This window comes from Cupriavidus sp. SHE (assembly GCF_000812445.1).
GTDB lineage: Bacteria > Pseudomonadota > Gammaproteobacteria > Burkholderiales > Burkholderiaceae > Cupriavidus > Cupriavidus metallidurans.
In genome coordinates this window covers 1-57671 of the sequence record NZ_JWMB01000027.1, presented here as the reverse complement: position 1 = coordinate 57671, position 57671 = coordinate 1, and the positions used below count along the sequence as shown (strand labels likewise).

Here is a 57671-nt window from a genome sequence, read left to right as displayed (position 1 = left end):
CTGCGGGCAGCGGACGTTGCAGTCATGGAACGCGTCTCCTCGGTCAGCGGCACATGGTGCCGCAGGGCGTTTGTCGCCTGCCGATCCCGCGGGATCGGACGTGCGATCGAATGATGCTAAGTTACGCCCGGGGAGGGGGCGGCCACTACCACCCATGTCAGGTGGCGTGGCCGCTTGTAGTGGTCAACTATCGCGAGGGAGGGAGTGCCCGGGTCAGCTCGGGCGGGAAAGGTCGCGCACACGCGCGACGGCTTCGTCGCGCGAGGTCACGCCAAGCTTGCGGAAGATGTTGCGGAGGTGCCACTTCACGGTCTCGGGCGATAGGCCGAGCGTGCGGGCGATCTTCTTGTTGGGTAGCGCTTGTCCGAGCAATTCCACCACATCGGCTTCGCGTTCGCTCAGTGGCTCCGCCAGCGTGCGCAGCGTGGCCGGTGCTGCAGCGCGGGCTGATGCCACCGGGTTGGTGGCACCGGTCGCGCGCAGGCGGCTGATGTAGAACGCGAGCAGCGGATCGGGCGCTTCGCCGGGCTGTTGCGCCAGTGCGGCAATCTCGTCGAGCGCGCCCGGGTCAACGTCGAGCAGGCTGCGCACCAGGCCGAGCCGGTGGCCCGCGCGCAATGCAGCCAGCACGCGCTCGCGCGCGGACGCATCGTTGCCGAGTCGATGATCGGCCAGCGCTGCCATCCACTGCATTTGCGCGAGATGGCGTTGCCATCCGCGTCGTTGACACTGGTCGATCAGCGGGCCGACGGCGGCGGCCGCCTTCGCGGGATCACCGTCGTCCAGGTATCCCTTGACGCGCGCGCGGCGTGCCACCAGAAGGATCTCGTCCACGGTGCCAGGGCCCGCGTCGCGGTGGCGTTCGGCGATGGCCTCGAGCCGCGCCAGGCAGGCATCCGCCGCGGCAGGGTCGCCGGCTCGCCGATGCAGCCGGACCTGGCCGGCGAGGCTGTGCGCGAGCAAACGATCAAGCCCGCGTCGCGTGGCATGTTCTTCCAGCCGTTCGAGGTAGGCAAAGGCATCCAGATGGTGGCCACGAGCGGCATGGCAGTTCGCCAGCGTCATGAAGACGCGCAATACCGAATCGGGAATCGAGATCCGCTCCAGCACGTCCACACGGGGCTCCAGCATGGCCAGCGCGGCTTCGATCTGGTTCTGCTCGTAGAGCACCTCGCCAAGCATGGCTGCCGCAAAGTACTCGGGCTCAGTCCCGAATGCGCCGGCCTGTTCGCTTTCGCGTATCACGTCACGGCAAATGCGCTCCACCTGTGTGATCTTGCCTTCTATCGCGTAGCTGAAGGCGGCCATGCATCGGCCGTTGAGCATGCCGGCCGCGCTGCCGAGCAGCGGCGCGCCCTCGACGATTAGCGGCGCGTTTTCCGACTGGATGGCGCGGGCGCGCTCATAGTTGCCCTGGTGCATGTAGAGCCACGTCAGCAGGTTGTTGCGCGCGCCCACCATCAGGCCGCCGACGTCGTCCGGCATCGATTCGAGCAACGGCTGTAGCCGCTGCGCGCCCTCGGCGTTGTCGGTCAGCACCATCCACATCATCTGGAGTTGCCTGAGGCGCTGGCGCAGTTCCCCTTCGGCTGGCAGTTCGCCATCGAGCGCGTCGAGCTCGGCCCGCGCTGCATTGACTTCGTGCGCATAGAGTTGCATCTGTACCGTGAGCAGGCGCAACGCTGGCCGGGCACGGACCTCGGGTTTGGGAAGCTGCTGCAGCAGGCCTGCCACCTTGCGCACCTCGCCACGTCCGATCAGGGTCGATGAGTAGCGTTCGACCAGATCCGCCGCGGTACCGGATTCGCCGGCCAGCACCGCGTGCCTGACCGCTTCGACGAGCAGCCGGTGATCACGGAACCACTGCCAGGCCGCCATATGGACCTGATGCCGCACCGCTTCGCTGCGCTGGCGGAACCGCTCCGCCAGTGTTTCGCGCAGGAGCGGATGCAGCCGGTACCACGGTGCCCGGTCGGGCCCCTGTACCGGTTCGATAAACAGGTTCTCGTTGTCAAGCCGCGCCAGAAGCGCCGACACCACGGGTTCCGAATCGGCGCCCCCCCCAGTCAGGGCGACACAAAGCGATGCGCAGAAGCGCTCGCAGGCGGCCGCGTGCACCAGCAACTCGGCTTCGTCCGGGGCCAGGCGCGACAGCACCTCGCGTTCGAAATAGGCCGAGAAGGCGCCCGCATTCAGCACATTGGCGCGCACGAAATCGTTGGCGAACGACAGGCTGTTGGCGTCCTGCTTCTTGCGTTTCCAGTGCGTGGCGAACAGTTGCAGGCCGGCTACCCATCCGTCGGTCAGCTCGTGCAGTACCCGTGCATCGCGCGCGTCGATCCCGGTCAGCTGCGTGGCCAGGAAGCGCCGCGATTCGTCGGCGGTCAGCCGCAGGTCGCGCTGGTCGAGTTCAAGCACGAGGTCCTGGTCACGCAGGCGTCCCAGCGAGAGCGGCACCTGGCTGCGCGAGGCCAGCACCACATGCAGGTTTGGCGGCGCGTAGTCCAACAGCCACTGCATGGCTTCCAGCACGCGGGGGTTGGTCAGGCGATGCAGTTCGTCGATCACCAGCACGATCTCGCGCGGGCACGCCGCGATGCCGCCCACCAGCGCGATCACGGTGCGCTCGATTGCCTCGCTTTCCATGTCGCCCAGGCCGCCGAGGAGGGCGGCCTCGCGCGTGATGGCGGGGCTGACCTGCGCCAGGCTCGCCAGCACGTGGTCGAGCCAGTGGGTCATGTCGTTGTCGTCGTCGGCCAGCGTCACCCAGGCCATGTCGAAGCCCAGAGCGCGCAGGTCGAGCCGCCAGGCCACCAGCACGGCTGTTTTGCCGAAACCGGCGGGCCCCTGGATCACGATGCAGCGGCGCCGGCGAGCCTCGGTGAGCTGGGCCAGCAGCCGTTCGCGTGCCACCACGCGCGCGGTGCCGCGCGGATGCGCGCGCGCCGCCGATAGCGGCGAAACGTCAGGAGATACGTCGGGAGAGATATCTGCGAAGACGCCGGTCGATGCGGAGTCCGCCGGCGCGGAAAAAGGCAAGGGCATGGGTTTGACCAGCGCCGGATGCGGCGGCGCGCAGGAGGGGCAAGGGCCCGATGCCAAGCGATTCTACTCGCCGCCCCGGTGGCGCGGGAGGAACAAAAGCGCACGACCGTGCGCTTTGCGCGGTTCCCACCCGCTTCAGGTGGGCCAGGGAGGCTGTTGGCCGCAACGCGCGCACGCGGGCATATCCTGCTGGCCATACGGTCTGCGAAGGGTCTGAGAGTGCTGGCCGGCATGTATGGAGCCGATGTCCATGGATTGCAGTGTGCCTTCCCACAAGCTCATGCCGCCCAGGCTGGGCGGCGGCATCGCCATGCGCGACGCGCTGCTTGCGCGGCTGCATGAGGCGCGCCATGCGGCGCTGGTGGTGCTGGCCGCCAGCCCGGGGTACGGCAAGACCACGCTGTTGGCGCAGTGGCGCCAGCAACTCGTGGGGGCCGGCGCGCGCGTGGGCTGGCTTTCGCTCGGCCCGGAACTTGACGCGCCGGCGCGGTTTTGCGCGGCCATCGCGGCCAGCGTAGCCAGCGTGGCCAGCGTGGCCAGCGTGGCCAGCGTGGCCAGCGTAGTACAGGGCGACGTGTCGCCATCATCCCGGTACGATCCGACCGAAGCCCTGATCGCGGCGCTGGCCGACGTGCCCGACGAACTCTATCTGATGCTCGATGGCGCGGAGTGCCTGCGCGACACGGGCGCATGGGCCGTGTTGCAGGCCTTGATCGACGCGCGCCTGCCGCGCCTGCATCTGGCGCTGGCCACGCGCTGCCGTCCGGCCCTGCGTCTTGGCCAGCTTGGGGCGGAGGGCGTGGTGGTCGAATTCGACGACGAATCGCTGGCCTTCACCCTGGCCGAAATCCGAGCGTGTCTGCCGCCCGAATCGGGCCAGGCCGCGAGCGTGCGGTTGCTGGAGGCTACCCGCGGCTGGCCGGCGGGCGTGCGAATGCTGGCAGGGGCACGCACGGCCGACGATTCGCGCGCGGCGCTCGACGCGTACTGGACCGAAGTGGTGGCGCCAGGGCTGAGCGCGGGACAGGCGCGGCTATTGCGCTGGCTCGCATGGCTCGACCGCTGGACGCCGGAACTTGCCGCCGAGATCACCGGTGTGCCTCGCGCCGTCGAATGCGCGCGGAGTCTGGTCGGGCAGGGGATCTTCATCGGCCCAGCCCGGGCGCACGCTGGCTGGTACACGCTCCATCCGCTGTTTGCCGACTGGCTGCGATGGTCGATGCCGCTTGGCGGTGCCGACCGGCTGGCGCTGCACCGGCGAGCCGTCGCCGCATGGCTGCGGGTCGGTAGCAGCGGCGAGGCGCTGGACCACGCCATGCGTGCCGACGATGCCGGGCTCGTGGCGCACGTCGTGCGCGAAGCCATGCCGGCGATGCCGGCGCTGAGTCAACTTCGCGCGTTACCGGTCTGGATCGATCAGGCTGGCATCGAACGTGTGGTCGACGAGCCCGCCATGCTGCTGGCCGCGGCCTGGGCTTGTACCGTTGCGGCACGTCTGGAAGATGCGGAGCGCTGGCTGGCCATGCTCGCCGGGCGCGACGATGTTGCCGCGCAGGTCGCGCTGATCCGCGCGAGCATCGCATTCCAGAAGGATGACCCTGCCGCCATGGATGTCTGGCTGGCCCGGCTCGGCGGCCATGCACTGCCGCATCCGTCGCTGGAGTACATTCGCGCCGCGCTGGCGGTGCGGTGCGGTGCCATGCTGCATCGGCCCGAGTTCCCGCCGGTGCCAAGGCTGGAAGCGGCACCTCATGATGAACTGGTGGCGATGGCGCATGGCGCGGCAGCGTTGACCATGCTGATGCGCGGGGATGCGCGCAGGGCTCAGGCCGTCGGGATGCCGGCGGCACGCATGGCGCAGCAGATTCATGGCAGGCGTTCGGTGAGCGCTTGCGTATGCGCGGTGCCGGTCGCGGCCGCCCTGCTCGAACAGGACCGCGCCGAAGAAGCCGCCGAGATGCTGGCCTGCTGGCTCGACCTGGCCCATCACTCCTCGCCGGACGTGATGATCGTGGCCACGCTGTGCCAGGCACGGCTGCAATGGCTGGCCGGCGACCAGCATGGCGCTCGCGCGACGCTGGCCGAGGCGCAGGCCCGCGCGGCGGGGCGGGGGCTGATGCGGGTGCAGTTACGTCTGCTGGCGCAGCGGGTGGTGTTCGCCATTCAAGCCGGGGACTTGCGGCATGCTGGCCTGCTGCAGGACGAACTCGACGCGCTGGCCGCCACGCTGGATGCATCGGACATGCGCGCCCGGGAGGTCGGCACGATCGCGGCGCTGTCGCGCGTGCGCGTGGCGCTGAGTGCCGGCAACCCGGTTGGGGCGCTGGCCGCGCTGGAGCCGGTCCGCTCCGACAATGCCGGCGCGCTGGTCCTGATCGATCTGCTGTTCGCGCGTGTGAATGCCGCCCTGGACCGGCCACAACTGGTGGTGCGCCATCTTGAATCGGCACTGGCCGCGGGGCTGCGGCTTGGCCTGTTGCGCATGTTGCGCGACGAGCCAGGCATTCCGGCGCTGCTCGACTGCGTGCAGCCATCGGGCGACGCGGTGCGCGACAACTGGCTGGGCCGGGTGCGCGCCGCGAAGGATCAGCTCCAGCAGCCCGCCACGTGCCTGCCGATGGTTCGGCGGCGCAGGCGTGACGGTGAGCCGGAGCATCTGACCCCGCGCGAGCGCGATATTGTCGCGCTGCTCGAGCAGTCGATGTCGAACAAGCGCATCGCGCTGGTGTTGAACCTGAGTGTCGATACGGTCAAGTGGAACCTGCGCCAGATCTACGCCAAGCTGGGCGTCTCCACGCGCTACGAAGTCATACTGGCCGTGCGCAACCGGGCGCTGCGCACGGGTACCGCCTGACGATGGACGGCCGGTGACGGCCAGGTCCAGACCGGACCAGACCGGACCAGACCGGGCTGGACTAAGCGGCGACCACCGAGAACACGGCCGTCGTCTGCAGCACCATCCGGTCCCCCACATAGACATCGCAACTGCCATTCATGAGCCGCTTGCCGATCTTGTGCAGCGTGACGCGTGCCTCCACGAACTCGCCCTCGCGCACGGCGCCAAGGTAGCTGACGCTCAGTTGCGCCGTGCGGGGGATCAGGTCGGGGTTGGTGCGCCGCAGGATCACGCCGTACGCGGAATCCGCGAGCGTGGCCAGAAAGCCGCCGTGGACGATGTCCTGCGCGTTCAGGTGGGCAGTCGTGATGCGCGTGGCCAGGATTGGCTCGCTCTCGTGGACATAGAAGTCGCCGCAGGTCGTCATGAAACCCGGGCTGGACCGCACGCGCCTGAAGCCGTGCGGCGTGTCCGAGGTGGCCGGCAGCAGGACCAGCATCGGCGCGCTCATGGCTGCGCCTCGACAAAGCCAAGCCCCTGCGCGCGCAGCTTGGCAATCGCGGCGTCGTCGAATCCCCATTCGCGCAGCGCGGCGCCGCCATGCTGGCCACGTGCCGGGGCTGCGTGGCGGATTTCGGACGGGGTGCCGAGAAAACGCGGCGCTGGGCCCGGCTGCACCACGCCGTCCAATTCGATGAAGCTGCCGCGCGCGCGGTGCTGCGGATGGTCCGGCGCTTCGGAAAAGGCCAGCACCGGCGCCACGCAGGCATCGCTGCCGTCGAAGATCGCGCACCACTCATCGCGCGTGCGGGTCAGGAATACTTCGGTGAAGCGGCGGCGCAGGATGGGCCAGCCGGCGCGGTCGTGCTGGCCGGGCAGGGTCTCGCCGGCCAGGCCAAGCTTTTCGATCAGTTCAGCGTAGAAACGCGACTCCACGGCGCCCACCGACATGTACTGGCCATCCCGGGTGCAATAGCTGTCGTACCAGGGGGTGCCGCCGTCCAGCAAGTTGCTGCCACGCGACTCGCGCCAGTTGCCCGAGGCAATCAGGCCCCAGATCACCGCGCCAAGCTGCGCGGCGCCTTCGATCATCGCCGCATCCACCACCTGGCCCTTGCCGCCGCGATGCACGTTGAGCAAGGCGGATACCACGCCAAGCGCCAGCAACATGCCGCCGCCACCGTAATCGCCCACCAGGTTCAGCGGCGGAACCGGGGCCTCGCCGGCACGGCCGATCCCCGACAGCACGCCCGACAACGCAATGTAGTTGAGGTCGTGCCCCGCGCGGTCGGCCATCGGGCCGGTCTGGCCCCAGCCGGTCATGCGGCCGTAAATCAGGCGCGGATTGCGCGCCAGCGCGATAGCGGGGCCCAGCCCAAGGCGCTCCATGGTGCCGGGGCGGAATCCCTCGATCACCACATCGGCCTTGGCGATCAGTTCCAGCGCGGCCTGCTGGCCTTCCGGCTGCTTGAGGTCGATGGTGACCGAGCGGCGGCCGCGCCCCGTGATGTCGATGCGCTTGCCGGGGCCGCGCTTCGGGCCCAGGTCCGTGGGGGCCACGGGCCGGTCGATGCGGAGCACGTCGGCGCCCATGTCGGCCAGAAGCATGGCGCCGAACGGCCCGGGGCCGATGGCTTCGAATTCGATGACGCGGATACCGCTGAGGACGCCCATGGTGGTCTCCCGAAGATGGTTTTGTCTGACTGCCAGTAGACCAAAATCCGACATGGGGCGAAGCCACCCGTATCAGGTTGGACGTGCCGGGTTTGCGCGGTGGCGGCGAATCGCGTTCCTATAATCGGCTGACTATATCGAGGAGACATCATGCCCGGCGCGCAGCGTATTGCCCAAACCACCCCCGACGCCGGCGATCTTCGCCGCGAGGTACGCGCCCTGACGCACCGCGCGCATCGCATGGCCCTGGCGCAGGCATGTGCCACGGAAGCCTACGAAGACCGGCTGGCTGCACTGTTCGACACATGGATGGCAACCGGCGATGGGCGGCAGCGCGTGGTCTGCTTCGCCACGGCGGCGCAGTTCGGTCTGGATGTGAGGCGGTACGCCGAGTCATGTCGTCAGGCCGCTACCTGCGATGGTGGCGAGGCGGTGCGGATGCTCTACCTGGCGGCCGCGCGCCGACTGCGTAGCCGCTGGGGCGAGGCCGCGCGCCGGCTCGAAATCGGCGACGCCACGGTGGCCGCCGCCGCGCGCGTCCGTGCCATGCCGGCCACAGGCGAATCGCCGCTGTGCGCGCACTGCGAGCGTCTACGCCACGACAGCCGTCGCGCGGGCGGCCACGGGGCGTTGCGTCCCGCGGGCGATCTGCAGTGGCGCAGTCTGGGCGGCAGCGCCATGTGCGAAACGCGCGCGCATCAGTGCATGTTGTGCCGGACGGACTGGATGCGGCATCGCACCGGCGCGGACCCGTTCGTGGGATGGACGATCAGCCGGCGCCCTCGATGACCCAGAAGCGGAAAGGGAGCGGTGGCGCCGCTCCCTTTCCGTTTTCTTCCTTATCGATTTCTTCCTTGTCGGGTACGGTCAGACCGTCACGGCCTTGACTTCGAGATACTCGGCCAGCCCGTGCGCCCCGTTCTCACGGCCATTGCCGGATGCGCGGTACCCACCGAACGGCATCGACAGGTCGACCTGGCCGCCGTTGATGCGGACCGAACCGGCACGCAGACGCGCCGCTACGCGCCGCGCGCGGGCAGGATCGCCCGATGCCACATACGCGGCGAGCCCGTATGGCGTGTCATTGGCGATGTCGATCCCCTGTGCTTCGTCGTCGTACGGAATCATGACCAGCACCGGTCCGAAGATCTCCTCGCGCGCGATCGTCATGCTGTTGTCGACGTCGGCGAAGATGGTCGGCCGCGCATAGAAACCACGGGTCAACCCGTCCGGCCGGCCCGGTCCACCCGCCACGACGCGGGCGCCTTCCTCGATGCCGGTGCCGATCATGCGCTGGACCTTCTCGTACTGCGCCTTGTTGGAGATGGGGCCGATGCGCGTGCCCGGCTCGGTGGGGTCGCCCACCTGCAACGCATTGGCGGTGGCGGCCGCGACGCGCACGGCTTCGTCATAGCGATCGCGCGGCACCAGCATCCGGGTGGGCGCGATGCAGGTCTGCCCGGAGTTCAGCATGACGTGCCCCACGCCCTGGGCAACGGCGGCCTGCAGGTCGGCGTCGTCCAGAATCAGCAGCGGCGACTTGCCGCCAAGCTCCTGGTGCACGCGCTTGACCGTGGCGGCTGCGGCCTGCGCCACGGCAATGCCCGCGCGGGTGGAGCCGGTGATCGAGATCACATCCACGTCGGGGTGGGCGGCAAGCCGCGCGCCCACTTCCTGACCATCGCCGAACACCATGTTGAATACGCCGGCAGGGGTGCCTGCCTCGTGCATCACCTCGGCGAACAGGGCCGCGTCGAGCGGCGCGATTTCCGATGGCTTGAGGACGATGGTGCAGCCGGCAGCCAGCGCGGCGGCCACCTTGGCGCAGATCAGGCTCAGCGGCCAGTTCCAGGCCGTGATCAGCGCGGCCACACCGATCGGTTCATGGCGCACGTAGTTGTTGCCGTGGGCGGTTTCGAACTGGAAGGCGCGCAGCGTTTCGGTGGCGGCGCCCAGATGGGCGAGTCCGATCGGGGCCTGCAGCGTATTGCAGAGGCTGACCGGCGCGCCGATTTCGGTACGCACTGCCTCTGCGAAATCGCCCAGGCGTGCCTTGTACAACGCGGTGATCCGTTCCAGCAGCGCCAGACGTTCTTCACGGCTGGTCTCGGACCATGCCGGGAACGCAGCACGTGCCGCGGCCACAGCGCGGTTGACGTCTTCCGCGCTGCCCAGCGTGACGTGACCGGCAACCTCTTCCGTGGCCGGGTTGACGATGGGCATGCTGCGGGCTGCGGCGGCTGGCGTGACCCATTGGCCGTCGATGTAGAACCTGTCGAGTGTCTTCACGCGTGTCTCCTTGTCGTTGTCGGGTGTTGGATCACTGGCGTTGCGCCGTGGTCACGGCATCCCCGGTCACGCGCTTCATCCGGGAGGTGTCCAGCCGCACCAGCCCGAACGCGCCGCTATAGAAGATGTGGCCCTCGGCATCGACCTTGATGGGCGAGTACAACCCGTTGAAGGTCGGATCGGTGCCGGTACGGATCGTCATCACGGTCTTGCCGGTGTCCAGATCCATGCCGATGTGATAGCGGTCGTTCCAGCGGTTCGTGAAGTAGCCGTCGACGATTGCCATGCGGCCGCCGCCGCTGATCATCGGCACCACCGAGATCGACGACACATCCGTGCGTACCCATTGCATCTTCCAGTTGTGGGTGCGCTGCTGCCACTTGAGCATGGCCACGCCGCTCGGGCCCGGGCGCGTGGCGCCGTTGATCAGGCTCGTGAAGCCGCCGCCGCGCTCGATCTGGGGCGAATCGTTGGTCGGGATGTTGTTGACCACGAACGCGTAGTCGCCAAAAGCCGACACCGATTGCTCGGACTGGACCGATTCGAGCTTCGGCCCCATGTCCACCGCCAACTGGTCCGCGATGCGCGGCGACTGCGTCCCCGGTTTGGCCTTCCAGCCGGCGGGGATGTTGTCGCGCCAGAAGGCCACCATGCGCATCTTGCGGGCGCCGTCGGTGATGACCACGAGCTTGTCCTCGTCCGGGCCAAAGCCCATCAGCGTTGGCGTGGAGCCGGTGCCGTCGGCGATCTTGGGTGCGGGCATTACCACGCCACGGTCGTAATTGGCGCGCCACGCACCACTGGCCTCGTCGTCGTGGATCTTGCCGTGGATGTCAACCACCAGACGGTACATCGTGGTGTTGGACGCCACGTAGACCGCACCGCCACCGGCCTCGGGGCCCGTGGCGAAGCTGTTCATGAACATCTCGTCGGCGCCGGATACGGTGTAGCTGTCGATGACCTGCAGTGAATTGCGGTCGAGCGTGACGACCTTGCCGCCGAGCGTATTGACGACCAGGTAGCCGTTGTAGGTCATGCCCATGCCGAAGAGGATATCGGCGGGCAGGCGGGTCTTGCCGCGCTTGATCTTCTCGTTGTCGAACAGGCTGGCCGGGAGCGTGGCGGCGCGCAACGGCGTCATGCCCGACGTCGGCGATTTCGGGTCGATCTGGTCGATGCGGAAGATCTGGCGGCCGCTGCAGCCGTAGAACGTATCGTCGCGGCCCAGCACCGCGTAGACCGCGCCGTTGGCGACCTGGTCCTCGGCGAACGACACCATCCGGTTCGGCTGCGACTTCATGTAGGCGAGCAGGCCAGCCTCGTCGCGGGCCGCCAGGAACGCCTTGACCTTCTCGGCCTGTGCCTGGCGCTCCGTCGGCGTCACCGGGGTGTAGTTCGGCAGGCGCACGGGGATATCGGTACGCGCGATCTCGGTCAGCTTGCCGTTCTCGACTGCCACCTTGCGCAGCGAGAAGCCGGCCCACCACCAGTAGATATCCTGGCCGCCCACGTGGTCCATGACCAGCGGGAGACTGACGGACTCGTTCGGAATGACCTGCACCGATTCCGGCGTCATTTCGAAGTTGCCACGCGGCACGGTGAATCCGACGCTGTCCGTGGCGGCGTCGTTCCAGTGGGTCTGGTTGTTGTACGACTGGGCCAGGAACGGATTCGGCGCCGGCGCGGAGGCGGCGACATGGCCGGCAACGGGGCCATTAGCGCAGGCGGTCGTGGCAATCAGGCTGGCCGCGATGGCGGTCAGTGCGAAGCGGGAGGAACAGCGCATCAAATGCTCCAGGTGGGAAGAGGTAGTGGTCATCAGGCGCCCGAGCGGATCAGGTCGGCGGCCTTCTCGCCGATCATCATGGCGGGTGCGTTGGTGTTGCCGCCGATCAGCGTCGGCATGATCGAGGCATCGACTACGCGCAGGCCTTCGACGCCGTGCACGCGCAGGGACGGGTCGACCACGGCCATCGCATCCACGCCCATCTTGCAGGTGCCGATCGGGTGGAAGACCGAATCCGCATGACGGCGCACATACGCGCGGATGGCGGCTTCGTCACCGTCGCCGGGGCCGATCCCCTCGGTCAGTAGTTCACGGCCTTGCGCGGAAGCCAGCGCCGGCTGCGCGAAGATGCGGCGCATCAGGCGGAAGCAGGCGACCATGCCCGCCATGTCCGATTCGGCGGAAAGGAAGCGCGGATCGATCAGCGGCGCGTCGCGGGTATCGGCACTGTTCAGCCGCACGTGGCCGCGGCTTTCGGGGCGCAGCAGGCAGGCCAGACCGGTGAAGCCATGCTTGAGGTCGCGGCGTCGCATGCCGGTGTGCGTCGGGGAAAGCCCCGGCACGAAGTGGAACTGCAGGTCGGGCTCGGCCAGTTCCCGGCTGCTGCGCAGGAAGGCGCCTGCTTCGGCAAGATTGGAGCTGAACATGCCGGTGCGGTCGCGTCGATACTGGCGCCACTGGCCCAGCATCTTGGCCGCGCCGCGCAGCGAGTATCCGAAAAGCTGCGGCGACAACACCTGATGGCACACGGCAATGTCGAGGTGGTCCTGCAGGTTTTCGCCCACGCCAGGCAAGTCGTGCACGACGTCGATGCCGAGATCGCGCAGATGGGCAGCCGGGCCGATACCGGACGCGAGAAGAAGCTGCGGCGAGTTGAAGGCGCCGCCGCTGACGATCACTTCGCGGCGCGCGCGCAGCACCTGTGTGACGCCGGCGCGTGTGATGCTGACGCCGACCGCGCGGCGACCCTCGAACACGATGCGCTGCACCTGCGTGTCCGTCCAGACCGTCAGGTTGCGGCGGCCGCCGCTGAAGGTGCCATCGTTGGCATCGCCATGGTGCAGGTAGGCGCGCGCGCTGTTCCAGCGCTCGCCGTTGCGCTGCGTTACCTGGTAATAGCCAGCGCCGTCCTGTTCGGCGCCGTTGAAGTCGCGGTTGAACGGGATGCCGGCCTGCATCGCGGCCTCGATGAAGCGCGCGGAAAACGGGTTGGGCGTGCGCAACTCGTTGACGTGCAGCGGGCCGTCCTTGCCGTGGTGCCGGTCATCGAGCGCATGGTTGGTTTCGCTGCGACGGAAGTAGGGGAGCACATCTTCATAGCCCCAGCCCTGGCAGCCCAGTTGCGCCCAGGTGTCGTAGTCCTTGCGGTGGCCACGGATATAGACCATGCCATTGATCGACGAGCTACCGCCCAGGCCGCGCCCGCGCGGCTGATAGGAGCGTCGGCCGTTGAGCCCCGGCTGCGGCACGGAGCGATAGGCGTAGTTGCGCGGACCGGCTTTCGGGACGATCGTCGCAACGGCCACCGGGGTCCAGACGCTGAAGTGATGATCGCTCGGGCCAGCTTCAAGCAGGGCCACGGTCACGCCGGCATCCTCTGCCAGCCGCGCCGCGACGGCGCACCCGGCCGATCCTGCGCCGACGACGATGTAGTCGAAGGCCGCCACCGCTGGCGTATCGCCGGCGAGTTTTTCATTTTGGGTCACATCTGTCTCCTGTATGCGGCTTGTTGGGTCGCCGAGCCGGCGCGCACGCGCGAAAAGCTCATGGCCGGTGCGCAGTACATCAAATTGCGTTCAAGAGAACAGCCACCCAAATGGGGTTGGGTGGGTGGGGGAATGGAGGGGGTGTCACAAGTGGCAAAGCAGGCACTTGGGCCGCTAGCCTTGATGTGGTGGCGGGAGCGGTCGCGGGAGCAGCGAAGCCGGGCCGGCGGGCGAGGCGTGGACCCTAGGGGAAAGACCTAGCTCTGGATCAGGGAGCCGATCAGAGAGTGGATCTGGGAGCGGATCTGGGAGCGGATCAGGGTGCGGATCAGGGTGCGGATTGGGGAATCAAGACGGGATCAGGCGCCCAGGGCGGGGATAGGCGGGCGCTCCCGCTGGAATAGCGCGTGAAGCCGGCGTGCCGGTTGGTCCAGTGTCGTGTCTTCGGCTGCGTCGATATTCGCCAGGATGTGTTCCGGTCGCTTCGACGAGAACAGGATCACGCTGGCCGGGTTCATGACCAGCGCGGCCTTGAGCATGAGTTGCGCCAGCACGCGGGCATTGGCGAGATCGGCGCCGACCTCGATGGACCAGCGCAGGCAGGTGGCCGGACTGGCCTGCAGCCACGCCACAAGCAACGGCAGGTGCTGGCTCAGCGCCCGGTGATGGATACGCGGATAGGGCGTATCGGGGATGGCTGGATCGAATACCGACCATTCGAACTGCGCCACGCGGCAGAAGTCGGGTTGGGTGCGGACGAGTTCGGGAATCTGGTCGCGATGGGAGCCAGCGCCGAACGCGCCGATCTTGCCGTCGCGCACGGCGTCTTCCATCACACGCAGGAGTTCGTGGTTGCCGTCGCGCGCCGTCAGGTCTTGGGCGGTGACTTCATGCAGCAGCCACAGGTCAATATGGTCGGTGCCGAGGGTGGCGAGGCTGGCTTCCAGCGATTCACGCGCCTGGCGTGCGGTGAAGATGGGATTCGGTTCGGAGGGGGTGACTGGAGAGAGGGAGGTGCCAGGTATCGGTATCACGGTCTTGCGCAGCACCTGCTTGAGGCCCGGAAACGTCTGCAGCACCGGCCGCGCTACCACGCGCGCCAGGCGCGTGACGGCGTTGCTGTCCGGCGGCGGGATGCCGAACTTGGTCGTGATGGTCACCTGGCCGCGCACCTCCCGCAGGAATTCGCCGAGGCAGCTTTCGGCCTCGCCATAGCCATACATCGGCGCCGTATCGAAATGACGGACACCGGCGTCGTAGGCCGCCCGGAGCATGGACAGCGACTGGCGGCGGTCCAGCGCGCCCATGATGCCTGAGCCGCCAAAGCCGAGCCGGGTGGTCTGGCGGCCGGTGTTGGCGAACGGGATGATTTCCATCGGCAAGTCCTTGGGGGTTGATGGGTTGCGGTGGCGTGATGGAGACGCCAGATCCATGTCAGCGACGCCCGATATGCTCGGCCAGCCGTACGGCCAGCGCCAGTACGGTGTGCGTCGGGTTGGAAAAACTCGAGGTCGGGAATACCGCGCCGGAGCACACATAGCCGTTGTCCATGCCATGCAGCTTGAGGTCGAGGTCGACGATGCCGTCACGGGCGCTGGACGACATGCGCATCCCGCCCATGTGATGGTTCATGTCGTCGCAGGTGGCCCGGATACTGTCATCGGGCGCCTCTGACAGACTCGGGTCAGACACGCGCGCGATGCCCGCCAGCGAGTCTTGCGCGACCTTCGCGAAGGCCCGGATCGTATCCACCTCGTGATCGGAGATGCGCCAGTCGAGCCTTGTGCGGCAGAGGCCCAGGCGGTCGCGCGAGTCCGACAGGCGGATCGCGCTGTCCGCGCGTGGCGACTGCTCGCACTGGATCTGCAGCCCGATGCGGGCGTCCGGCGGCACGTACGCGCGCCGCGCCACCGCGTAGCTCCAGCTCTGACGCGCCAGCAGGGGCGCATGGCGGACGAGCCGGCCAATCTCGCCGCCCGTGACATCGCCCACGCGGCCGCGCAACAGCTTCTTGGCCGTTGTCTTGATCTGCGTCTGGATCTCGCCGGACTCGCTTTCAAAGGAGATCTGCGCGGCGACGTTAAGCGTGCGGTAGCGCTGCTGCAGCGAGCGCGACAGCCGGATCTTGGGCTGGTACTTGTAGCCCCGGCTGAACACGTTGCCGAACACATCCAGGAACTTGCGCCGGTTCGTCACGTCGAGCCATGTATGCCAGACCACGTGGTCCTGGAAATGCCTGCCCAGCAGTGCGTTGCGTTGCCACGGCATCTGCGCCAGCTCCGGCTGCAGGAAGAACCGCGAGCTTTCGATGCCACGCATGCACCAGACGAAGCGGTCCGCGCGGAACGTGGTTTCCTTGCCTTCCAGTGTTCTGCACCGAACGCTGCGAACATGGGTGCCTTCCACGATGGGGGACACGGCATTGGCATGTAGCCACACGGTCACCAGTGGATGATTACGCAGGGTACTGGCGTGGAGGTTCGAGAAGTTGGTTTCTGGGCACCAGCGGGTCAGGAACGTGTCGAGATTCGAGAACACCGGTTGCGCCAGTCCCAGTTCGCGCCAGACGGTCGCGTCTTCAAGCGATGCGCTGGCGAGTCCTTCCAGTTCGATCGCGCGCTGATAGTACGGGGCCAGTTCCCGCTTGGAGATGGGCCAGCCGCTCCCTTCCACCCAGGGGCGCTGCTCGAAGTCGATGGCATCGAACTCCAGGATCTGGCCACCCCATCGCGTGGTGGAGCCGCCGATGGCGCGAAAGCGGCCATCGTGGATGCCATGGTGGCGAAGGCCGGCGATCTCGCTGCGATAGGTGTCCTGCGAGGCCTGCTCGATGTCTTCGCCGCCGCCTTCCAGCATCACCACGCGCCGGCCATGGCGGGCCAGTTCCACGGCAAGCAGGATGCCGGCCGCGCCGGCGCCGACGATGCATACGTCGGCACGATCGCCCGGGGCGGGGGTGGACTCGATCAGGTCGCGAATCATGTGCTGGCGGCTCCAGGAAAGCGGCATAGGTCTCCTCCGGGAATTTATGGGGAGTTGCCTTGCCGGACAATGGCCTGGAGGGCCAGATATGAGCGGCGCCGCACATGCGGCGCCGGCAGGATGCGGGGTCAGGGCCGCCAGGCGGCCGCGGATTCAAGCCAGCAATCAGGGCAGCAGATGGGTATCGCCGGCGGCCTGAGGCGGCAGCTTGATGGCCAATGACTTGAACTCGCCGCTGGAAGCGATCGTGCCCGCATGCGCGGTGCCTTTGGGAATCACGATCAGGTCACCGGGACCGACCTCGCGCTTTTCATCGCCCAGCCAGAAGACGCCCTTGCCCGAGATGATGTACTGAATCTCGTCGGCGCTGTTGTGGTAGTGCTTGGGGACATTGCCCGACTGCACGGCGATGGTTCCGGAAGGCGTGTTGACCAGCCCCTTGGTGCGCAGGGTGCCCATGTTGGGCACTTGCGGGCCGATGGCTTCGTCGCTCATGGCCGCCAGGTTGACGATCAGGGGCGCCAGCGCGGCCGGCGGGGTTTGGGCGTGGGCATGCGGCAAGTCGATGTGGGCGACAAGATAGCCGCAAGCAAAAGCGACCGGTACGGCGGAAAAAACGGCAAGACGACGCATATTCTTCTCCCTTGGGTTGGCCTGCGATCATTGCCTCGCCGCGACGCCTGCTTCGGGCGATCAGGCTGGATTGTCGCACCGCGCTTCATACCCAAGATTGAGGGGAAACCCGGAAGCGGGCGGCACGTGTTCGCTGCAACGCGGCCGGCGAACGTCGGGATCGTCCACTATGCTCGGATCTGGCTTCCGGAAAACATCGGGCAGGCGCCGTCCTGGCGCTGGCGGCCCGGGTGATGTCGCGGACGCGCCCATCTTCGTGGCTCGCCCGGTGGCGAGCACGGTACCCGGCAAGGAGAATCGTGATGGCTCAGAGATTCGACGCGATCATCATCGGCACCGGACAGGCAGGCCCCGCACTCGCGGCGCGGCTGGCCGGCGCGGGCATGAAGCTGGCGGTTATCGAGCGCGGGCGGTTTGGCGGTACCTGCGTGAACACCGGCTGCATCCCCACCAAGGCGCTGATCGCGAGTGCGTACGCCGCCCAACTGGCGCGGCGGGCTGCCGAGTATGGCGTGACCATCGGTGGGCCGGTCGCGGTCGACATGAGGCAGGTAAAGGCACGCAAGGACGAAATCTCGGGCAGGTCCAGCCAGGGCGTGGAGCAGTGGATGCGCGGGCTGGACAACGTCACAGTCCATCAGGGGCACGCCCGCTTCGAGCACGCGCGCGGCGTGCGAGTCAACGGGGAGTTGCTGGAGGCCGACCAGATCTTCATCAACGTCGGCGGCCGGGCGCTGATTCCACCGATGCCAGGGCTGGATCAGGTGTCATACCTGACCAATTCAAGCATGATGGAAGTCGATTTCCTGCCGGAGCATCTGATCATCGTTGGCGGCAGCTACATCGGCCTTGAATTCGGCCAGATGTACCGGCGGTTTGGGGCCAGGGTGACCATCGTCGAAAAAGGCCCGAGACTGATTCAGCGGGAAGACGAGGACGTGTCGCAAGCCGTGCGGGAGATTCTCGAACGCGAGGGCATCGAGGTTCGGCTCGACGCCAACTGCCTGAGCGCGCGCAAGGACGGCGACCATATTGCCGTCGGGCTCGATTGCGCGGGCGGGGCGCCTGAAGTTCACGGCTCGCACCTGTTGATGGCCGTCGGGCGCGTGCCCAATACGGACGATCTGGGGCTCGACACGGCAGGTATCGAGACGGATGCCCGGGGCTACATCAAGGTGGACGATCAACTGCGCACCAGCGTCCCCGGCATCTGGGCGCTTGGCGACTGCAACGGCCGGGGCGCTTTCACGCATACGTCCTACAACGACTATGAGATCGTCGCGGCCAATCTGCTCGATAACGATCCGCGCGCGGTGACGGATCGCATCCCGGCCTATGCCTTGTTTACCGACCCGCCGTTGGGCCGCATCGGCATGACGGAGCGGGAAGCGCGGCAGTCAGGGCGCAAGGTGCTGGTGGGCACGCGGCCCATGAGCCGTGTCGGGCGGGCCGTGGAGAAGGGCGAAAGCCAGGGCTTTATGAAGATACTCGTCGACGCCGACACGCGGCTGTTGCTGGGCGCTGCGATCCTCGGCCTGAACGGTGACGAGGTGGTGCACTCACTGCTCGACGTGATGTACGCCGGGGCTCCCTATACGACCATCAGCCGCGCGGTGCATATCCACCCCACGGTGTCCGAACTGGTGCCGACGGTGTTGCAGGGATTGCGGGCGCTGACCTAGCGTTGCCCTGGTGCCGCCGTCGGGTTTAGGGATGGATCTTCTCCCCCTTGTTCAGCATCTCGATGAACTGGGCAATCTTTCTGGCGCGCGTTTCGGCTTTCTTCACGTTCTGGATTCTGAACAGAATGGCGAAGCGGTTCTGGCTGTTCAGGGTGGCGAAGAATTTCCTGGCCTTGGGGTTGGCGTCGAGGGCCTGCTGCAGATCGTCGGGCACGGTCGCCTTGCTCGGGGATGCATAGGCGGCCTCCCAGCGTCCGTCGCGTCTGGCCTGCTCGACGGCACGAAACCCGGCTGGACGCATTCGCCCGGCGGCGATCAGCGCTTCGGCCTTTTCCTTGTTGATCCTGGACCAGATACTCTTTGCCGTCCTCGGCGTAAAGCGCTGGAGCCAGTAGTGTTCGCTCTCGGTCTGCTTCTGCCCGTCGATCCACCCATGGCAAAGGGCGCTTTCAATCGCCTGCGCATAGGACACCGTGGCTTCCCCGGCCGATCGCTTGGCGATGCGAAGCCAGACGCCGGATGCGGAGCCTCCATTGGCTTCGAGCCAGACTTCCCATGCTTGCTGATCGGCGAACGTGAGTGTTGGACTGTCCATGTGATGCCTGACGGGATTGTGCGGCGGACGAAGGGAATCGACGGTATCACAGCCCGGGAGCATTCGGCGAGAGTGGAAGGATCGCCACCGGCGTGGCAACGCTTATAATTCGCCAGCCCTCCGCCATCCACGATTCCATGCCCGCTGTGCCTGCCCAAGAACCCATCCGCCACGATGGCGCCATTGTTATTGGCGGAGGACCTGCCGGTCTCATGGCCGCCGAGATGCTGGCCGGGCAAGGCCTGCCGGTGGACGTCTACGACGCCATGCCATCGGTCGGTCGCAAGTTCCTGATGGCCGGCAAGGGCGGGATGAACATCACCCACTCCGAGGCGGCGGATGCCTTCCTGCGCCGCTATGGCGCACGCGCGGACCGGATCGGGCCGCTGCTTGACAGCTTCGACGCCGACAAACTGCGTGCCTGGGTGCACGGGCTGGGCATCGACACTTTTGTCGGCAGTTCGGGGCGCGTATTTCCCACTGACATGAAAGCCGCGCCGCTGTTGCGGGCATGGCTCCATCGCTTGCGCGAGTCCGGGGTGCGCATTCACGTGCGGCACCGCTGGATCGGTTTCGGCGCGCCCATCGACGGCTGGCATGTGCTGCGCTTTGCCACGCGGGACGGCGAGGTCGAGGTGGCGGCACGTGCGGTTGTGCTCGCGCTCGGCGGCGGTAGCTGGGCGCGTCTCGGTTCCGATGGCGCATGGCTGCCGATGCTGGCGGCGCGCGGCGTTGACGTGGCGCCGCTGCGGCCCGCCAACTGCGGCTTCGATATCGCGTGGAGCGAAGTGTTCCGCGCGCAACATGCGGGCGAGCCGGTGAAGTCGGTGGCCATTGGCGTCACGACGGTCGATGGCACGGCATTGCAGCGGCAGGGCGAATTCGTCATCAGCGAGACCGGTATCGAAGGCAGTCTGGTATACGCGCTGTCCGCGCCGATTCGCGATCTGATCGAGACGCACGGGTTCGCGGTCATCACGGTGGACCTGGCGCCGGGACGCTCTCCTGAGGAAGTCGCAGCCGAAGTGAGCCGGCCGCGCGGCTCGCGTTCGGTATCGAGCCATCTGCAGAGCCGGCTGGGTATTACCGGCGTCAAGGCGCGCATGTTGCGTGAGGTCCTGACGAAGGAGGCGATGCACGACCCCGTGGCGCTGGCGGCGGCCATCAAGGCATTGCCGCTGCGGCTCGTTCGCGCGCGGCCGATCGACGAAGTCATCAGCACGGCGGGCGGTGTCCGCTTCGAGGCGATGGATGACCGACTGATGCTGACCGCATCGCCGGGCCTGTTTTGCGCGGGGGAGATGCTGGACTGGGAAGCGCCGACCGGCGGCTATCTGCTGACGGCCTGCTTCGCGAGCGGGCGCGTGGCCGGGTCGGGGGCCGTGGCGTATTTGCGCGGCTGACGTGTCCGGCCATCTCCCGCTCCGGGAGTGGCAACGTTGCCTGCGGTGCCGTCAGCGTAGATGCCCGCCGAACAACCCAAGCAGACCGATCACGATGAGGTAGATGGCGACGATGTAGTTGAGCAGTCGCGGCATGATCAGAATGAGGATGCCGGCGATCAACGATATGAGGGGTCCCGCACTGGTAACCATGGTCATGGTGACTCCCGGAAACAGGCGTGCCCGGGTGGCACGCCTTTCTTTCTTGCAAGCGATGGGTTACCAGTGGACGTCACGCTCCCATGCCTTCAGCTCATCCTCGGCCTTTTCCTTGGTGCAGCCATAACGTTCCTGGATGCGGCCGAGAAGCTGGTCTCGCTTGCCGCGGATCTGCGTGATGTCGCTGTCAGTGAGCTTGCCCCACTGTTCCTTGACCTTGCCCTTGGCCTGTTCCCACTTGCCTTCGATCTGATCCCAGTTCATATCTGACTCCTTGAGTGAAGTCCCCTGAGGCGGACATACGGACGCCGCCCGGGGGAGCACGCCAGCAATTGGCGGAGGTGATGATTGACGGTTGATTACTTGCCGAACTTGGCGGCGACATCGGCCTGGCACTGGCTCCGGGCGTCGCCGGACATCGCATCGCAACGTTCCTTGCGAGCCTCGTATGCCGCGTCAAGGTTGTCCTTCTGGGCAGCACGGCGCGCTTGCGCGACTTCCTCGGGGCTGCCGGTGGCTGCGGCCTTCTCGATCTTCGCGGAGCCCAAGGCCCTCTCATGCGCGGCCTTGGCATCCTTCACGCAGACGTCCTTTTCGTTGCCCTTTCTGTCGTCACACATTTCCTTGGCCACGTCGTAGTCTCGATCGGCCTTGGTTTTCATGGCCTTGGCGTGGGCCTTTTCGGTACCTTCGTGACGCGCATCCGCGTCAGCCCTGGCCACGTCGCGATCTCGCTTGGCCTCCAGCTTGCACACGTCCTTCGCGTTGTCCTTCATGCCGTCACATCTCGCGGATGCTGCCTTGTAGTCGGCATCCGCCTGCTTGATTGCAGCTTCGTGATCGGCCTTCGATCCTGCCGGGGCTTGCGCCAGTGCCATGCCTGCGGGCGTGGCAACAAGCATCGAACACACTACTGCCGAGAGCCATTTACTCATCACGTTCGAGCTCCTGTTCAAAGTGGATTCAATCGGACCCGCCGGGCCCTCCCGTTGCTGCCCGGCGGCGGGGGCAGGGCTGTGCGCCCATGCATCAAGGTTAGGTTCGCGGTGGGGGAGGGAAGCAGAAGGGCGGTTCCGAAAGGTGCGTCAGACGATTCCGACGATGGACCGCAGAGAGCGCAACTGACGTACGGCAGGCGCACGGCAGGCGCACGGCAGGCGCACGGCGCACATCGTTGCTCGGCCTTGATGGGATACAGTACGCAGAGTTTCGCGACGGCCCAGACGCCTCAGGAGCGCCAATGCTTGATCACGTCAAATTCGGCGTCAGCGATGAATCGCGCCGCATAGGGCGCTGGCAGCAAGGACAACGGTACCCCTGGTCCGCGCCCGCGCTACCATGCGAACCACTACGCGAACTACCACGCGAACTAACAAGCGGCGTTCGTCATTGGTCCCGACGGGCACAGCATCGAAGCGGTTTGCCATCAACCCGAGGCCAGAAAGGATGATCATGCAGATTCCGGTAATCGAGCCTGCGCGAACCGCGCTGGTGGTCATGCATTACCAGACCGATATTCTGGAGTTGTTCCCGTCCGTCGCGCCGGTTCTGCTGTCGAATACACGCAGGCTGTGCGATGCCGCGCGAGCGGTGGGCGTCGGCGTCTATTTCGCCAAGATTCATTTCAGCGCGGGGTATCCGGAAGTCAGTCCGTTGAACCGGAACGGGCAGGTCATCAAGCAGCTTGGCCTGTTCGTCAATGACCAGATCTCGCCGGAACTCGGCCAGCGGGCCGACGAACCGCTGATCCTCGCGCATCGCGCCAGCGTGTTCTTCGGCACCGACCTGGAGGTGCGGCTTTCCGCCCGGGGGATCGACACGCTGATCATGGTTGGCATTGCGTCGACGGGGGTGGTGCTGTCGTCGGTGGCGCATGCGAGCGATGCGGACTTCCGCCTGCTCACGGTGAAGGACTGCTGCTACGACCCGGATCCGGTCGTCCACGATCATCTATTCGCAACGGCATTCGAATCGCGTACGACGGTGCTTTCGCTCACCGATGCCTTGGCGTTGCTGGCCCAGCCTTCCTTGGTCACTGAGGGGCGTGCCTGATTCGGCACGCGCAGGGGTCACTTGTCGCGCGTCACGCTCACGCCGGCATCCACGGTGCCGTACACGGTGACGCTTGATTCCCGGCCTCCCGGGGCGCTTGACGACGCGCATCCCTGAATGGCGCCAAGCAGGAGTACCAGTCCAATTGCGCTGAAAACTACCCGATGCATGATGATTGTCCGATGTCTTCCAAAAAGCATTGGACGGCGCGGAGCCTCAGGAGTTTCATCCGGGATGGCGACGACCCTGGTGTCGGGTCGTCGACGCAATCATGGACGCTCGCCGGAACGTAGGCGATCAGATTGCGGACAGGCGCAGCACGTTGGGCGGGCCATCCATGAACGCGCCCATTGCTTTGCCGATGGAGCGGAAGTGCTCCGATTTCCGATGCGCGTCGACCGCATCCGCATCGCGATATTTCTCGGTGAATGCGTAAAGTCCGGTTTCAGCGGTCCGCCAGAGCGTGTACTCAAGGCATCCTTCCTCCTGCCGGGATGCCGCCACCAGTTCGGCTGCAACCTTTTCGAACTCGGCCTCGGCACCAGGTTTCACTTTGATCTGCGCAACAACAGCCAGCATCGTCTCCTCCTCTTCAAGTGGGTAATTTTCGGAAAATCCTAGCCTGACCGGACCGCTCAGTCTAGGTGCATGGGCCCAACAAAACGTTCGGTATTCGCCCTTGCTGGTCTTTCCGGGGCATTGCGCGCGCTGGCGTTCTGCATGGCAGTTGATGTCCCATTTCTGGCTGCCTGAGGCGCGATTTGACCTGTTCCAGATAGGAAGGTAACCTTGCAAGGTAACCTTTCTAATTGCATGCCATGAGCAAGAGCCCTCCTTCAGCAAGTGACGCTTTGGCGCACGCCACGGCCGAAGACCTGCGCGCCCTGATTGGCACGCTGCGCCGAAGGTTGCGCGAAGAGGCGAGGGCCGGTGATTTCACGCCTTCGCAGATCCAGGTGCTGCATCTGCTCGAGCGCGATGGCCCGGCAACGGTTGCCGGACTCGCCCGCGCTCTGGATGTGCGTCCGCAATCCATGGGCGAGACGCTGACAGTCCTGAAGGCGGCGGGTGCCGTCAGCGGCGCGCCCGATCCGAACGACGGCCGGCAAACTGTTCTCTCGCTGACCCCTGCCTTCCGCCAGAAAGTCAAAGCCAGCCGCGCGGCGCGCGAGGACTGGCTCTACCGTGCCATCCAGAGTCGTTTCACCGCTGCCGAACAGCAGCAACTCGCAACCGGCGTCGAGCTTCTCAAGCGGCTGGTCGCGCCGTAACGTCAATACGATAGATCCATAGGGAACACGTCCGTGGCTCGTACATTCCGTTCGCTGCGCAACTTCAACTACCGGGTGTGGGCGAGTGGCGCGATCGTGTCCAACATCGGCACGTGGATGCAGCGCACGGCGCAGGACTGGCTCGTGCTTACCGAACTCACGCATCACAATGCGACTGCCGTCGGGATCGTGATGTCGCTGCAGTTCGGCCCCCAGATGCTGTTGTTGCCGCTCACCGGCTATGCGGCCGACCACTTCAACCGCCGCAAACTGCTGTTCATCACACAGACAGCCATGGGTTTGCTGGCGCTTGGGCTGGGCCTGATGACCGTCACTGGCCTGGTACGTCTGTGGCATGTCTACGTGTTCGCATTGCTGCTCGGGTGCGTCACCGCGTTCGACGCCCCCGCGCGGCAGACCTTCGTCTCCGATCTGGTCGGCGAGGAGGACCTTCCCAATGCCGTTGCGCTGAACTCCACCTCGTTCAATGGGGCCCGGATGATTGGCCCTGCGATCACGGGTCTGCTCATTGCATCGATCGGCACGGGATGGGTATTCCTGATCAACGCGCTGTCGTTCGTCCCGGTGATCGGCGCGCTGCGCATGCTGCGTCAGCACGAGCTGCACCTGAAGCCGCCCGCGCAGCGCTCGCGCGGCAGCTTTCTGGAAGGTTTCAGGTACGTGTGGAAGCGCCCCGACCTGAAGGCGGCGCTGTTCATGTTGTTCCTGATCGGCACCTTCGGCCTGAACTTCCCGATCTTCATTTCGACCATGTCGGTCAGTGCGTTTCATGCCGGCGCGGGACAGTACGGCTTGCTGAGTTCGACCATGGCGATAGGCTCCGTTACCGGCACGCTGCTGGCCGCGCGCCGGGCACGGCCGCGCATGGCGATCCTGGTCGGTGCCGCAACCATCTTTGGCGTCGGCTGCATGTTTGGCGCATTGATGCCGAATGCGGTGTTGTTCGGCCTGACGCTGGCGGTGATCGGTGCATCGACACAGACGTTCACCACGTCCACCAACAGCCTCGTGCAGATCTCGACTGAGCCGGCGATGCGTGGCCGGGTAATCGCCATCCTGCTGGCCATTGCGCTGGGCACCACGCCGCTTGGCGCGCCAGTGGTGGGGTGGGTGGCGGACCGCTTTGGTCCGCGCTGGGCGCTGGGCGTTGGGGCGGCTTCGGGTTTTGCCGCGGCGCTCGTCGGACTGTTCTATCTGATGAGAAATCGCAACCTGCGCTTCTATATCGAGACGGGTCGCCTGCGCTACAGCATCGACAAGCCGCGCCAGACGGCGTTCGTGACCGCTCCCGCTGCGTCAGTGCCAAATGTGGTGATGAGCAAGGCGGAAGACGAGTGAGCGGCAGCGTCGGCATCGCGCCGGCGTGCGGAGAGACGCATGTCCTTAGCCTTGGCCTTGCCATCCGCGCGAGGTAACGGCTTCTCAAGGATTTCTCGGCGGACCACGTGACTCACGCGTGCTGCACTATCGGCCGAAGAGCCTGGAGAAGATGAAACTGCTGGATGCCGAATGGGCGGACTCAGGATAAGGCGAGGGCGGGTACGGTTTCGGTGAGCAATAACGCACCACAACTCAACATCATAATAAGACGGACCTTGACATAGTTGTGCATCGCAACTATGTTGGTTGCGATGCGCAACTTGTTTGAGCCCGCACATGGACCTTGTTGATCTTCCTGCTAAATCCCGAGACACAACGATTCTCGAGCTCCGGGACTTTTCCCGAAAACTGGTTCGCGAATTAGGCTTCATGCGAACGACCTTGGCTGACAGTGATCTTGCGCCTTCGGCTGTTCACGCGATCATCGAAATCGGGGCAACGCCAGGGATCAGTGCAAAGGACTTAGGCAACATCTTGCGCCTCGACAAATCAAACACAAGTCGACAGGTTGCGAAACTGGAGGCTGGCGGGCTCGTGAACCGCAAGGTCGCAAACGAGGATGCGCGCTCGTCCGAGCTGTATTTAACAGAGGCAGGGCAGAAGCTCCGGAGAAAAATTGACCGGTTCGCGACAGATCAGGTGTCCAGTGCGCTTCGACGTATGGTTCCTGCCGACCAGCAACTCCTGGTTCGCTCTCTCGCGCTGTACGCCGACGCGCTTGCGCAAGACAACTCAACCGAAGCGGCCCTCGGACGCGTCATAGCCACACAGATTCAGGAGGGCTATCAACCCGGCTGCATCGGTGACATAGCAAGCTTGCACGCCCGGTTTTACGCAGAGCACTGGGGCTTCGGCGCGTTCTTCGAGCAGAAGGTGGCGACAGAACTTGCCGAGTTCGCTGGCACATTGCCAGCCCATGGCAAGGCGCTATGGCTCTACGCCGAAAATGGTCGCTCTCTCGCCTCTGTGGCAATCGATGGGGATGATGAAACGGGTATCGCTCATTTGCGATGGTTTATCGTGGACGATTCGTTGCGTGGTTCCGGTGTCGGGCGGCAATTGATGTCGCGCGCGATGAGATTTGTCGACGAGCGATTTAGTGAGACCTACCTTTGGACGTTCAAGGGTCTGGATGCAGCGCGCCACCTATACGAATCATTTGGTTTTCAATTGACCAGCGAATCAGAGGGGACCCAGTGGGGGACCAGCGTTGTCGAACAACGGTTTAGTCGCTGCTCTGCCCGAACTCAGCCGTGATCCATATAGGCCTTAGCGAGCGGCGATTGAGAGCGACCAGTTGCGCTTATGCTTGGAGGTAGTCTGTTCACAAAACGTAACCAGGTGAATCCGGGTCGTCGGCAATTCAGGGGACTGTTCGTCAGGAACGGGATCGGACAGGGCAGCCAATTGCGAGCGCTCTATAATCTCTGCCGAACGCACAGTCGACGAACACGCTCCGCTACTACGAGGCCTCTCATGAATATCGCGATCAAAGCATTTTTGCTCGGCATGGTCCTTTCCCCGATGGTATGCGCCGCTCAAACTGACGGTTGCGATGCGAAGCGCCAGTCGATAGAGCGAGAAATCACTTACGCGAAAGCACACGGCAATGCGAAGCGCGTAGATGGCCTCGAAGCAGCGCTTGCTCAAATGAATGCCAATTGCACCGATGCTGTGCTGCGCAGCGACGCACAACGCAAGGTGGTCGCGGCGCAAAAGAAGCTGGCTGAACGCGAGCGTGACCTGCAGGAAGCAAAGGCCAACGGCAAGAGCGCGAAGAAAATCGCCGATCGTCAACGCAAAGTCGACGAAGCGCATGTCGAGCTTGAAAATGCACAGATGGACGTACCGCAGTAATTGAGCATGGCCGAAAGCGACTGCGAATATGGCCAGGCATCGTCGGATATTTGCACCGTTGGCGAATGGCCGCCTTGGAGAATTGCGACCGTCCCTTGTGGGTCGTTCTGAGTCAATTCCCAGGCCCCGCAAATCGACGAAGAGCCCCAAAAAAGAACGGTGGCCGCTGCCGGCCACCGCAAGGGCTGAGACAAGGAACAGGGTTCTTGGTCAGAAGATCTGCCGGATGCCTACCGTCACCCCGATCATGTTCTGCTGTCCGGTCATGGTCGGATACTTGAAGGCATAGGCCGTGGCGGCGCCGTCGAAGCTGAGGCCACCGTTGTGCGCCCAGCCGGCCGACAGATAGACGTCCGTGCGCTTGCTGAAGTTGTAGTCGGCGATGAAGCTGACCTGATGCATGTTGGGCGGATTGCTTGTCGGGGTGTTCGCCGCCGCGCTGGCTTGTTTGACGTTGGCGAAGTAGTAGGCCAGGGACAGTCCCAGTGCCGGCGTGGCCTGATAGTTCACGCCTGCCCACCAGTAGTCGTCACGCAGCAGCGTGCCGCCGTTCGAGAACTCTCCCTTGTTGTAGCGATAGCCGGCCGTGAACTTGAGCGGCCCGGTGTTGTAGAGGGCCGCCGCACCGAGCTTGGTCATCTTGCCCGGCTGGCCGGTGACCGCTGCCGGACGCCATTCATCCGCCGCGAGGGAGAATCCCAGTCCGTTGCTCAGGTACATCAGCGAGCCGCCGTAGCCGGTGTTGTCGGAGAAGTGCCCCGGTACTTCGCCGGCGCCGCCATTGGCTAGCAGGATGGTGGCGTTCTGCACGGCCACGCCGGTGCCGAACGAGAAGTGCGCCACGGCCTGGAACGGTCCGAACTGGCCCGTGTACTTGACCATGTTGTCTTCGCGGTAGTTCAGGCCCATCCACCAGATGCCCGGCTCATAGGTGGCCGCAAAGCGAAGCGGGGCGAAGTTGGCCATGCCGTCGAAGAACGACGTGTACTGACGGCCGAACGAGAACTTGCCGACGGTGGCGTTCTGGATGCCGAGGTACGACTGGCGGTTGAACAAAGGGGCGCTTTGCAGCGCGCCGGTGTCCCACTGAAAGCCGGACTCCAGCACGAACAGCGCCTGGTTGCCGCCGCCCAGATCCTCGACGCCGCGCAGGCCCCAGCGCGACGCCGACAGGCCGCCCACGCTGGGCATGCCGAAGCGGCTGCCGCCCTGGTTGGGCGTGGCGGCGGACGACGCCACGCGATTGACGTACTCGATCGACCCGTCGATGACTCCGTAAAGCGTGACGCTCGATTGCGCGTGTGCTGTGACACTGGCCGCGGCGAGAGCCGCCAGCGCGAAAGCCTGCTTCCTCATGCTCTGTCTTCTCCGTATTGGTCTTGTGTTGTGATCGCCCACCGTTTGCCGGTGCCTGGCAGCACATGGAGGTGGGCTGATGCGCATTAGATCGCGCAGCCCGAGGCGGAACCCCCTCCGGGAGGGGTGGGGCGTCCTGCCAATGTGGAGCAAGAGGGGGGAGGATTTATCCCTATGGCGAAGGGCGCCGTCGCGGTCAGCGGGGACGGCATGCCATGGGAGGCGGTCGGTCAGGGCGGCAAGCAGACCGACATCAATGCTGGGGTAGATTGGCCGAGGAAGGGTCTGTCCGGTTCAGTCAGGGACCCGCCGTCGGCCCTGCTCAATCGAGCGCGCGGTCCTTCGATTCCACGTTGACGATGCCGATGGCGAAGGCGCCGGCCAGCAACATGCTGGAGATCAACGCGAGGGCCAGGGTGAAATGCGTGGCCATCACTGGCGCGATGATCGCGGGTGCGAACAGGCCGCCGAAACGTGCCACCGCACCGGCCGCGCCCATTCCAGTGGCTCTCAGATCGGTCGGGTAGACCTCTGGTGTGAACGCATACAGCGCGCCCCAGGTACCCAGCAGCGCGAAGCTCATCAGCAACGTGGAGCCGACCACGACCGTGGGAGACGTGCCCAGGCTATACAGCATGCAGCCGACCGCGCTGAGCAGCAGAAATCCGATCAGCGTGGGTTTGCGGCCCCAGCGCTCGACGCCGTACGCGGACAAGGCGAAGCCGGGGAGCTGGACGATGGCGAGGACGACCAGAAAGACCTGCCCGCGCATGAAGGCGAAGCCCTCCGCGCCGAGCTTGATCGGCAGATAGACGAACACACCGTAGTACGCGATCGAGATCAGCGCCCACGCGGCAAATAGCGCGAAGCTGCGGCGGCGGAACGTTCCGGAGAACAGCGTGAAGACCGACTTCGGCGCGACGACTTCGGATTGCAGGGCCGGGATCTCGACGTTTCGGCCGTTTGCTTTCGCCACCCGTTCCAGTACCTTGCGGGCCTCGTCCGATCGCCCGCTACGGTTCAGGTACATCGGCGATTCCGGAATGTAGAAGCGCAGGACAACGCCAATCAGCGCGGGAATGCCTGTGACCAGGAAGATGACGCGCCAGGCCTGATCGCCATGGGACAGCGCCACGAGCGCCAGTACCGCCAGGCAGATCGTGCCAATCGCCCAGAACGATTCGAGCAGGACCAGCCAGCGGCCGCGACGGTCGCTGGGCAGGAATTCGGCCATCATGGTGTAGTCGACCGGCAGGGTGCCGCCGACACCGACGCCCGTCAGGAAGCGCAACACGAGCAGCCAGGACAGTTCTGGCGCGAAGGCCGATGCGATGCCGGAGAGCGCGTCGATGACGATGGCAATCATCAGCACGGGGCGGCGGCCAATGCGGTCGGCCAGGCGGCCGAAGACGATCGCGCCCACCAGCATCCCGACGAAGAAGAGCGTGCCGGTCTGCAGCGCCTGGGGCATCGTGATGCCGAACGTCTTGGCGATGGACGGCGCGCTGAAGCCGATCGACAGCACCTGCATGGCATCGGCGAGCCAGACCAGGCCGAAGATGACGAAGAGGCGATACTGAAACTTGCCGACACCGGCCAACCGGATGCCGGCCTCGAACGGCACCTTTGCGCCGTTACGGGAGGTGGCCCCGGCATGGCCGTTCGGCACGGGTTGCCCGCCAACGACTGCGATAGGTGGAGTGGCTGGCGTCATGGTGTCTGATGTGCCGGAATGAACGGCCAAGGGCGTGGGATCCACGGAGTATAGCGGCACGCGGTTTTGCCCGCGTGCGGGCAGTATGCATCTGCTATGCTGATTTCGTCGCGTCCGACGCGCCCCCCGCGCGCCGTGACCGGCCAGTGCCCCCATCCGTCCAACGGTCAGAACGGTGGTCGCCCCCCATGCCAAGCAAGCCCTTGCTGAGCCAGCATCCGGAGTTGTCCGCAGTGCGGGTCTACATGATCGGCCTGGCCCTCGGCTGCTCGACGGGGGTCGACTTCTGGGCGTCCGCGATGATGGGCGTGGCCGGCACCCACATTCGCGGTGGCGTGCACGCATCCCCCGAGGACTTTCTCTGGACACTGACGTCGTACGCGGCAGCCGCGGTGGTGGCCAACCTGATGCTGCGGCGTCTCGCGCACGACATCAGCTACCGTGGATTCACCATGGCGGGGCTTGTTATCGCCGCCGCCGGCGCGGCGCTTTGCGCGCTGAGCCGCAATCCGCTCGAGCTTGCGCTGGCCCGCGCGGTGCAGGGCTTTGGCGCGGGTGGGCTGTTCGCGGCATCGCGCATCATCATCCAGCTTGCCGCCGCGCGCGAGGAGCGCCGGCCATTGTTCATCGGATTCAATATCGGCAGCATGGGTTTGCCGGCGGCGGCACCGTGGATCACGGCGCAACTGGTCGAGAACGCCGAATGGCAGATGGTGTTCGTGCTCCAGGCGGGGATCGCGCTGGCCACGCTGCTGTTCGTCGTGCTCACTTATCCCCCCCGGCTGACGGTCACGCTGGCGCCGTGGCACGTCGACTATCACGCGATGGACTGGGTGACGGTGATCCTGTTCGGGGCGGGCGCGCTGACGCTGCTGCATGGCCTGGGAGACCTGCGGTTCTACGAACTGGCGAACTCGCCCTCGGTGGCGTTCACGCCGATGGCCGGCATCGCGCTCTTCGCAGCGGGCATGGTGTATCTGCGCCGCCATCCGGACCCGTGGCTCAACCCGAAGCTGCTGCTGGGGCGGCGCTTCCTGATCGGGCTGTCGTTCTACGCCATCTATTACCTGCTGAACGGCCTGTGGACCTATGTCATCTCCACGATGCTGCAGAACGGCATGGGGTTCACCTTCCAGACCACCGGCACCGTGCTCACCACCACGTCGTTGCTGGGCTTCGCAGCGGCGGCTGCGTTCACGTTCTGGGGCACATCGCTGCCCGGCTCGCGGCGGTATATCGCGCTGGGCTATCTGATCTTCGCCATGGCCGCGTGGCTGCTCTCGCAACGGATGATGCCCGGCGCCTCGCTTGAGGTCATCCTGCCGGTGCTTGTGCTGCAGAACCTGACGCTGCCTTTCGTGCTGATGCTGGTGGCGGGCCTGACGTGGGCGGAGTTCAGCGTGGACGACTTCGCCCATGGCTATCAGTTCAAGAATATCGTGCGCCAGATCGCATCGGCGGCGGGGACTGGGCTGGCCAGCCTGTGGCTGCAATATGACGAGGCGATCGCGCGTACGCAACTGGTTGCGCACGTGACGCCGTTTGAATTCCAGCAGGGTATCGACCCGGCCGAACTGGCACGCCTGTCACGGCTGATCGACCAGCAGGCGACGCTGATCGGCACCGCCAATCTGCTGATGTTGCTGGCGGGCGCGTGCTGTGTCATCGCGATCGTCGCGGTTTCGCAACGCGCGTTGAAGTAGTTCGGCAAAACGCGCGTTCAACACATACGCTTGGTTCAGGCAGGCACGTCGGTGGCCTGGCGAACATCCGCAGTGTGGGCAGTACCGGAAGATTGTCTGGAGAGATTCCATCCTGGCTGGGAGCGCCATCGGTGGAGGGGGGCGTTTGCTGTCCGGATAAAGAAGAACAACAAGCGGAGGGGCTCAAGATGCAGCGGAAGTATCTTGCAGTGGCAATCCTATGCGCCGGCGCCAGTGTCGGGCACGCCCAGTCGACCGTGACGCTCTACGGCGTCGTCGATGCGAACCTCGAGTTCGCCAACCATCTGGGCGCTGTGCCGGTCGCCGCGAATGGCTTCAACCCTGGCCCGTCGAACAACGTCTTCCGCATGGATTCCGGCGGCGTGTCGGGTTCGCGCTGGGGCCTGCGCGGCTCGGAAGGGTTGGGCGGCGGCCTCAAGGCTGTCTTCGTGCTGGAGAGCGGCTTCAACCTCGATACCGGCACCTCGCAGCAGAGCGGTCGCCTGTTTGGCCGGCAGGCTTTCGTGGGCTTGCAGAGCGATTATGGCCAGCTTTCGCTGGGCCGGCAGTACACCTCCATGTTCGAAGCGCTGGCGAACTTCGCGCCAGCCGCGTACGCGACGCAGTACGAGCCCGTCGTGGTCATGGCGGGCGCGAATTTCCGCGAGGACAACACGATCAAGTACACAGGCAGCTTCGGGCCGATCACGGCGCTGGGGCATTTTTCGTTCGGTACGGGCCTGGCCTTGCCGCCCACCGTGGGCGCCCCGTTCATCCTCGGCGGCAACGGCGAAGTACCGGGCCAGTTCCGGCGTGATACGGCCTATGGCGCGGCACTGGTATATGCCACCGGACCACTTGGCGTGGTGGTGGGCTACGACCAGTTCAATCCGACCATCGCACCCACCGCGCAGCCGACCAACGCGGGCACCGGCACCTTCAAGAAGGCCACGATCGGCGCCAGCTACGCGATCGGGCCGGCGAAGGTCATGGCGGGATACCGGTGGGGCCAGAACAAGAACCAGCAGGGGGCCGAGTTCCTGCGCGATGACTTCTACTGGATTGGCGGGACATACCAGATCACGACGGCTATCGGGCTGACGCTCGAGTACAACTACGACAACGTCAAGAACCAGTTCGGCGATGCGCACCTGGCCAACCCGTGGCAGATCTCGGCTATCTCCAACTATGCGTTCTCCAAGCGGACCGACGTCTACGTGACGGCGGCCTACACCAAGAACGCGGGTCTGGCGATGGAGTCCGCCGCGATCTTCTATGCCAACAGCCTGTCGCTTGGCAACAGCTATGCCCTGGCCAACGGACAGAGCTCAATGTTCGGCATCGCGGTGGGGTTGCGTCACAAGTTCTGAGCGGGTGGCGGGTCCGACAGGCAGCCGGTCCAGGCGCGTCAGGGGCAGGAAGAGGATTGCTGCCCCACTTGCCAGCCCGGCGAGATGGGCGGCGGCCAGCGGTGGCGCGCCGAGCCATGCGGCGTCCGCCGCGTCCCCGCCGCCCAGCCACTGCCAGAGCGCACGGACAATCAGCGCGCCGAGCACCAGCGCGGCGGTTGCTTCCGCGCGGGCACGCGGCAGCAGCGCCAGCGCGGCCAGCCCGTAGTTGACGCCGGAGAAGCCGGCAAAGTGCTGCAGAGCGGGCAAGGTGGCGAACAGGGCCAGACCAATGATCGTGCCCAGCAGCAGGCAACAGCGCCACGCACGCAGCGGCGCGGGCAGGATTGCCGCCAGCGCCACCACGCCCCCGACGTTAAGCAGGCAGTGCGTCCAGCCCAGATGCACGAAGTGGCCGGACACCAGTCGCCAGACTTCTCCGCTGGCGATGGCCGAGCGTTCGTACCGCAACGCATCGGCTATCGTGGCGCCGCCCGCCTGCAGCGCGAGCATCAGCAGGGCGACGGCGAGGAAGCCCGGATGGACCGGGCTTCGCCACCGCCAGTCAGGCCAGCGGCGCGCCAGGGCGTTCAGACTGCCCACGAGCGCCACGAGCGGCGGCGTGCCAGCGCTGCCACGCCAGCGGCCAGCGTCAGCCACGTGAACGGGTCCATCGAGCCGGCGCCGGAGTTGCCGGAATCGGCCGATCCGCTGGAGCCACCGGCACCACCGGAGCCACCCGTACCGCTGGTGCCACCTGTGCCACCTGTGCCCGAGGTACCGCCAGAGGAGCCACCATTGCCGCCTGTGCCACTGGCGCCATCGCTGCCGCCACCGGTCGACTGCGAGTTCAAGGCCAGATCGACCAGCACCGGATCATGGTCCGACGAACGGTAGGGGTCGGCCGCATAGAACGTCTGTTGCTGCTCGGCGCTCTTGTACGCGAACGAGTATTCGAGCGCGATCGGCTCGTCTGCGTTGATGTGCCATTCATGCACGGCACGCACGCGATCTGCCAGTGCGGAAGTGGCCAGTGCGTGGTCGATGTAGCCCGATTCACCGCCGAACACGTAGCTGTACGCATCCTTGCCTACGAACTTCGCCACCATGTCGGCGTAACCCTTTTCGGCGAACAGCAGTACCGGATCTTCCTTGGCGTAGCTGTTGAGGTCACCGATCAGCAGCTTGCCCACGTCGGCCACGCCGGTCGGAGAGGTCGCCAGCCAGTCTGCGATCAGGCCCGCCGCGCGCAGGCGGGTGGGGTTCCAGCAGCTCTGGCCGTCGTTCTGGTCGGCGTCCTTGCCGGTGGCGCCGGTGCAGCCCTTGGACTTCAGGTGGTTCACCACGACCGTGAAGTTCTGCGTGCCGCCCACGCGGTGGAACGTGCGGGCCAGCGGCTGGCGGTTCTTGTCGTCGATGGCCAGCGTTGCGGGCACGCCCACCGGTTCCACGTTGCGGCTGTTGTAGATGATCGCCACGGTGATCGCATCGCCGCCCAGCTTGGGCAGGCCCGGATCGACGTAGCGCCAGTCAGCGCCGAGCTGGCTCGTCAGGCGGCGGATGGCGCTCAGGTCGCCGTAGCCGTCGTTCTCGATTTCCATCAGGCCGACCACATCGGCGTCGATCGCGCGGATGGCCGCAACGATCTTGGCTTCCTGCCGTTCGAACTCGGCTTGCGACTTGGCGCCACGGTTGTTCGGGTCGTCGAAGCCGGCGCCCTTGCCGTCGCCGTTGAAGTAGTTCAGCACGTTGAACGAGGCCACGCGCACGTCAGCCTGGGCATGGCGCGTGGGCGCGCCCGTGCGCGGATTGCTGGCGGCGCTGAACGCGGGGGCGGCGGCACCCGGTACCGGCTGCAGGCGCCAGGCGTTGTAGCGGATCTCGAGCACACCCTGCACGCCGCTGACCGTGTAGCCGGCACGCACCGGATTGGCCGCGGACAGGCCCGGGGCGGGGTAGGGCACCGTAGCCGGGTTCTGCAGGTTGGAGCCGTCGTCCAGTACCAGGCGGTTGAGCGCGTTGGCGGCGGCTTGCGCGGCGGCGCCGTTCGCGGCCGGGGCCACGTTGGTCGGCAGCGGCAGGCGGCCGTTGCTGAGCAGCACGCTGCCATAGCGGCCAAGCTCGTAGGTTTCGCTGACCGTCAGCGTCTGGGGCAGGCGCACCAGCATCCCTTCATAGGCCGACAGCGACTTGGCGTCAGCCAGCGGCAGCGTGACATCGACTGCCGTCACCTTGTTGCCGCTGGAGCAGCTTGCCAGGCCGTTCGCAGCCAGCGTCAGTTGCGTCTGACCGTACTTCTCCTCGACCTTGCCCACCAGGTGGACCAGGTCGCCGGCGCGCGCGGTCACGCCGGGCGCATAGACGAAAAGACCTTCGGAGACACCGGGCAGTTTGCGGCGCTGTGCGTCGGGCTGCTGCACGAAGAATCCGCTGAAACCGCCGGTGCCGCTGTAGTCGGCGGTGACCACGGCCTCGATCTCGACGTTCTGGCCGGCCAGCGGCGAGGTCGATGTCGCGCCCTGGACGTCCGCGAGGTGCGTCGCCGGTGCGCCACACACTGCCGCGACCGGCGGCGGTGTGACGGTGCCAGCGCCGTTGTACAGGCCCAGGTCCGAGAAGTCGTCAACGTTGAACGAATCCCACTGCACCGCGGGATCGAAGGCCGCCGTGATGTCCGTGTCGCCCTGCGTCACCGAAGCCTTGCGGCGCAGCGTGTGGTCCTTGGTGCCGGCAGTGGCCGTGCCCCAGAAACCTGACGGCGGCTGGAAGCCGACCTGTCCGATATGGTCCACCACGGTACCTGAGCGCGTGAGCGTGAGGGCGTCGTCGCCATTGAACGTGAACGTCACGGCCTGATTGACCTTGGAGCCGAGCACCGCGGCCAGCGTGCTGTGCGCCATGACGTAGACCGACCCCGGCGCGAGCTTGCCGGTGAGCTGGAATGTGGCATTCGGCGCGGTGACGCCGTTGTTGTACTGCTCGATCTTGTAGAGCGACAGGTCGGCCTCGGTGGCATCGGGGTTGTAGATCTCGATGGCCTTGTTGTTCGAGGTACCCTCGACGTACTCACTGATGATCAGCTCGGCATGGGCGGGTAGCGCCATGAGGAGCACGGCTGGAAGTGTGTAATGCAAACGCATGGATTGGCTCGGATGGAATCGCGCGACTTGGGCACGGGGTGTTGTGGGGACTGCGAAGCGCGAGATGCTATGCGGCGTCGATGACGCGCCAATGACTGGCTGGCATACATTTGACCGGTGCTATGCCGGGTCGCGCTTGTTTCCATCCGCAGGCCCGCCTTCTGTAGGCGAGGGCCTGATGCTCCGGGACGTTTTACCTGTGTAGCGTGACGGGAAGATGGCTACGTGCCTGGCGGACACGGGCCGTTGGCAAGAGGGCGGCGTTACTTCTGCCCATACGTGGCGACGATGCCGAGCGCGGTTCGCAGGACCTCGTTCTTGAACCTTGGCATGTCATGGGGCAGATCCGAGAACGCTTCGAGAATCTGGCGGTACGAGCCCCGCCGGGCTGACCCCGAAGGTAACGAAACGGGCAAAAAACATCCGGGTTATCGTCTCTGGACGCCGAAAGCGGCAGGTCATCCCTGACGATCGGCCTCCAGGCATCCCTGAAGAGCCGGGCTGGCTGACCAGCCCGACACGTGCCACATCAACGTTGATATGCCGGCGCAACGAATCCCGCGAAACGTTGCTGCGTGACCTGCTTGAATGCCTGTGAACGATAGGCCTCGCGAATGTCCGCGACATAAGGCCGGTTCAGATCGCTGGTCCTGACGGCGACCAGGTTCATGTAGTAGTCCGGAATCTTTTCAAGTGCCAGCGCGGTGGTGAGTTTCAGGCCGGCGGCCAGCGCGAAATTCCCGTTCACGAAGGCATAGTCCACATCGTCCAGCGAGCGCGGCAACTGCGCTGCCTCCAGTTGAATCAGCTTGAGCTTGTGCGGGTTGCCGTCGATGTCGCGCTCGGAGGCGCGCACGGCATCAGTGCCGGGTTTGAGCGTGACCCAGCCGATCTGCTGCAGGATCGCGATGGCCCGCGCCAGGTTGGTGGGGTCATTGGGCAGCGATACGGTGGCGCCGGTCTTCACCTCGGCCAGCGACTTGTGCTTGCGGCTATAGATGCCGATCGGCGCGGTGGGAACCTGGACGATTTCGGAGAGCGCCAGCTTGCGGTCGCTCGAGAATTTCTTCAGATAGACCACATGCTGGAACGCATTGGCGTCGATGGCGCCGTCGGCCAGCGCCAGATTCGGTTGGACGTAGTCGCTGAACTCGATGATGGTGACCTTGTAGCCCTGCTGTTCGAGGATCGGCTTGACCCCGTAGCGGATCTGGTCGGCATAGGGGCCGGCGGTGGCGCCGAAGCGGATCTCCTTCTTGTCGGGGTCCGCTGCTCCTGCAGCCTGCATCACCGTTACCGCAAGCAGCGCGGTGAACAGACGTAGTCCCTTGCCCAGCTTCATCGTCTTCTCCCTTCTGGCCCTGTTGTTCTTGATGGATGTCGTCGTGGCATGTGCCATGGCGTCGGGCCATTGTATGGCCGACCCGCCGCGGGGAGAACGATCAAGCAGACATACGCTTATGCGTCAGGCGTATATAGGCGGCGGTGTGGCGCGACAGGGAGCGTTCAGGGGGGCAGGGGGCGTTCAGGCCGGGTCTGTCTCGGGTCGTGGCATGGCGGTATCCGTCCATCGATCCGGACGCAGCAGCAGGCGCACGGCCGTGCCATGGGGCGACGATTCGATTTGCAGTTCTCCGCCGATGCTGGCTGCGCGGCTGCGCATGTTGGCCAACCCATGGCCTTGCGAAGCAGCCGTGGTATCGAACCCCGGTCCGCTGTCGCGAATCTCGATGACGATCGCTTCGGCATCGTCGGCATCGTCGGGCAGGCTGCGCGCGATGACCTGGATCACACCGCCCGCCGCGTATTGCATGGCGTTCGAGAACGCTTCGAGCAGCAGGTACTGCAACTCCCGCACGATCTGTGGCGTGAGTCCTCTCAGTTCTGGCAGGCGCTCCACCTGCCAGTCCACTGTCATGCCAGCCGCTTCGAGCCGTTCACGCAGGCGGTAGCGCAACGTGCCGAGCACGGCTGCCAGGTCTCCACCGGTGTCCTGCATCGCGTCGACCGAGAGCTTCAGCGCGTCGAGGGCCTGCTGCAGGTGCTTCTGCATGACCGGTGACGAACTCTGCCCCGAGCGCACCAGGCTGAGGGCGCCAACCAGCGTGCTGCCGAGCCCATCGTGCATGTCGCGCATGATGCGGCCACGTTCCTTCATCGCGGCCTGTTCGCGTTCGATCTCGCGCGATCGGGCGTAGAGTTGCCGCAGTTCGTCTTCCTTCTGCGCCACCTTCCGATCCAGATCGCGGTTGAGGTCCGCCAGCATCCGGCTGGTACCGGTGAAGCGTTCCACCAGCAGCCATGCCATTGCCAGGCTGAACAGCAACGACACGTACTTCGTCAGGGCGGTTTCCCAGTAGAAATCGCCGATCATGGTGATCCGGATGAAATCCGCCAGCGTGAGCGCGGTGGCAAGCCCAAGCGCGCCGGCCAGCACGATGCGCTCGCGATTGGGGCGACGCCATGCCGACCACACCAGCGCGCCGCCGACGCAGCAGGCCATCACCACGTTGACCGCCCAGTCGGCCAGCTTCAGGTAGGGCACGCTGAGCACGCTGGCCATCAGCAGGATCAATGGCAGCTTGAGCCACAGATACCCGTTGACCAGCCAGCGCGGCCAGCGCGCGCGCACGTCGATGACGATGAATGCGAACTTCGCGGTGGCCAGCATGAAGACGGCGCGGCCGGAGAGGATGATGACCTGCCAGAGACCACGCGGCAGCGGCGCGTCGGTCAGGAAGAATTCGGCCAGGCTGATGGCCCAGGCGATCTCCGCCAGCGCATAGAGTCCGAACAGCGGATCGCGCTGCCGCCACCAGATCATCAGCGAGATGCCGGCCAGCACCAGGCTGACAGCCGCAATGACCAGCGGGCCGATCACGCGGAACCAGAGCGCGCGGTCATAGTGCGCGCGCGTCACGCTGTCGGGCCCGAACTCGATCGCCGACAGACCACCACGCGCGTCCGCCCGGGCGGAGATCGTGACCACCAGTTCGTTGTCGGGCTGCAGCATGGCCTGCGGCACGGGCACATGGAGCGGACGCTGTCCGCCATACAGGGCCGGCGCGCAAAGGTCTCCGGCAGTGGCCAGCAGCTTGCCGTTCAGACGCATCTCGAAGCTGTTGGCCGCGCGTGCGAGGTAGAACCCCAGACCTTCGCGGCCGCCAGCCTCATGGGGAAAGCGGATACGGAAAGTGGCGGTGCCGCTCTGGCGCGGTAATTCGCGGTCCCAGTAGTACGGCAGCGAGACCGGTGCGGATGGCGAGCCAGTGCTGCCAGCGGCGTTGTCGTGTGCGTTTGCGCCGCCGCTGCAGTGGATCGCGCCGAATGTGGCATCGGCTTGCCTGAAGGTCTGTGTGGAGGCGTTGGTGGCGTCTTCGCGCTTGTCTTCGTGCTTGTCGTCGCCGACGGACGAGCACGCGGCCAGCATCAGCGCGGCCAGGGTGACGAAGCCGAGCAGCAGGGCGATCCATCGCGAGGAGCGCGGGGCGGGAGTGAGGCGCGCGATCACCGTGCGGCTCACATCGATTTCAGCAGACCAAGCTTGTGGGCTTCGAAAACCGCCTCGGAGCGCGAGTTCACGGCCAGCTTGCCGTAGATGTTGCGGATGTGGGCCGCCACCGTATTCACGCTGATGGACAGGTGCCGGGCGATCTCCGCATACGTGTAGCCGCGCGCGACGAGGTCGAGAATCTCGGACTCCCGCGCGGAGAGCGCAACAACGGCCTCTGGTAACAACGGCGTCGCCGGTTCCGCACGAACGGCGCGCGGGGCAGGGATGTTCGCATCGCGCAACCGGTTAATGACGCGGCGGGCGATCACGGGACTCATCGGAGAGCCGCCTGCGCGAAGCTCGCGCACAGAGGCACGCAGGTCTTCGTCGGAAGCATCCTTGAGCAAATAGCCGGTGGCCCCGGCCGAGATGCTGGCCAGCACATTGGCCTCGTCACCGAACATGGTGATGACCATGCACTCGCAGTGTGGGTGCCGGCGCCGGGCAAAGCGGATCACGTCGATGCCGGAGCCATCGGGCAGGCCGAGGTCGCACAGCACCACATCGGGCGTATTGACGGTCAGCCACTCGCAGGCGCTGACGCGGTTCTGGCATGTCGCCATCACATGGATGCCGGGCACGCTGGCAAGCGCGGAAGTCAGACGGGCACTGGTGGCCGGGTCGTCTTCTACAAGCATCACGCGGATATCCGCGTCCATTGCCGGGGGCTGGTGGGTCATGGTCTGGTCGATCGGCCACTTCGGTTGCGCAGTCCGGCCTGCGGCGCCGTTTGCCGCGCCGGCCAGGCACGGGCTGGCGCCGGCCTATCCTAGCGACCGCGACCCGCACGGTCAATGCCACGCAGGGGTTGTGGCGGATCGCATACGGTCACCGGTGGGGGGCAATACCCCGCCCAGCCTTGCAGCGCGGGGCTCCGCACGACTCCGCCGTCACTCTGCAATGCGGAATTGCGCGAATCGGCAGAATCTTGGCCGCCAGCCGTGCATCTAACCGGACTACTCAATGCTCGTCCCACAATAGTGCCGGAAGAGCCGCCAGCGCCCTCAGCCAACTCCCCATCCGTATCAGGAGCCCAACCTTGGACGTTGCCATTGAACTGACTACGCGAGTCGGCGTGCTGCTGTTCTTCATCGCCATTTGCCATGTCATCGCACAACGCGTGCGGTTGCCCGACCCGATCATCCTGACCGCCGCCGGCGTCACTATCGGCTTCGGCTATGTGGCGCTAGAGCATGTCGCGCCCGCATTCGCAGCCAACACCATCGCGCCGTTCCTGTCGCCGGCCATGCCGCCCGAGGCCTATCTCTGGATCTTCCTGCCGCCAATCCTGTTTCAGGCGGCAATCGAGGTCGATAGTTCAGGGTTCGTCGCCGACCTCGGCCCAATCCTGCTGCTGGCCATCGGCGCCGTGGTCGCGGCAACGCTGAGCGTCGGCGCGGTGGCTTACCTGACCAGCGGGCAGGGACTGATCGCCTGCCTCTTGCTCGGTGCGATCGTCAGCACCACCGATCCGTCCACCGTCATCGGCCTGTTCCAGAGCAGTGGCGCGCCGGCGCGGCTGATTCGGCTGGTCGAAGGCGAGAGCCTGTTCAACGATGCCGCCGCGATTGCGATCACAACCTTGCTGACGGGCGTGATTTCGGTCATGCCGACACACGATGCCGCGCATTTTCCGCTGGCCCAGTTTCTTCTCTCGCTGCTTGGCGGTTGCGCGGTCGGCTGGCTCGTGGGCGTGGTGTTGGTGTTCGTGTCGGGCGCGATGCGCAGCCCGCCGTTCGCCGAGTACTCGCTATCGCTCGCGTTGCCTAACCTGATCTATCCGTTCGCGGAGCGCGTGCTGCATGTGTCGGGCGTGGCGGCGGTGGTGTGCGCGGGGCTCGTGGTCGGGCGGATCATGCTTTCGCGGCGCCCTGCATCGCACGTCAAGCTGTTTCGCCAGTTGTGGCTCTATCAGGCCACCATTGCTAGCGCCAGCGTGTTGCTGCTGGCGACAGCACACGTGCCGTCGCTGCTCGACGACCTGCGCATGATCGACGTCGTCATCCTGCTGCTCGTGCTGGTCGCGGCGGTGGCGAGCCGGTTCGGCATCTTGTCCGTGAGCATGCCGATGATGAGCCGGATTGGCATCTGCAAACCGTTGCCGGTCTCGCACCAGTTGCTGATTGCCTGGGGTGGCGTGCGTGGTCCCGTGACGCTGACACTGGCCATCTGCCTGGCCAGGAATCAGGACCTGGCGCCAGACACCCGCCATTTCGCGGCGGCCATGGCGGCGGGCTTCGTGCTGCTGAACCTGTTCTTCAACGGGCTGACGCTCAAGCTCTTCGCCCGTTGGCTCGGTGTGGCGGCGCCGGGTGGGCGAAGGCCGGCCGCGATCGAAGTCGATTGACCGCGGTCAGGCGGACGGCTTGCGCGCGGCCGACGGCAGGCGCTTGCGCCACGACCATCCCATCGTCATGCCCGCGGCGGCCAGCAGGATCAGCGTGGCGCCGGCGATCTGCGACGGGTGCAGGTGATGGCCGAACGCGAGCCGGTCCACCAGGATGGCCACGATCGGATAGATGAACGACAACGCGCCAGTCAGCGAGGTGGACAGTTTCTGGATGGCGCCATACAGCAGGATGTACATCACGCCGGTATGCACGAAGCCGAGCGTGACCAGCGTCGTCCATGTTGCGGCGCCGGTGGGCCAGTCCGCTTGCAGGCTCATCGGGAGCAGCGTCACCGTGCCGACGATCACGTGAATCAGCGCGATCAGGTGTGGCGGGACATCCTTGAGCTTCTTGGCGATCAGCGCGGCCAGCGCGTAGCAGAACGCGGCGCCCAGTGCCAGCAGGATCCCGACCAGATAGCGCCCATCCATGGCGCCTGCATCCGGCCCCGCACGCACGATCAGCAGCATGCCGCCGAACGCCAGCACGAGCCATCCGAACCTGGCGAGCGTCAGGCGCTCGCCAAGGAACAATGCGCCAAGGCCAACGAGCATGAACGGCTGCGTGTTGTAGACCGCCGTGGCGATGGAAATTGACGCGCCGGAGTAGGCCGAGAACAGCAACAGCCAGTTGGCGACGATGGCCAGGCCGCCTGCGACTGCCAGCGCCAGTTGCCGCCGGCTGATTCTGCCGGGACGGAGATAGCCTTTGGCCGCGCAGACCGGCAGCAGCACGAGCGCGCCAAATGCGCAGCGCCAGAACACCACCTGGGTGACCGGCCGCCCGGATATGACCACCAGCCAGCCGATGGTGCCCGAGATCACCATCGCCGCAACCATCTCCATCATTCCGCGTGTCTTGTTGTCCACCGCGTTCTCTCCACAAGCCTCTCTGGCATTCAGGGCTTGAATTCTAGGGGGTAAGACGGCGCTCGGGGATATCGGATTGCAGGCGAATGGACTATATTTCCGTCGTTTCCAAAGCAAGGACGGGAAATTCCTTATGTCCCTCGATGACATCGACCGTCGCATCCTGACACTGCTGCAGCAGGACGCGCGAATGCCGGTCAAGGCGCTGGCCGAGCAGATCGGGCTGTCGGCGCCGGGCGCGTCGGAGCGCCTGCGCAGGTTGGAGGACCGGGGCGTCATCCGGGGCTTCACAGTCGATGTCGAGCCTCGCACACTGGGCTTCTCGATGCAGGCCATCGTGCGGATCAAGCCACTGCCGGGCAAGCTGCAGGCGGTGCAACGATTGATCGAAGGCATTCCGGAATTCGCCGAGTGTGACAAGGTGACGGGCGATGACTGCTTCATCGGCCGGCTCTACCTGCGCTCGATCGAACATCTCGATCACATACTCGAAAGAATCACGGACCTGGCCGAAACGAGTTCGGCCATCGTGAAGTCGCAGCCCGTCAAGCGCCGGTTGCCGCCGCTATAGTCGGGTTGCCAATTCACTCGGAGCCATCATGCGCAAGGGATACTGGATTGCCGCAGTCGATATCGCCAACATGGATGGCTATCGCGGATACATCACCGCCAACAAGGCCGTGTTCGACAAGTACGGCGCGCGTTTCCTGGTAAGGGGCGGCGAGCGGACCGTGGTCGAGGGTCATTGCCGGGACCGCATCGTGGTGATCGAGTTCGAGAGCTATCAGCGCGCACTGGAGTGCTACCGTTCGCCCGAGTATCAGGCGCTGGTGGCGCTTCGATCGCCGCACTCGCAGGCGGACATCGTGGTGATCGAGGGCTACGGCGAAGAGGGCTGAGCACGCCGGGTGCGTATACGCAATGCGGCCTCGCTGGGTTTGAAACGAGGTTGGATGTGTGGTGGGTATACGTACGTAAACGGTGGTGCGTAAATGGTGGTGCGTAAACGTAGCCACATGGCCTCCTGCCTTATCCACAGAAACTGTGGATAACATCGACATCGCCGCGCCAGGCCGCCTGCAATCAGGCGTTCGAGCTGGGCTGCTCAAGAAATGGGCAACCCGCGCCACCATCGATGGCTGCCTTCCTGCGTGCGACGTGGCACGCAGGCATGCAACCTGCAACCGGCTACTTCATGTCGTGCGCATCCGGCTTTGCCGGCTTGCCTTCGTTCGGATGCTTGGCCGCGGCGTGCTCATCCTTGCGTCGCTCGACGGTTTGCTCGCTGGGCGGAAACTCCGCGTTGCCCCGCGCATAGGTACCGTCGTGCTTCGCCTCGATCAGTTCCTGTCTCACCTGCGCGGTGGTGCGCTTGCTGCTGGTATCGCTCGTGCCCTGTGTGCCCTGTGTTCCTTGGGCGAATGCAGTGGCTGACGCGAGCGCCGGAATCAGCATCAACAGATAAGCGGTTTTCATCGTCTTGCCCTCCTTGTCATCAATGGCCCGTGCTGTTGCGCGGGCAGGTTGCTGTCAGGGACAAGAATGCTTCTGCGCCATGGTCACAGGCATGACGCAGGGGTGACATGTGCGCAATGTGCACGGTGGCGCTGCCTGCGCCTCATGTGCCTCAGAGCCCGTTGAGCGCGCGGGTCGGCGGTGGCAATGCGCTCCAGTCGAGCAGTGCGATGAAGCCGTCTCGTGCCGCGACCACGAGGCTGCGCCGATAGTGGTGCACGACGGTGCCCGGCAGGTAGTCGTGTGTCTCGGGCCATCCCGCCGCATGGCGAACATATAGCGCGATGGCGCCGACGTGCGCGATGCACTCGTGCTGTCCGAATGCCCGGCAGAGGCGCAGAATCTCGGCCACCGGACCCGTGAAATCGAGCGTGCGGTCCGCATCGGTCAGCTTCGGCCAGTAGCTGCCACCGGATTGCGGCTGGCTGGTATTCCACATTGAGCGGAAGTCGCTGGCCACGCGTGTGGCGAGCTTGCGTGCGGCAAGCTGCAGTTTCAGTTGCAACGTCTCATGGCACTCGTCCGTCGTCAGCAAGACAGGCTCGGCGGCGAGGATATCGCCTGCGTCGAATGCGGGCGACACGCGATGACATGTCACCGCCCAGTCGCGACGATCTTCCATGACAGCACGGAACAGCGGGTAAGGCCCGCGCCCTTCCGGCAGCGGTGATGGATGAAAGTTGATCGCGTGATGCAGGTCGTGCGTCCAGTCGGGAATTTTCCAACCGTGCCCGGCCACGACCAGTACCTCGCACTGCTGGTCGCGCAGCGCGCGCAGGTCCTCGCTGCGGATTGGTGACATGTGCACCGGAATGCCGAGCGATTGCGCCCGCGATACTACCTGCTCGTTGAAGTCATGCTGGTTATCCACGGGCATCGTGAACAACGCCAGCGGCTGCCAGCCTTGCGCGACGAAGGCATCGAACACACCGCACCAGAGGTCGAACCCGGCAAAGGCAAAACGCATTCGGGTCTCCTGCTTACTTGATGGCCAAGGCCCGAATGCTAGTTGCCGCATCGGGCCTGCATCCGCGAAGCAGGAACCGGTTTACCCCGCATTTAACGGGCCGTAATCATTGGTATGCGCCCGGAATCACAAGATTACCGCAGGTATCCGCGAACCCGGGCTTGGCGTACATGGCGGATACAAGACTCAGTGGTCGGACCCGCGCGCGTCCAGGCGATCGAGCCGCAGGCGGTGTCGCTCGTCGGTCAGCCGCCATACCGAGAGCCATGCGGCAAGGAACGCGGCCAGCAGGCAGCCGCCGGCCAGCAGGAACATCAGCAGGATCTGGTAGCGGGCGGCGTCGATCGGGTCCATGCCAGCCAGGATCTGGCCGGTCATGATGCCCGGCAGCGTGATGATGCCGGCCGCGCCCATGACGTTCAGCGTCGGCAACATCCCGCTGCGCACGGCCTGGCGCAGGATCGGGCCCAGTGCCGTGCGACGGTCGTCACCCAGGGCGATCCGTGCCTCGATGGCGCCGCGCTGGAGCCAGGCCGCATTGAATGCCGTGTGCAACGTCAGGCTGGCCGAACTCATGGCGTTACCGAGGATGATGCCGGCCAGCGGGATCGCGTGGCGAGCGTCGTACCACGGCGAGGGACGCAGCGCCGTGGTCAGCGCCAGCACGGTGATCGTCAGCGTCGGCACGCTGACCGTGGTCAGGCCGATCATCCACTGCCACGGGCCCCGCAGGCGCCGTTGCTGTCGGCTGCCAACTTCGCGCGCGGCCGCCACGACCATCAGCAGCAATACCAGCAGCGTGATCCACGGCGATGACAGCGCGAACACGGTTCGCAGCACCAGGCCCACGAGCAAGAGCTGCACGACCATGCGGAGCGCCATCCACAGCAAGGTACGGTGGATGTTCAGTGACGTCGCCACCGACAGCCCCGCGCCCAGGATGATCAGCAGGCTGGCCAGCGCCAGGTCGCCAGTGGTCAGGATGATCGGACTCATGCGGAATGCATCTCCAGCGTCTTCAGCCCCGACGGGCTCATGACGTACTGCGCGTCACGCAGGCGTGCGGCTTGCGCCGGATTGTGCGACACCATGAGCAGGCCGATACCGCCAGCCATGACCCGGTGCAGCACCGCCTCCACGGCAAGGGTGGTGTCCTGGTCCAGCGCGGAGGTCGGTTCGTCGAGCAGCAGGAATCGGGGGTGACGTGCCAGCGCGCGCATCAGCGTCAGTCGTTGCCGCTCGCCAGTGGAAAGCTGGCTGACCTGTGCCGACAGGATGTCCGGGCGCAGGCCAAGCTGATGCGCCAAGCGATCGAGCTCGGGCCGGTTGTGCTCGAAATCGTCGAAATGGGCGCTCACGTCATCGGCCCACCAGCCCGCGTCGGCGGCCACGTAGATGACCTGTCGCCGCCACGCCGGGCCGCTTATCGCATTGCGTGAGGTGGCACCGAGGCGGACATCGCCGGTATTCGGATCGAGATCGGCGATCATGCGCAGCAGCAGGCTTTTGCCGCTGCCGGACGGGCCCGACAGGATCGTGCACTTGCCGGCGGGAATCACCAGCGAGTAGGGGCCGCGATCATGGCCGCGCAGGTTTTCCACGTGGAGCGCGTCGTCTCCGGATGGCCGCCCGTCATGCTGAAGCGCGGCCGCCGGCCCGGGCGCGGCAGCCGGCCCGGCCATGTTGGCCATGCGATCAGCCCTCTCGGTGAATCGTGAGCGGACCGAAGGTCTGGGTCACCGGCATCAGTTCCACGAAGTTGATGTTGACGCGCGCGGGCAGCGTGCCGGCCCAGAACACGGTCTCGGCGATATCGTCGGGCGTCAGCGCATCGGCGCCTTCATACACCTTCTGCACGCGGTTCTCGTCGCCGCCGAAGCGCACCGACGAGAACTCGGTGCCACCCACCAGGCCCGGCGCCACGTCGGTGACGCGCACGCGCGTGCCCTGCAGGTCCGCGCGCAGGTTTAGCGAGAACTGGCGCACGAATGCCTTGGTCGCACCATAGACGTTGCCGCCCGGATAGGCGTACGCGCCGGCCGTCGAGCCGATGTTGATCACATGACCGCGATTGCGCGCGACCATGCCGGGCAGCACCGCGCGCGTCACATACATCAGGCCCTTGATGTTGGTGTCGACCATGGTGTCCCAGTTGTCGAGGTCGGCGGCCTGAGCGGCTTCCAGACCCAGCGCCAGGCCCGCGTTGTTGACCAGCAGGTCGATCTCCGCGAAATCGGCCGGCAGGCTTGCGATGGCCTTGGCCACGGCCTCGCGGTCGCGCACGTCCAGGATCAGGGGCAGGACCTTGTCACGGCCGATTTCGTCGGCCAGCGCCTCGAGCCGGTCTGCGCGGCGGCCGGCGGCGATGATGTGGTGACCCGCGGCGGCAAAGCGTCGTGCGATGGCGGCACCGAACCCGGCACTGGCACCGGTGACAAGTACGTTCATGGTGTTTCTCCAACGAGTAGAAGCAAATCTGGCAACGGATACTACACCGTCGGCTCGGGCGGTGTCTCCACCAGAAAGCGGACCCACGATGGGCAGATGGAGGCGTGTCCCGTTGCGGACGCGCCCCGATTGATTACGAATGGTCAATAGTGTGTTGAACGCACGCCGATACCCGACGACCGGTTTGTCCAGTACGCTTCGAGCCATATGCGCCACGTGCCGCGCGCCACGCCAGAATCCCTGCCGGAAACCATGACCCATACCCGCACGACGGACCTGCTGCTAACCGCGCTTGCCCCCGCAATCTGGGGCAGCACCTATCTGGTGACCACGAACTGGCTGCCGCAGGGCTATCCGCTGACGGTGGCGATGCTGCGTGCCTTGCCGGCGGGCATCCTGCTGTGGCTGCTTGGGCGCCAATGGCCGGGCCGGGGCTGGTGGCCGCGTCTGCTGGTGCTTGGCGCGCTCAATTTCTCGTTCTTCTGGGCCATGTTGTTCGTCTCGGCGTATCGCCTGCCGGGCGGCGTGGCCGCGACGCTTGGCGCCATCCAGCCGTTGATCGTGCTGGGGCTGTCGCGCGTATTGCTCGGGTCGGCAATCCGCGTGGCCGCGATTGTGGCGGCCCTGGCCGGTCTCGCAGGCGTGGCGCTGCTGGTGTTGACGCCGAAGGCGACGCTCGATGCGGTAGGGGTGGTGGCGGGGCTGGCCGGCGCGGTGTCGATGGCGCTTGGCACGGTGCTGACGCGCCGTTGGCAGCCACCTGTGCCGGCGTTGACGTTCACGGCCTGGCAACTGACGGCGGGCGGCCTGCTGCTGGTGCCGTTCGCGTGGTGGCTGGAGCCGCCGCTGCCGGCGCTGACGCTGCCGAATGTGCTTGGCATGGCATGGCTCAGCCTGATCGGGGCGGCGCTGACCTACGTGCTGTGGTTCCGCGGCATTGCCCGGTTGGGGCCGGGCGCCGTAGCCACGCTGGGGTTCCTGAGTCCACTGACGGCGGTGCTGCTGGGCTGGGTCGCGCTGGGTCAGACGCTGAGCACGGCACAGCTCGCAGGCATGGTGCTCGTGCTCGGCGGGGTCTGGCTCAGTCAGCGGGCCCAGCGATCCGTGGCAGCACCCGTCCCGGGTTCAGCAGGTTCTTCGGATCGAGCGCGCGTTTGACCTGCCACATCAGCTCCAGCTCCACCGTGGACTTGTAGCGCGTCAGGTCGTCGCGCTTGGCCACGCCAATGCCGTGCTCGGCCGAGATCGAGCCGTTCTCCGCGTGCGCGAGACCATCGACCAGATCGGATACGGGCTTGTACCACTGGGCCAGGAAGTCCTTGGCCGGGCGATCCTTCGGCCGCAGCGGGTTGAAGTGCACGTTGCCGTCGCCCATGTGCCCGTAGATCACCATCCGCGTGGCCGGCTCCAGTGCCAGCACGCCTGCGGAAGCCTTGCCGATGAAGTCCGCGATACGCGAGACCGGCACCGAGATATCGCACTTGATGCTGCCGCCGGTGCGCGTCTGGGCGTCGGAGATCTCCTCGCGGATGCGCCAGAATTTCTGCGCGTCGGTCAGGCTCGACGCCACGGCCGCATCCACCACCCATCCGTGGCCAAGGCCGGCTTCCAGGATCTCCATCAGCGTCGTGTTCAGGCTTTCCTCATCGGCGCCCGATGTCAGTTCGATCAGCACCATCCAGTCATGCCGGCCTTCCAGCGGCGACGGTTCGTTGCCGAGATACTCGAGCACGAGGTCGAGCGCCGGCGCCGAGATCAGTTCGAAGGCCGTCACGGCCTGGCCGGAAAGCGCCCGCGCTTCGCCCAGCAGCTTCACGGCTGCCTCGGGGCTTTGCACGGCCACGAATGCCACGGCCGATGAGCGCGGCTGCGGCATCAGCTTGAGCACGGCACCCGTGATGATGCCGAGCGTGCCTTCCGCGCCGATGAACAGGTGCTTGAGGTCGTAGCCGGTGTTGTCCTTGCGCAGGCCGCGCAGCGACGAGAACACGCGACCATCGGGCAGCACCGCTTCGATGCCAAGCACCAGGTCGCGCATGTTGCCGTAGCGCAGCACCGCCGTGCCGCCCGCATTGGTGGACAGGTTGCCACCGATCTGGCACGAGCCCTCGGAGCCGATGCGCAGCGGAAACAGGCGCTTGCTGTCCTCGGCGGCCTGCCGCGCGGCGGAGAGCGTGACGCCGGCTTCGACGGTCATCGTATCGTTGACGGTGTCGATCGCCAGCACGCGATGCATCTTGCGCAGGCTGATGACTACGGCCGTGCCGCTGTCGTCGGGCACCGCACCGCCCATCAGCGACGTGTTGCCGCCTTGCGGCACCACCGGCACGTCGTGCTGGTAGCACCAGGCCATCACCTGGCTGACCTGTTCGGTGGTCGACGGCATGACCACGACGGGCGACTTGCCGATGTAGATGCGGCGGTAGTCCGTGACAAACGGTTCGGTATCCGCTGCGGCGGTCAGGCAACCATGCGGGCCGACAATGGCCTGCATGGCCTGAAGCAGAACGTCTTGGGAGGGCAGGGCGGTCATCGTGTGAATCAGTAGGCGGCGCCCGGCGCGCTGATCTGGCCGGCGCGGTCGGGCAGGAATTCGGCGGCCAGCTTGCGGGCCGCGTTGGCGTACACCAGCACGTCCACGCCGGTGGCGACGAACGTGCAGCCGAGTTCGAGATATCGGCGTGCCAGGGCAGGGTCTGAAGTCAGCGTGCCGGCGGCCTTGCCGCTGGCGACGATGGTGCGCATGGCGGTCTCGATCTGGGCCTGCACGTCCGGGTGGCCGGGTTTGCCGCGATGGCCCATCGATGCCGCCAGATCGGCCGGGCCGATGAACACACCATCGACGCCGTCGACGGCGCAGATCGCTTCCAGGTTCTGCATGGCGGTCACGGTCTCGGCCTGCACCAGCAGGCAGACCTCGTCGTCGGCCACGTCAAGGTAGTCGGTGCGCGCGCTCCATTGCGACACGCGGGCCACCGCGCTGCCCACGCCGCGCACGCCGAACGGCGGGTAGCGCGTGGCGCGTACCAGTTCGGCTGCCTGCTCGGCGGTGTCGACCATCGGCACCAGCAGCGTGCGCGCGCCGATATCGAGCAGTTGCTTGATCAGCGCGGTCTCGCCGGCGACGGCGCGCACCACCGGCTGCGAGCGATAGGGGCCGAGCACCTGCAGCGTCTGCAGGATCGTGCGCACGTCGTTGGGCGCGTGCTCCCCGTCGATCAGCAGCCAGTCGAAGCCGGCCGTGGCGGTGACTTCGGCGAAATAGGGCGCGGCGCCGGACATCCAGAGTCCGATTTGCGCCTGGCGCGCGGCCAGCGCGGCCTTGAACGGGTTGTGTGCGGGCATGATGTCTCCTGTCGGGCCTTGGTTGTCAGACGGATTTCAGAGCAATTGGCCCTGGCAGAGATACTTGGTATGCATGTAATCGTCAAGCCCGTGGCGCGAACCCTCGCGCCCGTAGCCGGATTCCTTGACACCGCCGAACGGGGCGGCCTCCGAGGCCAGCGCCCCCTCATTGATGCCGACGATGCCGGTCTCCAGCGCCTGCGCCACGCGCCAGATGCGGCGCACGTCGTTCGAATAGAAGTACGCGGCCAGGCCGAACGGGGTGTCGTTGGCGTGGCGCACGACCTCGTCTTCGTGCCGGAAGCGGAACACCGGCGCCACCGGGCCGAACGTTTCCTCGTGCGCCAGCGCCATGGCCGGCGTGGCATCCACCAGCACGGTGGGCGCGTAGTAGTGCGGGCCGTCGCCGGTACGCACGCGCTCTCCGCCGGTCACCACGCGGGCGCCCTTGTCGACGGCGTCGCGCACGTGGCGGTCGATCTTGTCGACGGCACGCGCATTGATCATCGGGCCGATCTGCGCGGCGGATTCGGTGGCGGGCCCCACGTGCAATGCGGCCACGCGTGCCGCCAGCCGTTCGACGAACGCGTCATGCACGCCATCCTGGACATAGACGCGGTTCGGGCACACGCAGGTCTGGCCGCCGTTGCGGAACTTGGCAGCCATCAGGCCATCGACGGCGGCGTCGAGATCGGCATCGTCGAACACGATGAACGGCGCGTTGCCGCCGAGTTCGAGCGACAGCTTCTTGAGCGTGCCGGCCGATTCGCGCGCCAGATGCTTGCCGACCGGCGTTGAGCCGGTGAACGTGATCTTGCGCACGCGCGGATCGGCCAGCCAGGCATCGACGACGGCCGGCGTATTGGCGCGGGATGCAGTGACGATATTGAGCACGCCCGGCGGCAGCCCTGCCTGCTGCGCGAGCCATACGAGGGCGAGGGCGGTCAGTGGCGTGTCCTCGGCGGGCTTGGCCACCACGGTGCAGCCAGCGGCCAGCGCGGGCGCGATCTTGCGCGCGATCATCGCCAGCGGAAAGTTCCACGGCGTGATGGCGGCCACCACGCCCACGGGTTCCTTCAGCACGATCATCTTGCGGCCCGGCACCGCTTCGGCCACCACATCGCCGCAGATGCGCGTGGCTTCTTCGGCAAACCATTCGACGTACGACGCGCCATAGCGGACTTCGCCCAGGCTCTCGTGCATCGGCTTGCCCTGCTCGGCGGAGATGATGCGCGCCAGGTCCTGCTCGTGAGCGAGGATCAGCGCGTGCCAGCGCTTGATCAGTTGCGCGCGTTCGCGGGCGGTGCGGCGGCTCCAGTCCGGGAACGCCGCTGCGGCCGCATCGGCGGCGCGCTGCGCGTCGGCGGCATTGCTATCGGGCACTTCGGCAATGACGTGACCGGTGGCGGGGTCGGTGACCGGTAGCCGGACGTGGGCGTCGCACCAGTGCTGGGCGATCAGGTTCCGGGTGCGGAGGAGGTCAGGGTTGGCGAGGGTGGTCAGCATAGGGAAGTGGGTGATGTCTGGCGCGGCGGGGGGAGAGGGCTAACGTAGGAAGCACCAAAGGCGCTAGCTCACGATCCCCACATGCCAGGGCACGAATTCATGGTCACCAAGCCCAAGCAACTCGCTCTTGGTGGGCTCGCCCGACGCGGCACGCAGGATGTGTTCGAAAATCCGTTCGCCCATCTGCGCCACGCTGAGCTCGCCGTCGAGCACCAGACCACAATTGATATCCATGTCTTCCTCGAGCCGCCGGTACATGGGCGAGTTCGACGCCAGCTTGATCGTCGGCGCGGGTTTGGACCCGAACATCGAGCCGCGCCCCGTAGTGAAGCAGATCAGGTTGGCGCCGCTGGCGATCTGGCCGGTGGCGGCCACGGGGTCGTAGCCGGGTGAATCCATGAACACGAAGCCGGCCGTGTCGATCGGCTCCGCGTACTCGTAGACAGCCTGCAGCGGCGTAGTGCCGCCCTTCATGGCCGAGCCGAGCGATTTCTCGAAGATATTGGCCAGTCCGCCCTGCTGGTTGCCGTGACCCACCACGCCGTTGAACTGCGCGTTTTGTCCCGCCGTATAGCGTTCCCACCAGGCCAGTCGGTCCAGCAGTTTCTGGCCGACCTCGGGCGTGACTGCGCGGCGCGTCAGCATGTATTCCACCCCGTGGATTTCGGGCGTCTCCGACAGGATTGCCGTGCCACCGTGCCGCACCAGGATGTCCATCGCCGCGCCGAGCGCGGGGTTCGCGGTGATGCCCGAAAAGCCATCCGAACCGCCGCATTCCAGGCCGATCTTGAGGTGGCTGGCGCTGACACGCTGCCGTGTGAAGGCGTTGGCGGCGGGCAGCATCCGCTCCACGGCTTGTACGCCTGCCGCGATGGTCGCCCGGGTACCGCCGGTGTCCTGCATGACCAGCGTGTGGAGGTTCTCTCCGGGGACCAGCCCTTGCGATTCCACCAGCGAGGCCACCTGGTTGCGCTCGCAGCCCAGGCCGACGATCAGCACGCCAGCAAGGTTTGCATGGCGCGCGTAGCCGGCCAGCGTGCGGCGCAGCAGATCGAAGTGCTCGCTCGGAGACGACATGCCGCAACCGCTGCTCTGCGCGAACGCCACCACGCCATCGACATTGGGATAGGCGGCCAGACGCTCGGGCGTGAAGCGCGCGGCAATGTGCTTGATCACCGTGGCCGAACAGTTCACCGACGACAGGATGCCGATGAAGTTGCGTGTGCCCACGCGCCCGTCGGGACGCACATAGCCCATGAACGTGGCGCGCTCGGCTTCGGGCACGTAGTCGATCGGGCGGACGTCGCTGCAGAAGGACGGGTCGCGATAGAAGTCCACCAGCCGGAGGTTGTGGCTGTGCACGTGGTCGCCCGGACCGATATCGCGGTCGGCTACGCCGATGACGGTGTCGTACTTGCGTACCTGTTCGCCGCGCGCAATCGCGCGCGCGGCAATCTTGTGGCCGGCGGGGACCTGCGCGCGCACGCGCAGGTCGAGGTCCGGCAGATGCTGGCCCAGCGTCAGGTCGCCACGGGCGATCAGGACGTTGTCGTTGGCGTGCAGGCGAATGACGGGGTTTGAGGTCACGATGGTTTTGCTTCGATCAGCCCTGTTGCAGCATTTCCTTGAGCTTCAGGCGCTGGATCAGTTGGGTTTCCTGGTCATAGACGGCGGCCACGTATTTCTTGTAGTCAGGGCCGTCCAGGTACATCACCGGCGCGTCGATGCGTGCAGCCACCGACTTGAATTCGGTGCTGGCCACGGCCGCGCGGAAGGCCTCGCGCAGCTTAATCTCCACGGCAGGCGGCAGCCCCTTGGGCGCGCCGATGCCGTTGGGCGCTTCCACCACGACGTTGTAGCCGAGCTCCTTGAGCGTGGGCGTGTCCTTGAAGCGCGGCGTGCGCTGCTCGCCCCAGGTGGCCAGCAGTCGCGCCTTGCCGGCTTCCACGTGCGGCGCCCACGAGCTGGAGTCGGCCAGCAGGTCCACCTGTCCGGCCAGCACGTCCTGAAGGGCTGCGGAGCCGCCCTTGTAGGCGATGGCGTTGAACTTGACGCCCGCGACCATGGCGAATTGCTCCATGCCCACGTGCGTGGCGCCGCCAATGCCGGCGTGCGCGTAGGTGACGCGGCCCGGGCGTGCCTTGGCCTCGGCAATCACGTCGGCCAGCGTTTTGAAGCGCGAGTTCGCCGGCACGGCGATGCCGAATGTCTGGCCGGAAGTCCGCGCCAGATAGGTCAGTTCGGTGCGCGGGTCGAGTTGCAGGAGCCCGAGTTGCGAGAAGCGCGTGACCGAGATCGGAATCTGGCCGATCGTGTAGCCGTCGGGCGTGGCACGGGCCAGCGCCTTGGTGCCGATCATGCCCGATGCGCCTGCGCGGTTTTCCACCACGATCGACTGCTTGAGGATGCCGGAAGCCACCTGGCAAAGCGCCCGCATCGACTGGTCCGCCGTGCCGCCGACGGGCCACGGGCAGATGAAGGTGATGGGACGTTCGGGATACTCGGCCGCGGCGCGTGCCGTGGCCGGCACGATCAGGCCGGTGGTGCCGGTGGCGGCAGCAGCGGTGGCCGCGGCGCTGCCCAGCAGCAGGCGGCGGCGCATGAGGCTGGTGGGGTTGCCTTGCGTCATGATGTCTCCGGTGTTGTTCGATGCGGCTGGTGCTCTGCCAGTCGCCATGCCGGCGATTGTGGTGGCGCGGACCATAACAATCTAATCAAAAATTGGCATTGCTTCATAACCAAATGGTTAGGTAGACTCGCCAGCATGGCCCACATTGACCGCGCATTGCGCTCCAACATCAAACTACGCCACCTGCAGATGCTGGTGGCGCTGGACGAATTCCGCCATCTGGGCCGCACGGCGGAGTTCCTGGCGGTCAGCCAGCCAGCGGTGTCGAAGGTGCTGGTGGAGGTCGAGAAGATGATGGGTATGGCGCTGTTCACGCGCTCCACGCGCGGGACCGAGCCGACGCCAGCCGGTGAGACGCTGGTGCGCTTTGCCCGTTCCGTGCTGGCCCAGTACGAAGTCACGCGTGACGAGATCGAGGCCGTGGCCAGCGGTGCGTCAGGCCGTGTGCGCGTGGGGTCGATGGGGGCGACGCTGCCGGTGTTGCTGGCCGGCGCGGTGGCGCGTCTCAAGCAGCAGTCGGCGCGCGCCACGGTGCTGATCGAAGAGGGCGATCTCACGCACCTGCTGCCACGGTTGCGGCTGTCGGAGCTCGACGTGATCGTCGGGCGGCTGGAGCCAGCCTATGCGGCGCCGGATCTCGTGACCGAACCGCTCTATGACGAGCCGATGGTTGCCATCGTCGCCACCGACCACCCGCTGGCCCGCAAGAAGCGCCCCGGCTGGGCGGATCTGGCGCGCGGCCCGCTGGTGCTGCCGCCGCCCTGGGCTTCACTGCGGGTCAAGATCGAGCAGGCGTTCTTCCGGCAAGGATTCGAACCCCCGGTGGATCGGGTGGAGTCGTCTTCGTATCTGGCGGTGACCACGTTCGTGGCGCGGCGGCAGGCGGTCGGCTTTGTCGCGCGGACCGTAGGCCGCCAGCTCGAGGCCGAAGGGCGCTTCCGCGTGCTGGCGATGCCGGTGGAGGTGGATTTGCCCCCGGTCGGCCTGATCACGCTGCGGGACCGGCGACTGGCGCCGGGCGCCACGCAACTGATGGCGTGCCTGCGTGCCGAAGCCGGGGAGATCGCGCAGGCTGGCGTCGATCAGGCTTGAGTCGCCGGGCTCAGGCCCATTCACGCATGCGGCACCCAGAACCCGATATGCGGCGCTGCCGCTTCGTCTTCCAGCATCGGTCCAAGCACGACGACCTGACGCTGTCCGCGTGCGAATACCTCGCGGCATGGCAATGAGAACGTTGGATTCTCCGGGTGATCGCCGGTCAGGCCCAGCAGCGCATGTTCCGATAGCGCGTAGACCACGCGCCCGATGCCGGTCCAGTAGATCGCGCCCGCGCACATGCAGCAGGGCTCGGCGCTGGTGTAGAGCGTGCAATCCGCGAGCTGGGCTGGCGTGAGCAGCGTTGCCGCGCGGGCAGCGGCCACCAGTTCGGCATGCTGGGTGGGGTCGCCTTCGGGCGGCATCGAGTTGTTGCCAGCCGTGACGATGACATTGCCCCGGGCATCAGCCACCAGCGCCGCGAACGGATGGCGGCCACGCTGCTTCGAATCTTCGGACAGGGCAATCGACTGGCGCAGCAGCGCGAGATCGAGTGGCGAGGGCGAGGAAGTGCTCTGGGTGGCGGTGGGCGCGGACACAGGGGCAGGCATGGGGGCGGACATCGGGGCGAAGGTCTCCGGAAGCGGTGCCTGTTGCGATGCGGCAGGCACCCGCCATCATCCGCGCAAGTGGCGGGGGGCGC

General features: G+C 66.0%; 51 protein-coding genes (1 of these 51 running past the window's edge). 16 read left to right on the top strand and 35 right to left on the bottom strand.

Annotation, left to right across the window (positions count from 1 at the left end):
* Window positions 1-26, bottom strand: the 5' portion of a protein-coding gene (locus RN01_RS15235; protein WP_017513985.1) for a feruloyl-CoA synthase. The gene continues 1870 nt to the left of window position 1, outside the view; only the first 26 of its 1896 coding nucleotides appear in the window; its start codon is at window positions 24-26; the stop codon falls past the left edge of the window.
* A gap of 187 nt (window positions 27-213) precedes the next feature.
* Entirely contained in the window at window positions 214-3045 is a 2832-nt protein-coding gene (locus tag RN01_RS15230; RefSeq protein WP_024570997.1) for a LuxR C-terminal-related transcriptional regulator, read from the bottom strand.
* A gap of 262 nt (window positions 3046-3307) precedes the next feature.
* On the opposite strand from RN01_RS15230, the gene RN01_RS15225 reads away from it, so the two are divergent.
* Window positions 3308-5899 (top strand): LuxR C-terminal-related transcriptional regulator, encoded by a 2592-nt coding sequence (locus RN01_RS15225; RefSeq protein ID WP_223277366.1) that lies wholly within the window; start codon window positions 3308-3310, stop codon window positions 5897-5899.
* Window positions 5900-5960: 61 nt separating this feature from the next.
* Here RN01_RS15225 and RN01_RS15220 read toward each other — a convergent pair whose 3' ends face one another.
* On the bottom strand, window positions 5961-6392 hold the full coding sequence (locus RN01_RS15220; RefSeq protein ID WP_017514703.1) for a PaaI family thioesterase: 432 nt from the start codon (window positions 6390-6392) through the stop codon (window positions 5961-5963).
* Window positions 6389-7555: a CaiB/BaiF CoA-transferase family protein gene (locus RN01_RS15215; protein WP_024570999.1), complete on the bottom strand. Its 1167-nt coding sequence runs from the start codon at window positions 7553-7555 to the stop codon at window positions 6389-6391. The genes RN01_RS15220 and RN01_RS15215 overlap by 4 nt, the downstream gene beginning before the upstream one ends.
* A gap of 150 nt (window positions 7556-7705) precedes the next feature.
* On the opposite strand from RN01_RS15215, the gene RN01_RS15210 reads away from it, so the two are divergent.
* Window positions 7706-8344 carry a hypothetical protein gene (locus RN01_RS15210; RefSeq protein WP_017514645.1) on the top strand — a complete coding sequence of 213 codons (639 nt, stop codon included), beginning with the start codon at window positions 7706-7708 and terminating at the stop codon, window positions 8342-8344.
* A 78-nt stretch (window positions 8345-8422) separates the two neighbouring features.
* Here the strand turns inward: RN01_RS15210 and RN01_RS15205 are convergent, their stop codons facing one another.
* The 6 genes from RN01_RS15205 to RN01_RS15180 form a co-directional block, all read right to left on the bottom strand.
* A complete protein-coding gene (locus RN01_RS15205) occupies window positions 8423-9844 on the bottom strand; it encodes an aldehyde dehydrogenase family protein (RefSeq protein ID WP_017514646.1) in 1422 nt (473 codons plus the stop codon).
* A gap of 31 nt (window positions 9845-9875) precedes the next feature.
* Window positions 9876-11630: a hypothetical protein gene (locus RN01_RS15200; RefSeq protein ID WP_017514647.1), complete on the bottom strand. Its 1755-nt coding sequence runs from the start codon at window positions 11628-11630 to the stop codon at window positions 9876-9878.
* 32 nt (window positions 11631-11662) lie between these two features.
* Window positions 11663-13336 (bottom strand): GMC family oxidoreductase, encoded by a 1674-nt coding sequence (locus tag RN01_RS15195; RefSeq protein WP_039016684.1) that lies wholly within the window; start codon window positions 13334-13336, stop codon window positions 11663-11665.
* A gap of 359 nt (window positions 13337-13695) precedes the next feature.
* Window positions 13696-14712, bottom strand: a complete 1017-nt coding sequence (locus tag RN01_RS15190) for an aldo/keto reductase (RefSeq protein WP_017511318.1) — start codon at window positions 14710-14712, stop codon at window positions 13696-13698.
* Window positions 14713-14770: 58 nt separating this feature from the next.
* Complete coding sequence (locus RN01_RS15185; RefSeq protein WP_024571001.1) at window positions 14771-16345, bottom strand: GMC family oxidoreductase; 1575 nt, start codon at window positions 16343-16345, stop codon at window positions 14771-14773.
* A 138-nt stretch (window positions 16346-16483) separates the two neighbouring features.
* A complete protein-coding gene (locus RN01_RS15180) occupies window positions 16484-16951 on the bottom strand; it encodes a cupin domain-containing protein (RefSeq protein ID WP_017511320.1) in 468 nt (155 codons plus the stop codon).
* A 302-nt stretch (window positions 16952-17253) separates the two neighbouring features.
* Between RN01_RS15180 and RN01_RS15175 the strand changes: the two genes are divergently transcribed.
* Window positions 17254-18633, top strand: a complete 1380-nt coding sequence (locus RN01_RS15175) for an FAD-containing oxidoreductase (RefSeq protein ID WP_017511321.1) — start codon at window positions 17254-17256, stop codon at window positions 18631-18633.
* A 25-nt stretch (window positions 18634-18658) separates the two neighbouring features.
* On the opposite strand, the gene RN01_RS15170 is transcribed toward RN01_RS15175, so the two are convergent.
* Window positions 18659-19228, bottom strand: a complete 570-nt coding sequence (locus RN01_RS15170) for a YdeI family protein (RefSeq protein ID WP_017511322.1) — start codon at window positions 19226-19228, stop codon at window positions 18659-18661.
* Between the two features lie 137 nt (window positions 19229-19365).
* Here RN01_RS15170 and RN01_RS15165 point away from each other — a divergent pair, with 137 nt between their 5' ends.
* The gene (locus tag RN01_RS15165; RefSeq protein WP_024571002.1) at window positions 19366-20631 is read left to right on the top strand and encodes a TIGR03862 family flavoprotein; all 1266 of its coding nucleotides are present in this window, start codon (window positions 19366-19368) and stop codon (window positions 20629-20631) included.
* A 51-nt stretch (window positions 20632-20682) separates the two neighbouring features.
* On the opposite strand, the gene RN01_RS33065 is transcribed toward RN01_RS15165, so the two are convergent.
* The 3 genes from RN01_RS33065 to RN01_RS15155 all read right to left on the bottom strand — a co-directional run bounded on the left by RN01_RS33065 (window position 20683) and on the right by RN01_RS15155 (window position 21767).
* Window positions 20683-20829 carry a DUF3096 domain-containing protein gene (locus RN01_RS33065; protein ID WP_008649224.1) on the bottom strand — a complete coding sequence of 49 codons (147 nt, stop codon included), beginning with the start codon at window positions 20827-20829 and terminating at the stop codon, window positions 20683-20685.
* Between the two features lie 60 nt (window positions 20830-20889).
* Window positions 20890-21093, bottom strand: a complete 204-nt coding sequence (locus RN01_RS15160) for a CsbD family protein (RefSeq protein ID WP_008649225.1) — start codon at window positions 21091-21093, stop codon at window positions 20890-20892.
* Window positions 21094-21188: 95 nt separating this feature from the next.
* Window positions 21189-21767: a hypothetical protein gene (locus tag RN01_RS15155; protein WP_024571003.1), complete on the bottom strand. Its 579-nt coding sequence runs from the start codon at window positions 21765-21767 to the stop codon at window positions 21189-21191.
* A gap of 514 nt (window positions 21768-22281) precedes the next feature.
* On the opposite strand from RN01_RS15155, the gene RN01_RS15150 reads away from it, so the two are divergent.
* Entirely contained in the window at window positions 22282-22881 is a 600-nt protein-coding gene (locus RN01_RS15150) for an isochorismatase family cysteine hydrolase (RefSeq protein WP_024571004.1), read from the top strand.
* A 17-nt stretch (window positions 22882-22898) separates the two neighbouring features.
* Here the strand turns inward: RN01_RS15150 and RN01_RS34305 are convergent, their stop codons facing one another.
* Both RN01_RS34305 and RN01_RS15145 read right to left on the bottom strand, forming a co-directional pair.
* Window positions 22899-23051 (bottom strand): hypothetical protein, encoded by a 153-nt coding sequence (locus tag RN01_RS34305; protein ID WP_017511327.1) that lies wholly within the window; start codon window positions 23049-23051, stop codon window positions 22899-22901.
* A gap of 127 nt (window positions 23052-23178) precedes the next feature.
* A complete protein-coding gene (locus tag RN01_RS15145; protein ID WP_017511328.1) occupies window positions 23179-23460 on the bottom strand; it encodes a putative quinol monooxygenase in 282 nt (93 codons plus the stop codon).
* A gap of 239 nt (window positions 23461-23699) precedes the next feature.
* Here RN01_RS15145 and RN01_RS15140 point away from each other — a divergent pair, with 239 nt between their 5' ends.
* The 4 genes from RN01_RS15140 to RN01_RS15125 all read left to right on the top strand — a co-directional run bounded on the left by RN01_RS15140 (window position 23700) and on the right by RN01_RS15125 (window position 27410).
* Window positions 23700-24152, top strand: a complete 453-nt coding sequence (locus RN01_RS15140) for a MarR family winged helix-turn-helix transcriptional regulator (protein WP_011519415.1) — start codon at window positions 23700-23702, stop codon at window positions 24150-24152.
* 33 nt (window positions 24153-24185) lie between these two features.
* On the top strand, window positions 24186-25511 hold the full coding sequence (locus RN01_RS15135; RefSeq protein WP_017511329.1) for an MFS transporter: 1326 nt from the start codon (window positions 24186-24188) through the stop codon (window positions 25509-25511).
* Between the two features lie 318 nt (window positions 25512-25829).
* Window positions 25830-26810 carry a helix-turn-helix domain-containing GNAT family N-acetyltransferase gene (locus RN01_RS15130; protein WP_017511330.1) on the top strand — a complete coding sequence of 327 codons (981 nt, stop codon included), beginning with the start codon at window positions 25830-25832 and terminating at the stop codon, window positions 26808-26810.
* Between the two features lie 219 nt (window positions 26811-27029).
* Window positions 27030-27410, top strand: a complete 381-nt coding sequence (locus RN01_RS15125; RefSeq protein WP_017511331.1) for a DUF1090 domain-containing protein — start codon at window positions 27030-27032, stop codon at window positions 27408-27410.
* Window positions 27411-27620: 210 nt separating this feature from the next.
* Here the strand turns inward: RN01_RS15125 and RN01_RS15120 are convergent, their stop codons facing one another.
* Window positions 27621-28766: a porin gene (locus RN01_RS15120; RefSeq protein ID WP_011519405.1), complete on the bottom strand. Its 1146-nt coding sequence runs from the start codon at window positions 28764-28766 to the stop codon at window positions 27621-27623.
* A gap of 322 nt (window positions 28767-29088) precedes the next feature.
* Entirely contained in the window at window positions 29089-30480 is a 1392-nt protein-coding gene (locus RN01_RS15115) for an MFS transporter (RefSeq protein ID WP_223277365.1), read from the bottom strand.
* A gap of 188 nt (window positions 30481-30668) precedes the next feature.
* Between RN01_RS15115 and RN01_RS15110 the strand changes: the two genes are divergently transcribed.
* Together RN01_RS15110 and RN01_RS15105 are read left to right on the top strand one after the other, a co-directional pair.
* Entirely contained in the window at window positions 30669-32183 is a 1515-nt protein-coding gene (locus RN01_RS15110) for an MFS transporter (RefSeq protein ID WP_024570484.1), read from the top strand.
* 188 nt (window positions 32184-32371) lie between these two features.
* Entirely contained in the window at window positions 32372-33553 is a 1182-nt protein-coding gene (locus RN01_RS15105) for a porin (protein ID WP_017511333.1), read from the top strand.
* Here RN01_RS15105 and rrtA read toward each other — a convergent pair.
* From rrtA to RN01_RS15080, 5 genes are all read right to left on the bottom strand, one after another.
* Window positions 33512-34231, bottom strand: coding sequence for a rhombosortase (gene rrtA / locus RN01_RS15100; RefSeq protein ID WP_223277364.1), 720 nt, complete (start codon window positions 34229-34231; stop codon window positions 33512-33514). The genes RN01_RS15105 and rrtA overlap by 42 nt on opposite strands.
* Window positions 34162-36711: an ExeM/NucH family extracellular endonuclease gene (locus RN01_RS15095; protein WP_039016683.1), complete on the bottom strand. Its 2550-nt coding sequence runs from the start codon at window positions 36709-36711 to the stop codon at window positions 34162-34164. Before RN01_RS15095 ends, rrtA begins: the two co-directional genes overlap by 70 nt.
* Before the next feature lie 529 nt (window positions 36712-37240).
* On the bottom strand, window positions 37241-38053 hold the full coding sequence (locus RN01_RS15090) for a MetQ/NlpA family ABC transporter substrate-binding protein (RefSeq protein ID WP_011519398.1): 813 nt from the start codon (window positions 38051-38053) through the stop codon (window positions 37241-37243).
* A gap of 183 nt (window positions 38054-38236) precedes the next feature.
* Window positions 38237-40234, bottom strand: coding sequence for an ATP-binding protein (locus RN01_RS15085; RefSeq protein ID WP_017513902.1), 1998 nt, complete (start codon window positions 40232-40234; stop codon window positions 38237-38239).
* Window positions 40231-40944: a response regulator transcription factor gene (locus RN01_RS15080; RefSeq protein ID WP_011519396.1), complete on the bottom strand. Its 714-nt coding sequence runs from the start codon at window positions 40942-40944 to the stop codon at window positions 40231-40233. Before RN01_RS15080 ends, RN01_RS15085 begins: the two co-directional genes overlap by 4 nt.
* A 359-nt stretch (window positions 40945-41303) precedes the next feature.
* Here RN01_RS15080 and RN01_RS15075 point away from each other — a divergent pair, with 359 nt between their 5' ends.
* Window positions 41304-42611, top strand: a complete 1308-nt coding sequence (locus RN01_RS15075; RefSeq protein ID WP_011519395.1) for a sodium:proton antiporter — start codon at window positions 41304-41306, stop codon at window positions 42609-42611.
* Between the two features lie 6 nt (window positions 42612-42617).
* Here the strand turns inward: RN01_RS15075 and RN01_RS15070 are convergent, their stop codons facing one another.
* Window positions 42618-43523: a DMT family transporter gene (locus RN01_RS15070; protein ID WP_017513544.1), complete on the bottom strand. Its 906-nt coding sequence runs from the start codon at window positions 43521-43523 to the stop codon at window positions 42618-42620.
* Between the two features lie 133 nt (window positions 43524-43656).
* On the opposite strand from RN01_RS15070, the gene RN01_RS15065 reads away from it, so the two are divergent.
* Entirely contained in the window at window positions 43657-44094 is a 438-nt protein-coding gene (locus tag RN01_RS15065) for an Lrp/AsnC family transcriptional regulator (RefSeq protein WP_008642468.1), read from the top strand.
* A gap of 28 nt (window positions 44095-44122) precedes the next feature.
* The gene (locus RN01_RS15060) at window positions 44123-44422 is read left to right on the top strand and encodes a DUF1330 domain-containing protein (RefSeq protein WP_017513545.1); all 300 of its coding nucleotides are present in this window, start codon (window positions 44123-44125) and stop codon (window positions 44420-44422) included.
* Between the two features lie 289 nt (window positions 44423-44711).
* Here the strand turns inward: RN01_RS15060 and RN01_RS32500 are convergent, their stop codons facing one another.
* The 5 genes from RN01_RS32500 to RN01_RS15035 form a co-directional block, all read right to left on the bottom strand.
* Window positions 44712-44999: a DUF4148 domain-containing protein gene (locus tag RN01_RS32500; protein WP_024570487.1), complete on the bottom strand. Its 288-nt coding sequence runs from the start codon at window positions 44997-44999 to the stop codon at window positions 44712-44714.
* A 151-nt stretch (window positions 45000-45150) separates the two neighbouring features.
* On the bottom strand, window positions 45151-46005 hold the full coding sequence (locus RN01_RS15050; protein ID WP_017513547.1) for a methionyl-tRNA formyltransferase: 855 nt from the start codon (window positions 46003-46005) through the stop codon (window positions 45151-45153).
* Window positions 46006-46191: 186 nt separating this feature from the next.
* Window positions 46192-47001 (bottom strand): iron export ABC transporter permease subunit FetB, encoded by an 810-nt coding sequence (fetB, locus tag RN01_RS15045; RefSeq protein ID WP_017513548.1) that lies wholly within the window; start codon window positions 46999-47001, stop codon window positions 46192-46194.
* Complete coding sequence (locus RN01_RS15040) at window positions 46998-47696, bottom strand: ATP-binding cassette domain-containing protein (RefSeq protein ID WP_017513549.1); 699 nt, start codon at window positions 47694-47696, stop codon at window positions 46998-47000. The genes fetB and RN01_RS15040 overlap by 4 nt, the downstream gene beginning before the upstream one ends.
* A 4-nt stretch (window positions 47697-47700) precedes the next feature.
* Window positions 47701-48453, bottom strand: coding sequence for an SDR family NAD(P)-dependent oxidoreductase (locus RN01_RS15035; RefSeq protein ID WP_017513550.1), 753 nt, complete (start codon window positions 48451-48453; stop codon window positions 47701-47703).
* Window positions 48454-48705: 252 nt separating this feature from the next.
* On the opposite strand from RN01_RS15035, the gene RN01_RS15030 reads away from it, so the two are divergent.
* The gene (locus tag RN01_RS15030; RefSeq protein WP_080672890.1) at window positions 48706-49611 is read left to right on the top strand and encodes an EamA family transporter; all 906 of its coding nucleotides are present in this window, start codon (window positions 48706-48708) and stop codon (window positions 49609-49611) included.
* Here RN01_RS15030 and RN01_RS15025 read toward each other — a convergent pair.
* From RN01_RS15025 to RN01_RS15005, 5 genes are all read right to left on the bottom strand, one after another.
* Window positions 49535-50986, bottom strand: coding sequence for an FAD-binding oxidoreductase (locus RN01_RS15025; RefSeq protein ID WP_024570488.1), 1452 nt, complete (start codon window positions 50984-50986; stop codon window positions 49535-49537). The genes RN01_RS15030 and RN01_RS15025 overlap by 77 nt on opposite strands.
* Before the next feature lie 8 nt (window positions 50987-50994).
* Window positions 50995-51798, bottom strand: a complete 804-nt coding sequence (gene hpaI, locus RN01_RS15020; RefSeq protein WP_024570489.1) for a 4-hydroxy-2-oxoheptanedioate aldolase — start codon at window positions 51796-51798, stop codon at window positions 50995-50997.
* Between the two features lie 36 nt (window positions 51799-51834).
* Entirely contained in the window at window positions 51835-53304 is a 1470-nt protein-coding gene (locus RN01_RS15015) for an NAD-dependent succinate-semialdehyde dehydrogenase (protein WP_008648855.1), read from the bottom strand.
* 63 nt (window positions 53305-53367) lie between these two features.
* Entirely contained in the window at window positions 53368-54891 is a 1524-nt protein-coding gene (locus RN01_RS15010; RefSeq protein ID WP_017511829.1) for a UxaA family hydrolase, read from the bottom strand.
* Between the two features lie 16 nt (window positions 54892-54907).
* Window positions 54908-55933 carry a tripartite tricarboxylate transporter substrate binding protein gene (locus RN01_RS15005; protein WP_017511828.1) on the bottom strand — a complete coding sequence of 342 codons (1026 nt, stop codon included), beginning with the start codon at window positions 55931-55933 and terminating at the stop codon, window positions 54908-54910.
* A 135-nt stretch (window positions 55934-56068) separates the two neighbouring features.
* Between RN01_RS15005 and RN01_RS15000 the strand changes: the two genes are divergently transcribed.
* Window positions 56069-57025, top strand: a complete 957-nt coding sequence (locus tag RN01_RS15000; protein WP_024570490.1) for a LysR substrate-binding domain-containing protein — start codon at window positions 56069-56071, stop codon at window positions 57023-57025.
* Window positions 57026-57045: 20 nt separating this feature from the next.
* Here RN01_RS15000 and RN01_RS14995 read toward each other — a convergent pair whose 3' ends face one another.
* Window positions 57046-57579 (bottom strand): nucleoside deaminase, encoded by a 534-nt coding sequence (locus RN01_RS14995; protein ID WP_017511827.1) that lies wholly within the window; start codon window positions 57577-57579, stop codon window positions 57046-57048.
* Window positions 57580-57671: the final 92 nt, after the last annotated feature.

Bases quoted from the DNA above. Each gene is read 5' to 3' on its own strand.
- RN01_RS15230 (WP_024570997.1), bottom strand. From the start codon at position 3,045: ATGCCCTTGCCTTTTTCCGCGCCGGCGGACTCCGCATCGACCGGCGTC.
- RN01_RS15220 (WP_017514703.1), bottom strand. From the start codon at position 6,392: ATGAGCGCGCCGATGCTGGTCCTGCTGCCGGCCACCTCGGACACGCCG.
- RN01_RS15215 (WP_024570999.1), bottom strand. From the start codon at position 7,555: ATGGGCGTCCTCAGCGGTATCCGCGTCATCGAATTCGAAGCCATCGGC.
- RN01_RS15210 (WP_017514645.1), top strand. From the start codon at position 7,706: ATGCCCGGCGCGCAGCGTATTGCCCAAACCACCCCCGACGCCGGCGAT.
- RN01_RS15200 (WP_017514647.1), bottom strand. From the start codon at position 11,630: ATGCGCTGTTCCTCCCGCTTCGCACTGACCGCCATCGCGGCCAGCCTG.
- RN01_RS15190 (WP_017511318.1), bottom strand. From the start codon at position 14,712: ATGGAAATCATCCCGTTCGCCAACACCGGCCGCCAGACCACCCGGCTC.
- RN01_RS15185 (WP_024571001.1), bottom strand. From the start codon at position 16,345: ATGCCGCTTTCCTGGAGCCGCCAGCACATGATTCGCGACCTGATCGAG.
- RN01_RS15180 (WP_017511320.1), bottom strand. From the start codon at position 16,951: ATGCGTCGTCTTGCCGTTTTTTCCGCCGTACCGGTCGCTTTTGCTTGC.
- RN01_RS15175 (WP_017511321.1), top strand. From the start codon at position 17,254: ATGGCTCAGAGATTCGACGCGATCATCATCGGCACCGGACAGGCAGGC.
- RN01_RS15170 (WP_017511322.1), bottom strand. From the start codon at position 19,228: ATGGACAGTCCAACACTCACGTTCGCCGATCAGCAAGCATGGGAAGTC.
- RN01_RS15165 (WP_024571002.1), top strand. From the start codon at position 19,366: ATGCCCGCTGTGCCTGCCCAAGAACCCATCCGCCACGATGGCGCCATT.
- RN01_RS33065 (WP_008649224.1), bottom strand. From the start codon at position 20,829: ATGACCATGGTTACCAGTGCGGGACCCCTCATATCGTTGATCGCCGGC.
- RN01_RS15160 (WP_008649225.1), bottom strand. From the start codon at position 21,093: ATGAACTGGGATCAGATCGAAGGCAAGTGGGAACAGGCCAAGGGCAAG.
- RN01_RS15150 (WP_024571004.1), top strand. From the start codon at position 22,282: ATGCAGATTCCGGTAATCGAGCCTGCGCGAACCGCGCTGGTGGTCATG.
- RN01_RS34305 (WP_017511327.1), bottom strand. From the start codon at position 23,051: ATGCATCGGGTAGTTTTCAGCGCAATTGGACTGGTACTCCTGCTTGGC.
- RN01_RS15145 (WP_017511328.1), bottom strand. From the start codon at position 23,460: ATGCTGGCTGTTGTTGCGCAGATCAAAGTGAAACCTGGTGCCGAGGCC.
- RN01_RS15140 (WP_011519415.1), top strand. From the start codon at position 23,700: ATGAGCAAGAGCCCTCCTTCAGCAAGTGACGCTTTGGCGCACGCCACG.
- RN01_RS15130 (WP_017511330.1), top strand. From the start codon at position 25,830: ATGGACCTTGTTGATCTTCCTGCTAAATCCCGAGACACAACGATTCTC.
- RN01_RS15125 (WP_017511331.1), top strand. From the start codon at position 27,030: ATGAATATCGCGATCAAAGCATTTTTGCTCGGCATGGTCCTTTCCCCG.
- RN01_RS15120 (WP_011519405.1), bottom strand. From the start codon at position 28,766: ATGAGGAAGCAGGCTTTCGCGCTGGCGGCTCTCGCCGCGGCCAGTGTC.
- RN01_RS15115 (WP_223277365.1), bottom strand. From the start codon at position 30,480: ATGACGCCAGCCACTCCACCTATCGCAGTCGTTGGCGGGCAACCCGTG.
- RN01_RS15110 (WP_024570484.1), top strand. From the start codon at position 30,669: ATGCCAAGCAAGCCCTTGCTGAGCCAGCATCCGGAGTTGTCCGCAGTG.
- RN01_RS15105 (WP_017511333.1), top strand. From the start codon at position 32,372: ATGCAGCGGAAGTATCTTGCAGTGGCAATCCTATGCGCCGGCGCCAGT.
- RN01_RS15095 (WP_039016683.1), bottom strand. From the start codon at position 36,711: ATGCGTTTGCATTACACACTTCCAGCCGTGCTCCTCATGGCGCTACCC.
- RN01_RS15090 (WP_011519398.1), bottom strand. From the start codon at position 38,053: ATGAAGCTGGGCAAGGGACTACGTCTGTTCACCGCGCTGCTTGCGGTA.
- RN01_RS15080 (WP_011519396.1), bottom strand. From the start codon at position 40,944: ATGACCCACCAGCCCCCGGCAATGGACGCGGATATCCGCGTGATGCTT.
- RN01_RS15065 (WP_008642468.1), top strand. From the start codon at position 43,657: ATGTCCCTCGATGACATCGACCGTCGCATCCTGACACTGCTGCAGCAG.
- RN01_RS15060 (WP_017513545.1), top strand. From the start codon at position 44,123: ATGCGCAAGGGATACTGGATTGCCGCAGTCGATATCGCCAACATGGAT.
- RN01_RS32500 (WP_024570487.1), bottom strand. From the start codon at position 44,999: ATGAAAACCGCTTATCTGTTGATGCTGATTCCGGCGCTCGCGTCAGCC.
- RN01_RS15050 (WP_017513547.1), bottom strand. From the start codon at position 46,005: ATGCGTTTTGCCTTTGCCGGGTTCGACCTCTGGTGCGGTGTGTTCGAT.
- fetB (WP_017513548.1), bottom strand. From the start codon at position 47,001: ATGAGTCCGATCATCCTGACCACTGGCGACCTGGCGCTGGCCAGCCTG.
- RN01_RS15040 (WP_017513549.1), bottom strand. From the start codon at position 47,696: ATGGCCAACATGGCCGGGCCGGCTGCCGCGCCCGGGCCGGCGGCCGCG.
- RN01_RS15035 (WP_017513550.1), bottom strand. From the start codon at position 48,453: ATGAACGTACTTGTCACCGGTGCCAGTGCCGGGTTCGGTGCCGCCATC.
- RN01_RS15030 (WP_080672890.1), top strand. From the start codon at position 48,706: ATGACCCATACCCGCACGACGGACCTGCTGCTAACCGCGCTTGCCCCC.
- RN01_RS15025 (WP_024570488.1), bottom strand. From the start codon at position 50,986: ATGACCGCCCTGCCCTCCCAAGACGTTCTGCTTCAGGCCATGCAGGCC.
- hpaI (WP_024570489.1), bottom strand. From the start codon at position 51,798: ATGCCCGCACACAACCCGTTCAAGGCCGCGCTGGCCGCGCGCCAGGCG.
- RN01_RS15015 (WP_008648855.1), bottom strand. From the start codon at position 53,304: ATGCTGACCACCCTCGCCAACCCTGACCTCCTCCGCACCCGGAACCTG.
- RN01_RS15005 (WP_017511828.1), bottom strand. From the start codon at position 55,933: ATGACGCAAGGCAACCCCACCAGCCTCATGCGCCGCCGCCTGCTGCTG.
- RN01_RS15000 (WP_024570490.1), top strand. From the start codon at position 56,069: ATGGCCCACATTGACCGCGCATTGCGCTCCAACATCAAACTACGCCAC.
- RN01_RS14995 (WP_017511827.1), bottom strand. From the start codon at position 57,579: ATGCCTGCCCCTGTGTCCGCGCCCACCGCCACCCAGAGCACTTCCTCG.